Annotated in this window: 48 protein-coding genes and 5 tRNA genes (2 of these 53 running past the window's edge); 29 read left to right on the top strand and 24 right to left on the bottom strand. The window is 51.5% G+C overall.

The genetic code is table 11. The annotated features are described in order from the left end of the window. The 5 genes from ABLV12_RS27235 to ABLV12_RS27215 all read right to left on the bottom strand — a co-directional run. Nucleotides 1-301 carry part of the coding region annotated (locus ABLV12_RS27235; protein WP_348867493.1) for a FimD/PapC N-terminal domain-containing protein on the bottom strand (this coding region is incomplete at its 3' end). Its footprint begins 203 nt before the window's first position, so 301 of the 504 annotated nt are shown. A gap of 71 nt (nucleotides 302-372) precedes the next feature. Further along, entirely contained in the window at nucleotides 373-1,056 is a 684-nt protein-coding gene (locus ABLV12_RS27230) for a fimbria/pilus periplasmic chaperone (RefSeq protein WP_202406626.1), read from the bottom strand. 76 nt (nucleotides 1,057-1,132) lie between these two features. Next, nucleotides 1,133-1,672 (bottom strand): fimbrial protein, encoded by a 540-nt coding sequence (locus ABLV12_RS27225; protein ID WP_004103578.1) that lies wholly within the window; start codon nucleotides 1,670-1,672, stop codon nucleotides 1,133-1,135. Between the two features lie 72 nt (nucleotides 1,673-1,744). Further along, nucleotides 1,745-2,287 (bottom strand): type 1 fimbrial major subunit FimA, encoded by a 543-nt coding sequence (fimA, locus tag ABLV12_RS27220; protein WP_004103576.1) that lies wholly within the window; start codon nucleotides 2,285-2,287, stop codon nucleotides 1,745-1,747. Nucleotides 2,288-2,326: 39 nt separating this feature from the next. Then, nucleotides 2,327-2,827, bottom strand: a complete 501-nt coding sequence (locus tag ABLV12_RS27215) for a LuxR C-terminal-related transcriptional regulator (protein ID WP_016808355.1) — start codon at nucleotides 2,825-2,827, stop codon at nucleotides 2,327-2,329. Nucleotides 2,828-3,627: 800 nt separating this feature from the next. On the opposite strand from ABLV12_RS27215, the gene ABLV12_RS27210 reads away from it, so the two are divergent. Beyond that, nucleotides 3,628-4,449, top strand: coding sequence for a winged helix-turn-helix domain-containing protein (locus ABLV12_RS27210; protein WP_154023063.1), 822 nt, complete (start codon nucleotides 3,628-3,630; stop codon nucleotides 4,447-4,449). Further along, nucleotides 4,433-4,918: a hypothetical protein gene (locus ABLV12_RS27205; protein WP_023321256.1), complete on the top strand. Its 486-nt coding sequence runs from the start codon at nucleotides 4,433-4,435 to the stop codon at nucleotides 4,916-4,918. Before ABLV12_RS27210 ends, ABLV12_RS27205 begins: the two co-directional genes overlap by 17 nt. 156 nt (nucleotides 4,919-5,074) lie before the next feature. Here the strand turns inward: ABLV12_RS27205 and ABLV12_RS27200 are convergent. Beyond that, nucleotides 5,075-5,150 (bottom strand) — tRNA-Asn (locus ABLV12_RS27200). Between the two features lie 329 nt (nucleotides 5,151-5,479). On the opposite strand from ABLV12_RS27200, the gene nac reads away from it, so the two are divergent. The 3 genes from nac (at nucleotide 5,480) to ldtA (ending at nucleotide 8,456) form a co-directional block, all read left to right on the top strand. Further along, nucleotides 5,480-6,397, top strand: coding sequence for a nitrogen assimilation transcriptional regulator NAC (gene nac / locus ABLV12_RS27195; protein ID WP_004113879.1), 918 nt, complete (start codon nucleotides 5,480-5,482; stop codon nucleotides 6,395-6,397). A gap of 106 nt (nucleotides 6,398-6,503) precedes the next feature. Next, nucleotides 6,504-7,454, top strand: a complete 951-nt coding sequence (cbl, locus tag ABLV12_RS27190) for an HTH-type transcriptional regulator Cbl (protein ID WP_016808354.1) — start codon at nucleotides 6,504-6,506, stop codon at nucleotides 7,452-7,454. A 78-nt stretch (nucleotides 7,455-7,532) separates the two neighbouring features. After that, nucleotides 7,533-8,456 carry a L,D-transpeptidase gene (gene ldtA, locus ABLV12_RS27185; protein ID WP_004103567.1) on the top strand — a complete coding sequence of 308 codons (924 nt, stop codon included), beginning with the start codon at nucleotides 7,533-7,535 and terminating at the stop codon, nucleotides 8,454-8,456. Between the two features lie 117 nt (nucleotides 8,457-8,573). On the opposite strand, the gene ABLV12_RS27180 is transcribed toward ldtA, so the two are convergent. Then, nucleotides 8,574-9,182 (bottom strand): glutathione S-transferase family protein, encoded by a 609-nt coding sequence (locus ABLV12_RS27180; protein ID WP_160885893.1) that lies wholly within the window; start codon nucleotides 9,180-9,182, stop codon nucleotides 8,574-8,576. Between the two features lie 177 nt (nucleotides 9,183-9,359). Here ABLV12_RS27180 and ABLV12_RS27175 point away from each other — a divergent pair, with 177 nt between their 5' ends. The 3 genes from ABLV12_RS27175 to ABLV12_RS27165 all read left to right on the top strand — a co-directional run bounded on the left by ABLV12_RS27175 (nucleotide 9,360) and on the right by ABLV12_RS27165 (nucleotide 14,187). Further along, a complete protein-coding gene (locus tag ABLV12_RS27175; RefSeq protein WP_348867492.1) occupies nucleotides 9,360-10,265 on the top strand; it encodes a LysR substrate-binding domain-containing protein in 906 nt (301 codons plus the stop codon). Between the two features lie 423 nt (nucleotides 10,266-10,688). Beyond that, on the top strand, nucleotides 10,689-11,921 hold the full coding sequence (locus ABLV12_RS27170) for a multidrug effflux MFS transporter (protein ID WP_016808352.1): 1,233 nt from the start codon (nucleotides 10,689-10,691) through the stop codon (nucleotides 11,919-11,921). A gap of 4 nt (nucleotides 11,922-11,925) precedes the next feature. Then, the gene (locus ABLV12_RS27165) at nucleotides 11,926-14,187 is read left to right on the top strand and encodes an excinuclease ABC subunit UvrA (protein WP_160885897.1); all 2,262 of its coding nucleotides are present in this window, start codon (nucleotides 11,926-11,928) and stop codon (nucleotides 14,185-14,187) included. 84 nt (nucleotides 14,188-14,271) lie between these two features. On the opposite strand, the gene ABLV12_RS27160 is transcribed toward ABLV12_RS27165, so the two are convergent. The 5 genes from ABLV12_RS27160 to ABLV12_RS27140 are packed head-to-tail and all read right to left on the bottom strand — an operon-like array spanning nucleotide 14,272 to nucleotide 20,402. After that, nucleotides 14,272-15,789, bottom strand: a complete 1,518-nt coding sequence (locus ABLV12_RS27160) for a 4-hydroxyphenylacetate 3-hydroxylase N-terminal domain-containing protein (protein WP_049094086.1) — start codon at nucleotides 15,787-15,789, stop codon at nucleotides 14,272-14,274. A 38-nt stretch (nucleotides 15,790-15,827) separates the two neighbouring features. Next, complete coding sequence (locus ABLV12_RS27155; protein WP_348867491.1) at nucleotides 15,828-17,783, bottom strand: anthranilate synthase family protein; 1,956 nt, start codon at nucleotides 17,781-17,783, stop codon at nucleotides 15,828-15,830. 23 nt (nucleotides 17,784-17,806) lie between these two features. Then, on the bottom strand, nucleotides 17,807-18,439 hold the full coding sequence (locus tag ABLV12_RS27150; RefSeq protein ID WP_004103554.1) for an isochorismatase family protein: 633 nt from the start codon (nucleotides 18,437-18,439) through the stop codon (nucleotides 17,807-17,809). 18 nt (nucleotides 18,440-18,457) lie between these two features. Then, nucleotides 18,458-19,243, bottom strand: coding sequence for an SDR family NAD(P)-dependent oxidoreductase (locus ABLV12_RS27145; protein ID WP_017145607.1), 786 nt, complete (start codon nucleotides 19,241-19,243; stop codon nucleotides 18,458-18,460). Further along, nucleotides 19,233-20,402: a 3-deoxy-7-phosphoheptulonate synthase gene (locus tag ABLV12_RS27140; RefSeq protein ID WP_348867490.1), complete on the bottom strand. Its 1,170-nt coding sequence runs from the start codon at nucleotides 20,400-20,402 to the stop codon at nucleotides 19,233-19,235. Before ABLV12_RS27140 ends, ABLV12_RS27145 begins: the two co-directional genes overlap by 11 nt. Before the next feature lie 457 nt (nucleotides 20,403-20,859). Here ABLV12_RS27140 and ABLV12_RS27135 point away from each other — a divergent pair, with 457 nt between their 5' ends. From ABLV12_RS27135 to ABLV12_RS27115, 5 genes are all read left to right on the top strand, one after another. After that, nucleotides 20,860-22,380, top strand: coding sequence for an amino acid adenylation domain-containing protein (locus tag ABLV12_RS27135; RefSeq protein WP_325905889.1), 1,521 nt, complete (start codon nucleotides 20,860-20,862; stop codon nucleotides 22,378-22,380). Nucleotides 22,381-22,382: 2 nt separating this feature from the next. Next, on the top strand, nucleotides 22,383-22,613 hold the full coding sequence (locus ABLV12_RS27130; RefSeq protein WP_160885905.1) for an acyl carrier protein: 231 nt from the start codon (nucleotides 22,383-22,385) through the stop codon (nucleotides 22,611-22,613). 65 nt (nucleotides 22,614-22,678) lie between these two features. Beyond that, nucleotides 22,679-27,049 (top strand): amino acid adenylation domain-containing protein, encoded by a 4,371-nt coding sequence (locus ABLV12_RS27125; RefSeq protein WP_348867489.1) that lies wholly within the window; start codon nucleotides 22,679-22,681, stop codon nucleotides 27,047-27,049. A gap of 36 nt (nucleotides 27,050-27,085) precedes the next feature. Beyond that, the gene (locus ABLV12_RS27120) at nucleotides 27,086-27,478 is read left to right on the top strand and encodes a nuclear transport factor 2 family protein (protein ID WP_004103546.1); all 393 of its coding nucleotides are present in this window, start codon (nucleotides 27,086-27,088) and stop codon (nucleotides 27,476-27,478) included. A gap of 114 nt (nucleotides 27,479-27,592) precedes the next feature. After that, the gene (locus ABLV12_RS27115) at nucleotides 27,593-28,090 is read left to right on the top strand and encodes a MarR family transcriptional regulator (protein ID WP_004103545.1); all 498 of its coding nucleotides are present in this window, start codon (nucleotides 27,593-27,595) and stop codon (nucleotides 28,088-28,090) included. A gap of 909 nt (nucleotides 28,091-28,999) precedes the next feature. Here the strand turns inward: ABLV12_RS27115 and ABLV12_RS27110 are convergent. Further along, nucleotides 29,000-29,075, bottom strand: a tRNA-Asn gene (locus ABLV12_RS27110). Between the two features lie 194 nt (nucleotides 29,076-29,269). Here ABLV12_RS27110 and ABLV12_RS27105 point away from each other — a divergent pair. Further along, nucleotides 29,270-30,721 (top strand): EmmdR/YeeO family multidrug/toxin efflux MATE transporter, encoded by a 1,452-nt coding sequence (locus ABLV12_RS27105; protein WP_224258714.1) that lies wholly within the window; start codon nucleotides 29,270-29,272, stop codon nucleotides 30,719-30,721. 129 nt (nucleotides 30,722-30,850) lie between these two features. After that, nucleotides 30,851-30,926 (top strand) — tRNA-Asn (locus ABLV12_RS27100). An 819-nt stretch (nucleotides 30,927-31,745) separates the two neighbouring features. On the opposite strand, the gene ABLV12_RS27095 is transcribed toward ABLV12_RS27100, so the two are convergent. Then, nucleotides 31,746-33,200 carry an AMP nucleosidase gene (locus tag ABLV12_RS27095; RefSeq protein ID WP_004103542.1) on the bottom strand — a complete coding sequence of 485 codons (1,455 nt, stop codon included), beginning with the start codon at nucleotides 33,198-33,200 and terminating at the stop codon, nucleotides 31,746-31,748. A 132-nt stretch (nucleotides 33,201-33,332) separates the two neighbouring features. Next, nucleotides 33,333-33,590, bottom strand: a complete 258-nt coding sequence (locus ABLV12_RS27090; protein WP_325905886.1) for a histidine kinase — start codon at nucleotides 33,588-33,590, stop codon at nucleotides 33,333-33,335. Between the two features lie 174 nt (nucleotides 33,591-33,764). On the opposite strand from ABLV12_RS27090, the gene ABLV12_RS27085 reads away from it, so the two are divergent. After that, the gene (locus ABLV12_RS27085) at nucleotides 33,765-35,300 is read left to right on the top strand and encodes an alpha/beta hydrolase (RefSeq protein WP_348867488.1); all 1,536 of its coding nucleotides are present in this window, start codon (nucleotides 33,765-33,767) and stop codon (nucleotides 35,298-35,300) included. Here ABLV12_RS27085 and ABLV12_RS27080 read toward each other — a convergent pair. Beyond that, entirely contained in the window at nucleotides 35,292-36,224 is a 933-nt protein-coding gene (locus ABLV12_RS27080; protein ID WP_024274425.1) for a nucleoside recognition domain-containing protein, read from the bottom strand. The two genes, ABLV12_RS27085 and ABLV12_RS27080, sit on opposite strands and share 9 nt — an antisense overlap. 226 nt (nucleotides 36,225-36,450) lie before the next feature. On the opposite strand from ABLV12_RS27080, the gene pagP reads away from it, so the two are divergent. Next, nucleotides 36,451-37,026: a lipid IV(A) palmitoyltransferase PagP gene (gene pagP, locus ABLV12_RS27075; protein WP_004103536.1), complete on the top strand. Its 576-nt coding sequence runs from the start codon at nucleotides 36,451-36,453 to the stop codon at nucleotides 37,024-37,026. A gap of 34 nt (nucleotides 37,027-37,060) precedes the next feature. On the opposite strand, the gene ABLV12_RS27070 is transcribed toward pagP, so the two are convergent. From ABLV12_RS27070 to ABLV12_RS27060, 3 genes are read right to left on the bottom strand one after another with little or no spacing between them, the layout of a single operon-like run. Then, nucleotides 37,061-37,984: an acyltransferase family protein gene (locus ABLV12_RS27070; RefSeq protein WP_160886028.1), complete on the bottom strand. Its 924-nt coding sequence runs from the start codon at nucleotides 37,982-37,984 to the stop codon at nucleotides 37,061-37,063. Between the two features lie 38 nt (nucleotides 37,985-38,022). After that, complete coding sequence (locus ABLV12_RS27065) at nucleotides 38,023-41,085, bottom strand: efflux RND transporter permease subunit (RefSeq protein ID WP_004103532.1); 3,063 nt, start codon at nucleotides 41,083-41,085, stop codon at nucleotides 38,023-38,025. Beyond that, entirely contained in the window at nucleotides 41,085-42,170 is a 1,086-nt protein-coding gene (locus tag ABLV12_RS27060; protein WP_004103530.1) for an efflux RND transporter periplasmic adaptor subunit, read from the bottom strand. Before ABLV12_RS27060 ends, ABLV12_RS27065 begins: the two co-directional genes overlap by 1 nt. Nucleotides 42,171-42,708: 538 nt before the next feature. On the opposite strand from ABLV12_RS27060, the gene ABLV12_RS27055 reads away from it, so the two are divergent. The 3 genes from ABLV12_RS27055 to ABLV12_RS27045 all read left to right on the top strand — a co-directional run bounded on the left by ABLV12_RS27055 (nucleotide 42,709) and on the right by ABLV12_RS27045 (nucleotide 47,081). Then, nucleotides 42,709-43,140 carry a universal stress protein gene (locus ABLV12_RS27055; protein WP_004103525.1) on the top strand — a complete coding sequence of 144 codons (432 nt, stop codon included), beginning with the start codon at nucleotides 42,709-42,711 and terminating at the stop codon, nucleotides 43,138-43,140. A 50-nt stretch (nucleotides 43,141-43,190) separates the two neighbouring features. Continuing rightward, nucleotides 43,191-45,878 (top strand): cation-transporting P-type ATPase, encoded by a 2,688-nt coding sequence (locus ABLV12_RS27050; protein ID WP_024274422.1) that lies wholly within the window; start codon nucleotides 43,191-43,193, stop codon nucleotides 45,876-45,878. 240 nt (nucleotides 45,879-46,118) lie between these two features. Then, entirely contained in the window at nucleotides 46,119-47,081 is a 963-nt protein-coding gene (locus tag ABLV12_RS27045; protein WP_160885915.1) for an alpha/beta hydrolase, read from the top strand. A 337-nt stretch (nucleotides 47,082-47,418) separates the two neighbouring features. Here ABLV12_RS27045 and ABLV12_RS27040 read toward each other — a convergent pair whose 3' ends face one another. Then, complete coding sequence (locus ABLV12_RS27040) at nucleotides 47,419-47,826, bottom strand: cupin domain-containing protein (RefSeq protein ID WP_032728417.1); 408 nt, start codon at nucleotides 47,824-47,826, stop codon at nucleotides 47,419-47,421. A gap of 127 nt (nucleotides 47,827-47,953) precedes the next feature. On the opposite strand from ABLV12_RS27040, the gene ABLV12_RS27035 reads away from it, so the two are divergent. Beyond that, nucleotides 47,954-48,880, top strand: a complete 927-nt coding sequence (locus ABLV12_RS27035) for a LysR family transcriptional regulator (protein ID WP_026055910.1) — start codon at nucleotides 47,954-47,956, stop codon at nucleotides 48,878-48,880. Nucleotides 48,881-48,937: 57 nt separating this feature from the next. On the opposite strand, the gene ABLV12_RS27030 is transcribed toward ABLV12_RS27035, so the two are convergent. Together ABLV12_RS27030 and mtfA are read right to left on the bottom strand one after the other, a co-directional pair. Continuing rightward, nucleotides 48,938-49,013, bottom strand: a tRNA-Asn gene (locus ABLV12_RS27030). 100 nt (nucleotides 49,014-49,113) lie between these two features. Continuing rightward, nucleotides 49,114-49,914: a DgsA anti-repressor MtfA gene (mtfA, locus tag ABLV12_RS27025; protein ID WP_160885917.1), complete on the bottom strand. Its 801-nt coding sequence runs from the start codon at nucleotides 49,912-49,914 to the stop codon at nucleotides 49,114-49,116. A 90-nt stretch (nucleotides 49,915-50,004) separates the two neighbouring features. Here mtfA and ABLV12_RS27020 point away from each other — a divergent pair. Then, nucleotides 50,005-50,094: transfer RNA gene (locus ABLV12_RS27020), tRNA-Ser, on the top strand. A 229-nt stretch (nucleotides 50,095-50,323) separates the two neighbouring features. On the opposite strand, the gene ABLV12_RS27015 is transcribed toward ABLV12_RS27020, so the two are convergent. Continuing rightward, nucleotides 50,324-51,379, bottom strand: coding sequence for a porin (locus ABLV12_RS27015; RefSeq protein ID WP_004113859.1), 1,056 nt, complete (start codon nucleotides 51,377-51,379; stop codon nucleotides 50,324-50,326). 638 nt (nucleotides 51,380-52,017) lie between these two features. Here ABLV12_RS27015 and drpB point away from each other — a divergent pair. Genes drpB through ABLV12_RS26995 form a run of 4 tightly spaced genes read left to right on the top strand, consistent with a single transcriptional unit; the run spans nucleotide 52,018 to nucleotide 55,002 of the window. After that, complete coding sequence (drpB, locus tag ABLV12_RS27010; RefSeq protein ID WP_017145614.1) at nucleotides 52,018-52,299, top strand: cell division protein DrpB; 282 nt, start codon at nucleotides 52,018-52,020, stop codon at nucleotides 52,297-52,299. Nucleotides 52,300-52,341: 42 nt separating this feature from the next. Continuing rightward, nucleotides 52,342-53,037 carry a phosphohydrolase gene (locus tag ABLV12_RS27005; protein ID WP_004103507.1) on the top strand — a complete coding sequence of 232 codons (696 nt, stop codon included), beginning with the start codon at nucleotides 52,342-52,344 and terminating at the stop codon, nucleotides 53,035-53,037. Nucleotides 53,038-53,093: 56 nt separating this feature from the next. After that, nucleotides 53,094-54,527 (top strand): DNA cytosine methyltransferase, encoded by a 1,434-nt coding sequence (locus ABLV12_RS27000; protein WP_348867487.1) that lies wholly within the window; start codon nucleotides 53,094-53,096, stop codon nucleotides 54,525-54,527. Next, complete coding sequence (locus tag ABLV12_RS26995) at nucleotides 54,508-55,002, top strand: very short patch repair endonuclease (RefSeq protein ID WP_023321243.1); 495 nt, start codon at nucleotides 54,508-54,510, stop codon at nucleotides 55,000-55,002. The genes ABLV12_RS27000 and ABLV12_RS26995 overlap by 20 nt, the downstream gene beginning before the upstream one ends. Here the strand turns inward: ABLV12_RS26995 and yedA are convergent. Next, nucleotides 54,977-55,888 carry a drug/metabolite exporter YedA gene (gene yedA / locus ABLV12_RS26990; RefSeq protein ID WP_023321242.1) on the bottom strand — a complete coding sequence of 304 codons (912 nt, stop codon included), beginning with the start codon at nucleotides 55,886-55,888 and terminating at the stop codon, nucleotides 54,977-54,979. The two genes, ABLV12_RS26995 and yedA, sit on opposite strands and share 26 nt — an antisense overlap. Nucleotides 55,889-56,071: 183 nt before the next feature. Here yedA and ABLV12_RS26985 point away from each other — a divergent pair, with 183 nt between their 5' ends. The 3 genes from ABLV12_RS26985 to dgcQ form a co-directional block, all read left to right on the top strand. After that, nucleotides 56,072-56,983, top strand: a complete 912-nt coding sequence (locus ABLV12_RS26985) for a DUF808 domain-containing protein (protein WP_023321241.1) — start codon at nucleotides 56,072-56,074, stop codon at nucleotides 56,981-56,983. A gap of 75 nt (nucleotides 56,984-57,058) precedes the next feature. Next, a complete protein-coding gene (locus ABLV12_RS26980; RefSeq protein WP_004113841.1) occupies nucleotides 57,059-57,238 on the top strand; it encodes a DUF2158 domain-containing protein in 180 nt (59 codons plus the stop codon). A 107-nt stretch (nucleotides 57,239-57,345) separates the two neighbouring features. After that, nucleotides 57,346-57,671: the 5' end (the start) of a cellulose biosynthesis regulator diguanylate cyclase DgcQ gene (gene dgcQ, locus ABLV12_RS26975; RefSeq protein ID WP_070556987.1), read on the top strand. It continues 1,342 nt past the right edge of the window; only the first 326 of its 1,668 coding nucleotides appear in the window; its start codon is at nucleotides 57,346-57,348; its stop codon lies off the right edge, out of view.

Below are 57,671 nucleotides of genomic sequence, written 5' to 3'. Positions count from 1 at the left end.
CGTGGCCTTTTTCATCAACATTAAAGGTAATATCGCGGGTGGCCATATACCCGTCATTGAGGTAGATATCCGCGCGGTAGGTACCCGGCGGCAGCTCCTGGCCTTTTTCAAAACCGGACAGATCCGCCACGGCAGCGGGATCGTCCGCTAAAAAACGTGGGTTGAAATAGAGTTCTGCCTGCGCGTAAAAAGCCGGTGAGGCCAGCAAAAGGGCAAGGGGGATCTGCGCAAATGCGCGAGCAGCTCCTGGAGTAACACGCCGGGAGCCCAGGTGGTCGAGTCCATATTTCAGATGTGACATAGTCCCTCCGGTAAAAGTCGCCCGGCTGTCAGTTCTTATTTTTATTTCCGGGAGAATGGGTCTCCCGTCAGTTATTGGGTAGCGCCCTGCATCCGCGGAGTCAGCGCGCCGTAGTCGTTAATCGTCCGGTATGTAATCTCGCGACCCGCATCGGCGGGTAAGCTGACGCTGGCTTCACCCATCGGCGGAACCAGCGCATTTTTCAGCACCCGGGTACCGGCGTTGAGTTCGGTGACCGTCAGGTAGTAGGGAGTGGGGTTGATCAGCGTAAGCGTGCCTGCGCCGCGGCGGAACTTCAGCTTTTCGGCAGCCTGATCCGGCGGCAGCGCCAGCTTTGCCGGGCGGTAATAGAGCTTGATGCGGCTGATGATCGCCAGCTGTAGCGTGTTTTCGCTGAGCTTTGATTTATCCATCGACGGGATCGCTTTGACGTTCATCCAGAACAGCGTTTCCCGATCCTGCGGCAGCTGGTTGCTGGTGGCATCAATGATGCGCAGGGTATTCTCTTTTTTTCCCTGCATGGCGAACAGCGGCGGGGTGATGACAAAGCGGCCGTCCTTCGCGCCGTCGGCATTCTCCACCCATGACTGAATCAAATAAGTGCTCTTTTCGTCGTTGTTGGTGACCGCCAACTGAACCTGCTTTTGCCCGGCAGGATAGATGACGCGGGTCGCTCCCAGCGCCACGCCGGCCTGGGCCTGAGCGCTAAAACCGTTGGTGGCGAGCAGTAATAGAGCCGCCAGTAAACCGCGCATCCCGCGCCGGGTAGCCAGTGTGTATTTCATGCTTATCTCTTTCTTTTTCAAAATTATTTCCTGTTACCGGCGCTGTTTACTGGTAGGTCAGGGAGAACCATGCCTGAGCGTTGGCCGCTCCCCCGGTCACCTGATTCCCGGTGGCTCGATATTTAGCGACAAAATGCAGGGTGGTCGGGCCGGTGTGCAGCGGCGACCAGCTTCCTGGCGGCGCATTGAGCGGGATCTGGCTGCCGGTTTTATCAAACAGAGCAACGCCCACGCCGGTCGCGATCCCCGGTCCTTCGCCCACCGAGAGCACGTCCGGGTTTTTACCATCGGCAACGCCGTAAAACGCCACGCCAACGCGCTGGCTGACGGCGGTGCTGCACTCCTGCAGGTGGATATCGAAGGGGACGGGGTTAGTGTCTTCCCCGGCCGAATGAAACCGATTGCTGCTGATTTGTCCCATATTGACCGTCATCTGGCGGTCGCCCGCTTCAACGCGGCACGACTCGGCAATAACTATCCCCTGAAAGCGCATGTTTCCGCCGGGCAGCATAACGTTCCACTGGTTACCGGCCAGCGCCAGCGGCGGGAGCAGGAATATCAACAGACCTGACTTCATCCTTTGCATCGTTATTACCCTCAGTCTTTTTCGGATAACGGGCCTTCCTGGCCCGACGTGCCTCCCTGCCTGATGAAGAAATTACTCGTACTGCACTTTAAAGGTGGCGTCCGCGTTAGCGGTACCGGCAGTCGCGACGCCTGTTGCAAAGTAGCGTGCCTGGAATGGGATGACGTTGGTACCATTGCTAAGCGTGGTTTGTGCGCCGAAAGACGCGCCATCCAGCGCCAGCGGGGTGCCGGTACGGTCAAGGATCTGTACGCCGACGTTAGTCGCGCCGCCTGCGGCAGAACCCTGCAGGGCCAGTACCGTTGGGTTTGTACTGTTAATCGCCGTGCCAGCAAAAGCGATCGCGGCCTTCTCGGAAACGGTGATATCGCAATCATTCAGTTGGATGTTGAAGCCAACAGGAGAGCTGGTGCTACCCGCGGTGGCAAGTTTCGCTGAGCGCACCTGGCCTAACTGCACGGTTTGATCGAGAGAACCGGCATCAACTGCGCAGGCCGCATTAACCACTTCCCCTTTAAAATGCACCGTACCGCCGTTCACCGTAACGGTATCGGCCAGAGCCGCAGCAGAACTCAGGGACAATGCTGAAATAACGATAAGTGCTAATTTGTTCATGGTAAAACTCCTGTTTATGAATAATCCTGAAGCTATGCTTCACTTGAAAAGACATTTATTGTTGAAAAATAATTTTTGAAACGTAATCCTGTTTTTACAGCCTAATTTATTCATCAGGTTGCGGCGATGCGTATAAATAGTCTTAAGTTTCACGCCAAACTCTTCTGCGATCTCCTGGTTGCTTTCCCCTCTGCTTAACATGCTTAACATCTGCTTTTCACGCAGACTTAGCCGGAATTTAGTATGGTAATTTCCTGAGGTCTCTTTCTTTAAAAAGAAATTCAGGATACTTCGGGTATTACTTTTCTTATCAAGTACGGTTATTTTTTCAAATAGTTCGGACTTATAAAAAGCCAGGTCGCTGGATGCAAAGGCGACAATGTTCTTATTCGAGAAGTAAATCCACTCCGAACCCGTAAGATCGTTAGAGTCGAGATCTATAATCAAAAAGAAATTGTCAATAAATTCTTCTCCAAGCAGTTCAATCAGGCCCAGAGTAAAATATTTATCCTTAGATAAAATATTAGTTGATAGAGTCATATCTGAACGCGATCTCATCCTTGGGTTGACCTTTAACTCAACGTTAATAAAACCATTCAGCGAATTAAGAGTAATCTAACATTGCCCACCTCAATGAGGCATGCGGTCGATGCTCTAAAAGAGATAACGGCTGTAGATATAGGTTTATTGTGTTTTATTATTCGAGTTTTTGCTGTTTGTTTGGTGTTTAATTTTATGTGTTGCATACAAAATAGATTTTTATAAATTAAAAATGATAGGGTGTACTTATCGTTAAACCCTGAACAATAGTCACACTCTTTGTATTGGAATTTTCTTAGGGAATATTCCTTGAGTAAACGCGATGATTTTTATCTTTAGCGTATCCGGTTTTTTTTAATTACTGAAAATATCCCGACAAGAGACTCGGGAAGTGACCTCTCCCGCTAAATTCAGAACGTTAATCATGAGGGTGATAATATCATCGTAGATAATTTCATACGTCATGAAATTAATTACGCGACGTTATCATTCCATTAGCCTTTAAATTTCTCTTTTCTACACCTCCGGAGCATTTTCAGCTCAGATTTCACGAAACCCCACTCACTCGATACGGTTATTTCTGCGTTCAGTTAATACTGATAAGCCCGGCGCGCCGCTGGTTTCGATGAGAGCTATAGTACCATTGTGATTTATTTTAGTTATATGTATTCTGTTTTATCGATTTTTAGGAACTATAATTTGGTTTATAAGTAAAATACCGTTATATACAGCACAAAATGCTATATATGCAGATGTTTTGCGGACGGTGTGCGGCTGAGGATAATTTGTAAGGCTAGTTTATGATGTACAAAATTCAAGGGACGATCTATTTCAGAAGTGATGACGGCCTGATGTGGCTGGATGAGGATGCATCCGTCACGCTAACAGCAACCACCGGTCGCCTGCTTAAGTTCCTTTTAGACCACAGAGAGCATGTGATTTACAGGAATGAGATACTTGAAAAAGTCTGGGACGCACATGGGCTGCGGACGTCCAGTCATAGCCTCAATAAGTATATTTCAGATCTGAGAGCCGTTTTCAGAAACCTGGGCTGCACCGAGGAGATTATCGTTACCGTTCCGCGGGTGGGTTTTATGATATCTGCAGCCATTGTTATTGAAAGAATGGATTATCCTGCTCTCGCGGTAAATGACGAAAGCGAAGGTGAAGGGGCGGTTGTCGGTCGGGGCATCGGTTCAAATGAGGAGAGCGAGACATATTCTGCCGGGGGGGTTAAAAAGGCCCGCTATGCACTACTTGCGCTATGCGCGTTAGTCATGCTTTTTCTGAGCATTCAAGGCGAACTGTATCGCCCACTCTTTGCCGCAGACGAGGATGAAATCTATTTTCTGGGGAGCGTCGATTCATGCCCGGTCAGAACTTTTAACGTAATACCTCAAGAGCAGAAGCCAAAGATGATGGCCCTGGCTCAGAAGCTTATTAAGAAACAAGGAATGCTGTGCTCAGGCAATAGTGTTTTTTACTTTAATGTATCAGAGTCTGTATTAAAAGCCTCTGAAGCAAGAGTATTTTTAGCCCACTGCATTAACTCAAAAGTTAAGAAAGGTGATTGGTATTCATGTGAAAACTATTACAGGCCAGATTATGAAATACCAGGATAAAATCAGGACCAAAAGCATTTACATTCTATTTCTGGTGTTGGTGATAGGGTTGATTTTTCTCTGGCTGGTAGGGCATCTTTATCGCAAAGACGACTTTGATTGCTCAGCCAACCTGAGAATTGAATCGACTTCATTTGCCTTTGATGCAAAATTTAAAACCTTCTTGCTTATGCGGGAAAATAATACCGGCTATTTTGATGTATCCGGGAAGGTGCTAGTCGATGACGTGAAGTACAACGTTGAAAGGGCGTACCATTTCAACTATGAAAAGAAAGCGAATAATATTTATCACCTAACCAATACCACAGTCTCTAAGAGAAAGGCCGACACCATGATCGAGGGTATGATGCAGAAAGTCTTTTTTAGTCCCGATCCGGATTCAGGACGCTATATCAAGATACAAAAGATGAAAAACGCCTGGATCGTTCAAAGTCTGTATTCCCCTTCGTTTATCTGTGTAACCAATTGAAGATAAAGGTTTTTAGATCATGGTGTTGTTGCCAGGGGAGTGACGCTCTCCTCGTATGCGATCCGCGCTAAGGCGCTTTCATATTAAAGAAGGCCGTTTCTCTGTCAGATATCTCAGAAAGCAAAAAGCCTGCTTCAAAAGCAGGCTTCTTAAATCTGGCTCCTCTGACTGGACTCGAACCAGTGACATACGGATTAACAGTCCGCCGTTCTACCGACTGAACTACAGAGGAATCGTGTGAACGGGGCGCATATTAACGATGCCCTTCCGCCTTGTCAAAGGGTGAATCGGCTAAGGTCGTTTGTTTGCTGACAATTTCAACAGAGTGCCCGTTTTTTCTGCGTCATGCCGCGTCATGCACCGTTGCAGTGCATTTATACCCCTAATGGGGCATACCGCAATCCGCTGACCGGACAAAAAAACGCGCTCTGCTATCACTATCCCTTATTACGCGGCTTACAGCGGCGTTTAGCTCTCCGGCCAAAAGCTGGCAAGCAAATTGCAAAACCTTCTGCATCTAAACGGCCAGTGTTGGTACTGGTGTTCCTTACAGGAGGCAAAATGAACTTAAGACGACTGAAGTATTTCGTAAAAATCGTCGATATCGGCAGTCTGACCCAGGCCGCTGAAGTCTTGCACATCGCACAACCAGCGCTGAGCCAGCAGGTTGCGACCCTGGAAGGCGAGCTGGACCAGCAGTTGTTGATTCGCACCAAACGCGGCGTCACGCCGACCGAAGCGGGCAAGATCTTGTATACCCACGCCCGTACTATTCTGCGCCAGTGCGAGCAGGCGCAGCTGGCGGTAAATAATGTCGGTCAAACGCTAAGCGGCCAGGTATCGATTGGCCTGGCCCCGGGCACGGCGGCTTCGGCCATCACTATGCCGCTGCTGCAAACGGTGCGTAACGAGCTGCCGGAAGTGATGGTCTATCTCCAGGAAAGTAGCGGAACCCTCCTCAACGATAAGCTTATCGACGGTCAGCTGGATATGGCCGTACTTTATGAACGTTCCCCGGTTGCCGGGATCATCAGCCAGCCGCTGCTAAAAGAAGATCTCTACCTGGTCGGTACCCGGGATTGTCCCGGGCAAAGCGTGGATCTGACGGCGGTCGCGGAGATGAATCTGTTCTTGCCGCGCGATTACAGCGCCGTTCGCGCAAGAGTGACCGAAGCCTTCACCCTGCGTCGCTTATCGGCCAAAATTATCGGTGAAATTGAATCCATTACCACCCTGACGGCAGCCATTGCCAGCGGCATGGGCGTCACCGTTCTGCCGGAGTCCGCCGCCCGTTCGTTGTGCAGCGCGGCCAACGGCTGGATGGCGCGCATCAGCACGCCGTCAATGAGCCTGTCGCTGTCGCTCAATATGTCGGCTCGCGGCAGTCTGTCGCCGCAGGCGCAGGCGGTGAAGGAGATCCTGATGTCGCTGGTGAGTCGCCCGTCGCTGGAGAATCGTGAATTACAGTTAGTCAGTTGAGCTATATTCCTGAATGGAATAAGTTGCTGGTTTTTATTATTTGTTAGCAAGGACAACAGACTTTAACAATAGAGCATATGTTATGTCTGATAGCCCGGAGGAAAGGGTGAACTTCCAGCAGCTCAAAATTATTCGTGAAGCGGCCCGTCAGGATTACAACCTGACGGAAGTCGCCAATATGCTCTATACATCGCAGTCGGGCGTTAGCCGCCATATTCGTGAACTGGAAGAAGAGCTGGGGATCGAGATTTTTATCCGCCGCGGCAAACGTCTGCTGGGGATGACCGAGCCTGGTAAAGCGTTGCTGTCGATTGCCGAGCGTATCCTCAATGAAGCCAGCAACGTTCGTCGCCTGGCGGACCTGTTTACCAACGATGCCTCCGGCGTCTTAACCATCGCCACTACGCATACCCAGGCGCGCTATAGCCTGCCGCCGGTGATTAAAGCCTTCCGTGAACTCTTTTCTGATGTCCGTCTTGAACTGGTTCAGGGAACGCCGCAGGAAATTGAAACGCTGCTGCACAACGGCGGCGCGGATATTGGTATCGCCAGCGAGCGTCTGAGCAACGATCCGACACTGGTGGCTTTTCCCTGGTTCCGCTGGCACCACAGTCTGCTGGTTCCCAAAGATCATCCGCTGACCCAGGTGACGCCGTTGACCCTCGAGGCGATTGCCCGTTGGCCGCTCATCACCTATCGCCAGGGCATAACTGGCCGTTCACGCATCGATGAAGCCTTTAACCGCAAAGGGTTGATGCCGGATATCGTATTGAGCGCACAGGACTCAGACGTCATCAAAACCTACGTTGAGCTGGGGCTGGGCGTGGGGCTGGTGGCGGAACAGTCGGGAGATGAGCGGGAGTCTGATACCTTTACGCGTCTTGATACCCGCCATCTGTTCGATGCCAATACCGTCTGGCTGGGCCTGAAGCGCGGACAGCTGCAGCGAAATTACGTCTGGCGTTTTATTGAACTCTGTAATGCAGGCCTGTCGCTGGAGGAGATTAAACGCCAGGCGATGGAGCCGGAAGAGGCGGCGATCGATTATCAAATTTAGCAGGATGATAAATCAGATATGACATAGCAAACGAAGCTATAATTCATTCACGATAATCGCCACAGAGGAAGGGAAATTGTGCGGCGCGTGAAACTGCTTTGTTCTTTTATTATGCTTCTCACCAGCCAGAGCGCTCTGGCGGTGAGCTACCCGCTGCCGCCGGAAGGAAGCCGTCTGGTAGGCAGCCCGTTGACCATCACGATTCCGCAGAACAATACCCAGCCGCTTGAGGCCTTTGCCGCTCAGTACGGCCAGGGCCTGAGCAATATGCTGGAGGCCAACCCGGGCGTCGATGTGTTCCTGCCGAAATCGGGCACCACGCTGGTGGTGCCGCAGCAGCTTATCCTGCCCGCCACGGTTCGTAACGGCATTGTGATCAACGTTGCTGAAATGCGCCTTTACTACTATCCGCCTGAAGGCACAACGGTCGAGGTTCTGCCGATTGGTATTGGCCAGGCAGGGCGCGAAACCCCGCGTAACTGGGTGACCGCCGTTGAGCGTAAGCAGGAGGCGCCAACCTGGACGCCAACCGCCAATACTCGCCGGGAATATGCCAGCCGGGGCGAAAGTCTGCCGGCATTTGTGCCGGCCGGGCCGGATAACCCGATGGGACTGTACGCCATTTATATCGGCAGGCTGTACGCCATTCATGGCACCAACGCCAATTTCGGCATTGGCCTGCGGGTGAGCCAGGGCTGCATTCGCTTGCGCAATGACGACATCAAGTACCTGTTTGATACCGTTCCGGTGGGCACGCGGGTGCAGATTATCGATCAGCCGGTGAAATATACCGCCGAGCCGGACGGTAGCCGCTGGGTTGAAGTTCATGAGCCGCTGTCGCGAAACCGCGCGGAGTATGAATCGGACCGCAAGGTACCGCTTCCCGTCACGCCGGCGATGCAGGCTTTTGTGAAGGGCGAGGGCGTTGATGTGAATCGCGCCGGGCAAGCGCTTGAACGCCGCTCCGGTATGCCGGTGGAGATTGGCCGTTCAGCGTTGTAAGCCGGCAGCGGCTGGTCGCCTTTTCCTGCAAACTCGCAGCAACAGAACGCGCCCGTGGTTTTCGGGCGCCATCGGTTGTCGTGAATAGCGCTCTTTATTATTCCGCTTTAACTCATCTCAGCGATAGGGATGTTTTTTAAACGCAGCATGATTTTCAAATAATTCGGCAAGCGACTGAATGTGACGAAACTCTTGCGCATCAACAATATCGGGGATCCTGGCCTGAATAAAGGTCCAGATAACCGTACTCGTCACGGCAACCTGATCGGGGTCCGTGGCAATCGGACGATCTTCCAGTAGCGTATTCCATTCCCTGCAGGCTGCTAGCAGTTGACGGGTAATGCGCTCTATCCACGGGTGATGCTGTTTTTCCGTCGGGCGAAGATGATGTTCATACACATTTTGCACCGCCTTCTCACCCGCGGCGAGCATAAAGCCCAGTACCTGCAGGTCTCTTGCCAGCGCATCCGCAGCGATCGGCAGGAGTTTTCGCTCCCCGGCTGCCTGTGCTTCGAAATAGTCCAGTATCAGCGATGAATCCATCAGACGTATTCCGTTATCCAGTACCAACGTCGGCGCTTTGACCACAGGGTTGATCTGCGAAAACGCGTCAAAGCTGCTGAATACCGACAGCGGATGGCTTTCAAACTCGACGCCGTAAAGTTCAAGAGAAATCGCCACGCGCCTTACATAAGGAGAGTCCATCATACCAATAAGCTTATTCATGATTCCTGTTTTCCTGTGCTGGTGAAATATGCTGGGGGTTAACGCTTCATTACTGACGATGAAAAGACAGTACAGTAAATTCATTCAGGCGAATATCTTCAGTATCTTACGGGTTAGGTTAGTATTACTGACAGGTTATGGGTCACCTTTTAAGCGTCACGGTGAGGGAGTAGTAACATGGCGGATTTTCCCCCGATTGCGAGTTTACGTAGTTTTGAAGCCGTGGCTCGTCTTGGCAGCGTTACGCTGGCGGCGAAAGAACTACACGTTACGCACTCAGCTATCAGTCAGCAGATTAAAGTGCTGGAGGAGAGGGTCGGCTTAAAGCTGTTTATTCGTCACGGTCGCGGCCTGCAGATTAATGAAGAGGGACGACTCTACGCCTTGCAGGTACGCGAGGCCCTGAACCATATCGCGGACGCCACCCGACTGGTGCAGGTAAAGCCCCGCAGACAGGAGCTGACGATAGCGGTGGTACCCTCTTTTGGAGGCCACTGGCTTTTGCCTCGTCTTGAGCGGTTTCGGGCGAAATACCCTCAAATCACGCTGCGAATACAGGCAAACCTGGCAGTCACTCATCTCCAGCAGGAAGGGACAGATTTGGCCATCCGCATGGGAAAAGGGGACTGGGAAGGCACGGAGAGTCATTATCTTTTCTCCGATGAGCTTATCGTTGTGGCTGCTCCATCTTATAACGGCGGTGAGCTACCCCGTACGCCGTCAGAGATAGCGCAGAGCAAGATTATCTTTTCCATGGAATCGTGGAAAACCTGGTGTATCAAGGCAGGGCTTGAAAGAGAGATTGTGCCCGGCGGGCTATGCATAAACGACTCAAATCTGGTGCTGGAGGCCGTCCGGCTCGGTAAAGGTGTCGCGCTGGAACGCCGATCTTTAGTCCAGGATGCTATTGCCCGGGGAGAGCTGGAACAGCTTACCCCTTTCGCCGCGCCTTATCCGTGGCCTTACTGGCTGGTCTCATCGCAAGTTGCAGAAAAGAAAAACGAAGCTGTGCTTTTTAAGGACTGGCTTAGTGAGGAGGTTGTTGCCTGGCGTCAGCAAACGGCAACGGTAGAAGAGAGATAAGAGACGTTTTTTGGTAAACAGTGAAGGTGAGTGTTTTTCTGACGGCTCCCGCAACATTATTCCGCGTAAGTGAGCTTTCACCTTCAGCTGCGCACAGCGCTACCCTTCCGGATGTATGACACTCCAGACCTCGATCATTATGAACTATGTCGTGGTTATCTGTTCCTCTCTCAAGAGCACTCCTGATAACGATAAAAGTTATTGATATCGCGACTTTCAATAATTTACATCTGAATGAGTGTAATATGCATTATATGTCTTTTTGGTAATTAAATTTGAAAACAGACAAGGATTATTTGTTTATCTTATTGTTTTTTATAGATTTAAATTTATAAGTCATAAGTTTTGATTTCTTTTTTGCAATTACTTTTGCTGGTGGTATAGTTATTACAGACCACAGATGGTAAAAGGATTACGCTCATCATGCGACCGAAAGAAGTTCAGGCATCGGCAGTCAGTACGATGTTCAGAGATGAAAGTAGAGGTTTGCTTTCCAGTAAAGTCGTTATTGTTCTCGGTTTACTTAGCGCCGTTGCTGCATTATCCACTGATATGTACTTGCCTTTATTTCCAGCTATCGCCAGCGATCTGCATACGACGCCTGACAAAGTTCAGCTTAGCATCACCGCTTTTATGGTAGGCTTAGGTATTGGGCAGCTGTTTATTGGACCATTATCCGATCATTACGGCAGACGTAAATTATTGCTGGGCGGGATGGCCCTATTAACCATCGCTTCATTAGCTGGCGCTATATCTACGAACATTCAGCTGCTCATTGTTACACGGTTCTTTCAGGGACTGGGAGGAGCGGCTGGTATCGTTCTTTCCCGAGCAATTATTTCTGATCTGTGCCCGGGGACTAAAGCCGCTCGATATTTTAATCTGGTGCTAGCGATACAGGGGATCGCCCCTGTTATTGCACCATTACTTGGAGGAGTGGCTGCATGGTTTATCTGGCCGGTAGTTTTTGTTTTTATGGCTACAATATCATTAGTTTCCACTCTGCTCAGTAGTCATTTTATTAGCGAAACCTTACCCCGTCATCAGCGATTACCTTTCAATCTGAATGAGTTTATCAGTCAGTTTATCGAGTTGCTAAGCAATAAGAAATATATTGGTTATACTCTAATTTTTTCAATCCAGTTTGGGGCGCTATTTGCTTATATATCAGCATCACCATTTATCTATCAATCGACGTTCGATTTATCCTCAGGAAAGTTCGCTGTAATATTCTCTATCAACGCCGGAGCAATGATGTTTGGTAGTATAGTCAGCGCTCGCTATGTTATGAAATTTGGTGAAGATAACCTCATAACCATGGGGGTGATAAGCACGCTGGTGATATCTATATTGCTTTGTATCGTTGACAATATTTCTCATTTCCAGTTTGAGATCGCGGCGGTACTACTGTTAATGATGATGTTTACTATGGCTTTGACATTTGGCAATGCCGCGAGTATGGCCATGGCGGCATCCTCTCACTTAAAGGGAACGGGTTCTGCTATTTTAGGGGCTTTTCAGTTTGGTATCGCTGCGATAACCCCGTCACTGCTTGGATTTGGAGACCCGTTGTCATTACTGCCTATGTCGCTGATTATCGCGGGATGTTGTTTAATTGCCATCATGGCATTGTTATTGACAGGTAAAAAAGGATAGTGTGATGAAAACCCATGACGCTATAAAAATCATTGGTGCAAGGCAAAATAATTTGCAAGATATTGATGTAGAGGTCCCTAAAAATAAAATAACAGTTTTTACCGGTGTTTCCGGATCGGGTAAAAGCTCTTTAGTATTCGGAACTATAGCGGCGGAATCTCAGCGACAGTTAAATGACACGTTTCCACCTTTTATTCGCCATCGCTTACCACATTATGGTAATCCTGAAGTCGATGAAATTGAAAACCTGTCGGTGGCCATTATTATTGACCAAAAACGTATTGGTGGCAACGCACGTTCGACGGTGGGCACCGCATCAGATATTTATACCCTACTACGGCTACTCTTTTCTCGTGTCGGCGAACCTTTCGTAGGTTATTCGAATGTTTTTTCATTCAATCATCCTGCGGGGATGTGTGCGACATGCGACGGGTTGGGCATTGCCAGTACTATTGATATCAACCATCTGATTGATTCAAATCTGTCGTTAAATGAAGGAGCTATTCGTTATCCTTCTTTTGCGCCAGGCTCATGGCGCTGGAAACGTTATGTTTATTCAGGACTTTTTGATGCCGATAAAAAAATCGCGGATTATTCAAAAGAGGAGCGAGAATTATTACTTTATGCGGATAATCTCACTCCTGAAGCGCCGTTAGCCGGTTGGCCTAAGAGTGCAAAGTTTGAAGGCGTCATTACGCGCTTTACGCGAAGTTATTTAAAACAAGAAACTAAAGATACTAAAACTGAGGAATTTCAGCGAGTCGTTAGTTTGCAGGTTTGCCCTTCTTGTCAGGGTATGAGGCTTAACGAGGAAATACTTTCCTGCCGGATTAGAGGGAAAAATATTGGCGAATGCGCAACGCTGCCTGTCACAGAGTTAAAGCTGTTTGTAGAAAAGCTCGATTACCCTGAAGTCAGGCCGCTGATCGAAGCATTGCTGGAAAGGTTGGATGCCATGTGTGCAGTAGGCTTGGGATATCTGGATTTGAACCGTACGACCCCTAGCTTATCGGGCGGTGAGTCCCAGCGGTTGAAAATGGTCCGACATCTGGGAAGTAGTCTGACCGGGATCGTTTATATAATTGATGAGCCCAGTACCGGCCTGCATCCAGCAGATATAGTGAAATTGAATGTTTTAATTGGAAAACTACGCGACAAAGGCAATACCATTCTGATGGTGGAGCACGACCCGGACATGATAGCGATAGCCGAGCATGTTATTGATTTAGGGCCAGGAGCGGGTAAGCAAGGCGGGAATATTGTCTTTGAGGGCGACCTGTCGGCACTTAAGCAATCCCAAACCTTGACGGGTCGATATTTCTCTTCACGGGCAGAGATAAATAAGAAACCGAGATGTGCCAAAGGTTATATTTCGGTAAGAAACGCCACATTGCATAATCTGCATAAATTATCGGTAGACGTGCCTTTAAGCGTTATGGTCGCTGTGACGGGAGTTGCCGGATCGGGCAAAAGTTCATTCGTTATGGGGGCCCTGGCGCCACAATGTCCGGAGGCGATCGTTATCGATCAAAAACCGATACATACCTCAATTCGATCGCATATTGCTTCCTGGTGCGGTGCATTTGATACGATCCGTTCGCTGTTTGCCGAAAAAAACCATGTGTCAGCGTCGTGGTTTAGCGCTAATGCCAAAGGGGCCTGTCCGGAATGTAATGGGCTAGGGGTAATACAAACCGATCTGGCATTTATGGATACGGTTACGTTGCCATGTGAGGCCTGCCAGGGGCAGCGCTATAACCCACAAGCGCTGAAATATCGTTATCAGGGAAAAAATATTGCTGAGGTATTATCCCTGTCGATTAATGATGCCGGCGAATTTTTCCTGAATGAGCCACAGCTCAGGCCAATTTTTCGTAGCCTGGTCGAAGTCGGGTTGGGATATTTACGCTTGGGTGAAGCGTTAAATCATCTTTCAGGTGGTGAATGCCAGCGGCTGAAGTTAGCGTCACAATTAAATCATGATAGTGACATGTATATTTTCGATGAGCCAACCACAGGTCTTCATCCCAGTGATGTAGCCTCGCTGTTGAAACTATTTAACCGACTGGTAGTGCGCGGAAACACCGTCATTATTATTGAACATAATATAGAGGTGATCGCTCAGGCTGACTGGATTATTGATATTGGACCTTATGCCGGGCAAGCAGGGGGGAAATTATTGTTTAGCGGTACACCCGAATCGATGCTGGCCTGTCGCCATTCATTAACCGCAGAGTGGTTGCGCAAACATTGCCGGATGGAGTGAGAAATGGTGGTCGGGACAGCCAGTAGAGACTGGCAATAATGTGATGCATGCCCATTATTATACTGATGTATTGTCCCGTTAATCTTATTCGTCTAAAGGCCAGTGGTAATCGCGATCCAGCCAGCCATCCAGGTCATAATCCATCATACATTGTTCGGCGAAACCTTTATATTCTTGTACCTGCCCCGACATCTGTGCGGCGAGCAACAGCTCGATACGAACATTTTCATGACTACCGGTATAATTTCGTTCATAGAGTTCGTGTCTGCTGGCGAATTCTGTTCCTACGGAGTCCCAGATTAGCTTCATAAGCTTGACGCGTTCAACGGCATCCATACCGTTGGAGCCCCGCATATATTTTTTCAGATAAGGTTCCAGTTCCGGCGCAGCGAAATCTTTGGCATGCGAATTGATATAAATAAGCGCGCTGCCAAGATCTTGTTCAATAATTTCTTTGATTCGTGGATAGCCGAGACTCATAAACCAACGGTAGGCTAAACCATAATCCAGGTTAGGCAGGAGGGCGCCGTTGTGCCAGGGGTTCGGCGATTTAGCCATAGCATCACTTATGGCCCAGAAGAGGTTGCGCCAGGCCAGCATTTCCCCGACGCGCGTCTGTATGCCGCGGAAATCGGCTACGCCGGTGGCTTCCACGCCTTTAATGAATAAACCACAAATAAAATCGATTTTTACCGCCAGACGCGTTACTCCGTGGAACGTTGAGCGGTGCAGGAAGCCAGAACTGGGTAAAAACGTGGCCGCTTTAGCGGTATCGCCGTAAATAAAAATGTTTTCCCAGGGAATCTTCACCTTATCCAGAATGAAGATCATGTCATTCTCGTCATAGCGTGAGGATAGTGGATAGTCAAAAGGACTGCCGACCTTTTCGGCGGCTAAGGAGTAAGAGGGGCGGCAAACCAGCTTCAGTCCTGGGGCATTCATGGGTAATGTGCATACCAGGGCAAATTCTCTTTTTTTGACAGGTAAACCGTAATGCGCGATGAAATTGTAATGCGTCAAAGCTGAGCCGGTAGCAACCACCTTGGCACCGCTAACAATTACGCCATCATCACACTCTTTTTCGACGTGAATGCAGATATCTTCAATCTGGTCGGGCGGGAGATTGCGGTCGATAGGGGGGTTAATGATGGCATGATTCCAGTAAAGTAGCTCCTCTTGCGAACGTTTGTACCAGTGTCTGGCGTTATCCGTATATTCGCCGTAGGCCTCGGGATTGGCGCCCAGAGTCGTAAGAAACGACGCTTTGAAATCAGGGCTTCTTCCCAACCAGCCATAGCTAAGCCGTGCCCACTGCGCGATTGCGTCGCGATCGCGTATCAGATCGTCAACAGAATGAGGAACGCGGAAGAACGGATGGGTGACACCACCGCTGCCGGTATCACAAGGCGTGGTTAAAATAGCCTGATACTTTTCGTCATGGAGCGCGTCGTATAATTTAGCTATGGACAGCGCTGAATTGCGAAACGCTGGATGTGTAATAACATTGTCCACCTTTTCACCATAAGCCCATATTTCTCGCCCATCATTTAGACCCGCTAAAAAGTCATTACCGGTAGGTAATGATACTGATTTATTTTCCATGTCAGCTCTCTCCGAATGTCGGTTTTCAACACTTCCTTTTAAACGGCATCTTGTTGGCTAAGAGTTGCCGTTGTTGTTAAGGCGTTCTGTATCAGCCATTGATAAATAGAAAATGCGTCTTGCGTCAGGAATGATTCGTTATGAAATTGTATGGAGGCAACGTTGCCTGACGATAATGCGACTATTTCACCGGAAGGAAGTCGCTCCAGCTGGACTGTTTTGTCATGCTCCGGGCTGTACCAGCATGGCCGCTGATGTAGTGCGGAGAAACTGTTATAGAAACCAACGGTATGAGGTTTTCCCTGAATGAATATCTGATGTTGGCTACCCTGACGGTTATTGACCAGCCGCTCGATCGGAATGCCTAATTCGGCGCAAATTAACTGATGTCCCAGACAAGTCCCGATTAGCGGACGCTGCTCCCGGAGCCGTTGCGCAATAATTTTTCGGCCCACGCGTATTTTTTCGAGTTGTATATTGGTTGGATCGCCAGGCCCGGGACCAATGAATACGATGTCGCGATCGATGAGTTGCGTTAGCTTGCTCGGACAGTCATACCAGGGAATGAGTGTGACGGCGCAACCCGCGCTGCGTAACTGATAGGCAATCATGGCGGTGAAGTTGTCCTCCATGTCGATCAGTGTGATGGCATGATGAGAGAGTAGAGTGCGCGGGCCCAATTGCGAGTTATCCAGCCAAAAGGAGGAGGTGCGTGCATTCCGTTGTGCCAGTATCTGGTCAGCCCGATGGCAAAGTTCTGCAGACAATCCTGTCCGGTTTGGCGTCCCGGCGCTTGGTTCAGAGAAGAACGAATGCATTAGCCCTTGTAATTTGGCGCGTGTTTCACCGGCTTCACTTTGCGCGATGGAACTTCTGACGATGGTTGAACCCGCCGTAAGCCGAAAATGTCCCTGAGCGGAAATATCGGCCGTGCGGATCATGATGGCCGAGTCCAGATAGCGTTTACCTTCTTGCGCACCCGTTATAGCAACGATGCCGCTGTAATAACCGCGTCCGCGGCGTTCTCGCCGGGCGATAACTTTACAGGCGCTTTCTATTGGGCTGCCGGTCACTGTTGGCGCAAATAGCGATTGCCTGATGATTTCTTTCAGACTGCGATCTGATTTTCCATGGATAAAATATTCGGTATGCGCGATGTGCGACATAGCCTTGAGCTTCGGCCCGGATACCTGAATATCACGTTGACAGATGCTACTCATCATTTTGAGTTCTTCATCTACCACCATAAATAGTTCGTCGCGCTCTTTTTTATCCTGCAGAAAATCATCCAGCACGTGCGCCATATTCCCCGTATCGGGGTATTTTAATGTGCCGCTGATAGGATTCATCGCCACGTTCTGCTCATCAACCCGGATATGCTGTTCAGGCGTACTACCCATAAAATAGCGGCTGCCGGTAAAGATCATCCATGTCCAGTATGAACCGCATTCCGATTGCAGCAGCCGTTTGTACAGCGTCAGCGCGTGGCGGATACTAAAGTCGGTTATATCGCCCTCCAGGCTGCGTGAAATCACAAAGTTGCTGCCTTCTCCGGAGCTGATTTCCTGATCAATCACGGTATCAACAATGTCGCCATACGTTTGGTCATCAAGATCGAAGTGCAGGTTTCGTGGCTTGATATCATGGTCATTAATGGCTGCGATAAATGAATCTATAGGATAATGGTCTTGCCGTTCAATGTGCATTACGATCGTCTGTTCACCATCGTCAATACAGGCATATCCTTTTTCTTTCAGCTGATTAAATGGCAATAATATCAATTTGTTAAATGAGCTTTTGCCTGTCGCGTCCAGAGGAGGATCCAGCGCTAATTCTGAAAGGGACTGGCTTAGCTCAATATCCCCTTCAAGAAACAATACTGCGTTGATAGGTTCGCATTGGGGGCGGTAAATACAGGCAAAGGGTCTATCAAGATTGGCCAGATGAGCCGAAAGCTCGTCGGGATTTGCTGAATCTTTAGATAACATCATCATCTCCTGAAGTGCCGTGAGGATCTTTAATGTTCCAATGCATCGATAGCTTGTCGGGTTGACAGCACAACTGAGCTGGTTTCCGCAGCTAGCTCAAGCGCTAGACGATGCTTTTCTTCGGAGAAATCGGCGAGCGCATCGGCAATAAAAAATGTCTCGATATCATTGGAATAGGCCTCTTGCGCTGTGCACAAACAACCGATATGGGCGTAAACGCCGCAGACGATCAGCTGATCGCATTTGAGTTCGTGCAAAGTACTCAGAAGAGGAGAGTTAAAGAAGGCGCTGTAACGCCACTTCGTTAATACCCACTCATTTTCCAGAGGCGTCAACGGAGGAACAATCTGTTTATGTTCCTGGCTGCCGTTCATGCCTGAACCCCATAGACTGTGCAGCAAGCCGCGCTGTTGTGGCGTCATGTCGCCGGGTTGGGCAGTATAAAATACTGGAATATGCAGACGTCGGGCGACGCTAAGCAAGCGGTAGATGTTGTCGATGACCTGCGCTATCGGCGAGGCGTCAGCAGTGTAAAAATCGAGAAAATAACGCTGCATATCATGTATGAGTAGCGCCGCTCTTGAACTGTTGGGTCGCCAGTCTGCAATTGATTTGGGTAATTGACGTTCTGTCGGCAATGGATAGGGCCGTATCTTTTCCATGTTATTCTCCTTGTACGCTTAGCAGCTGCCGAGTGCGGCACCACCGTCGACCAATAACGTTGATAGCGTGGTTTGCCCTGATTCTTCGCATAGGTAAAAGCAGACCGCGGCAGCAATTTCTTCCGCCGTAGCGACTTTGTTGAGTGGAATACCAATGCGAAATTGTTGTGGGTTACCGTTGAGCGTGTTTTGCTTGTCACTTTCGCTATGCCACATGCCGCGCAGCATCGGCGTATCGGTTGAGCCGGGAGCGACAACATTACAACGGATACCATACGGAGCGACCTCCAGCCCCAGAGCATAGGTAAATGCCTGGGCAGCGGCTTTTGAAGCGCAGTAGGCGGCCATCGTCGCCCGCGGCACGCGCGCTGCATTTGAGGCGATAGTTACGATGCTGCCTTTACGCTGAGCCATCATCAGATTGGCCGCATGGCGGCTGGTGTTAAATACGCCAGTCGCGTTGACGGCAAATGTTTTCGCCCAATCCTGAGGTTGTGTTTCGGCCACGCTGGCGTGGCACAGTACGCCGGCGCCGTTGACCAGATACCCTACCGGGCCCAGTTGATGACCGACTGCGGTAAAGGCCTCTGCTACGCAGCGGTCGTCGGCAACGTCCACAGTAAAGCCTGCAATGGGCTGCGGATGGTTATCTTGTAGTGTGGCTACAAGGGTTGCCAGCTGAGTGGCGTTATTATCAAGAAGCGCTAGTGACAGCCCTTCTTTCGCCAGCGCGTGGGCAACGGATTCGCCAATGCCACCGCATGCGCCGGTAATAACGGCAATATAATCTTTATCAAAAGTCATGTTGTCCCTCTTTCCAGTGAGTTAATAACATCTGCGTTTGCGCTACGTTCAGGCGTGGGTCGCAGAGAATTTGCTTAAGTTCATGTTCTTCAGGGTGATTATTTTCACTGAAGCATTCGATGACCGGGTTCGGCGTTGCTTCCAGATGGAGTCCAGCGGCGCAGGCGTTATGTGATTTCACCTGCCTCAGGAAACCGGAGATTTCAGCCATCATGTCGCTAAGCTCACGGCGTTTATTGCCCGCCCGCGTTTTCCCGGTATTCCCATGCATTGGATCGCACATCCATAACACCGGCGTTTCGGTTGCTTGTGCGGCCTGAATCAACGCGCCCAACCGATGAATGTGTGTACGGCCAAAACGCGAAATAAAAGTCAGACGCCCAGGAATACGCTGAGGATTGAGCTGTCGGCAAAGTGACGCGATGAACGATGGCGTTACGCTGGCGTCAATCTTGCAGGCAACAGGGTTGGCGATATTCGCCAGCATGGCGATATGTGGGCTGTCAGGCGCAAGAGTACGAATGCCTATCCAGGGCCAATGGGTGCTGGCTAAGTATGATTCTCCGTAGGGATTAGTGCGGATTTGAGTGGTTTCATAGTCCAGCAACAGCGCTTCATGGCTGGTCCAAATGTGATGAATATCGCGGGGATATTCCCGTTCGTAACGTTTAATTTCGGCCAGCGTTTCCGCTGCAGCACGATAGCTCAGCAGCATCCGTTGCGGATCGTTACGCCTGGCTTCTGGTGTCGCTTCGGGCCGGTTGACTGAATCACCGCGCCACACGGGAAGTACCCTGTCGCCATCGACTTCGTTTTGTTGTGAGCGGGGTTTAGCATATTGACCGGCAATTCTACCTACCGTCAATATCGGCAGCCCCGTCAGTGTTGAGAATTCGCGGGACATTTGCTCAAGGAAGATCAATTTTTTCCGTACATGTAACGCGCCAGATTCGCAAATTCTTTCAGCGCAGTCGCCGGCCTGAAATATCATTGTTTTTCCTGCATAAACGGCGGCTAATGCTTTATTGAGTTCACTTATTTCTGCAAAACTTAATAATTCTGGAAGATTGTCTAATTCACTTTTGACCAGGGCAAGCATGTCCTTATCGCTCCAGAACGGCTGTTGCCAGTTGGACTTATTGCCAGGAAATGATGTCATTTCTAATCTCTCACTCGAAATTTAACAGGTTTTTCGTTTGTTTTTTAACAAAAAAGCGATGAGAAAGTGCTATTCCTTGTCTGTTTACTGGACATGAAAGACGATACGGTTTGCACAAATATTGCACGCCAATGAGTGCCTTGTGTCAATCAAAAAAGTTTATATTTGATTTATGTTTTTATATGTTATTGATTTTTATGGTTATTATTTTTGCTTGTTTTTTATTTTTTGCTATATGATTTTTTTTTGGAAATCAAATTGACTGGGGATGAGGTTCGAAGATAGACTATTGAAAGCAACGCTTAGTTATGCTTGTGTTGCTTATATGTTGCTTGTTTTGCGGTGTTTGCTTAGATGCATCTCACGATAAGCTGGCGGCATTTCTTTAGATCTTTAATTTCTTCTTCAAGAGAAGATTTTATGCGTGTGAACGTTCCTAATTCTCCAGGAGAGAGTGATGACGCATTCAGCATATGTCTATCAGTTAAAGGCTGTCCCTGATATATTTGATGAGATTTCGCAACGTTTTCCGGACAGGGTTGCGTTAATTTTCGATCAAAGAAAAATAACCTATCGAGAACTTGCTGAGCAATGTTCAGCGCTGGCTGCAGTGTTGCAAAATAATTGCCTGATAAAAGGCGATATCGTTGCAATAAAAATAGAACGTAGCCCGGAGTTATATATTTTTATGCTGGCGCTCATGAAAATAGGCGCTGTTATGGTTCCCGTGAACTCGAATAGTCCCGAACGCTATATTGGTGAGGTTTTAAGTGCGGCGGGAGCCAGATACCTGATTAGCGATGATGTAACAAGCGTGCCCGGCGGAGCATGGCACGTCTTGTCGAGCAGGACGCTGATACAAAACTGCACGCAACAAAGAAGCGGGAATTACCCGGTATTAAGCGCTGATGATCCGGCGCTCATATTGATGACCTCTGGTTCAACAGGAAAACCGAAAAGCGTACTGATTGCTCATCGCGGGATTGCCAGACTGGGTCTGCCGGTACCGGCGTTGGGGAATAGCGAGCGGGACTGCTATTTGCAAATTGCAGATATTTCTTTCGCTGCCTCAGCTAATGAAATCTGGATGGCTTTATTGACCGGAGCATGTCTCGCGATTGCGCCGCCTGGCTTGCCGGATTTAATGGCCCTGGCACGGCAGATCGAATCGGATAACGTGACGATGCTATTCCTCTCTGGCGGGCTGTTCCGGCTATTTGTCGAGGTTTCGGTCGAAACACTGCATATACCTGATTGTGTGGTGGTGTCGGGAGACTTTGTCAATCCTCGCTTATTTAGCGTGGCGGTGCAGGCCGGTAAAGCCAAAATATTTAATGGATTAGGCTGCACGGAAAATTCAGCGATCTCGTCTCTCTATCATATTCAGTCGGAGGAGCAATTATCCAGTGAATCTCCTGTGCCGGTTGGTACTCCACTCCCTCTGGTTGAGATGGTGGTATTCAATGAACGGTTGCAACCCTGTACCTGCGGTGAATATGGGGAATTATTTATCGCAGGGGCTGGAGTGGCTCTGGGGTATTCCGATCCGCAACTGACGGCGGAAAGGTTTATCACCATACCGTATCAAGGCACTGACGTGCTTTTCTATCGTACCGATGATCGGGCAACTTACGACCAGGAGCGCAATATCGTCCTGGTCGGACGAGGCAACCATATTTGTAAAATACGTGGCTTCCGCATCAATATCGCCGGTATTGAGCACCTGTTGCGCTTACATCACGCTGTAGAAGATGTGCTGATTGTGGTAGAGGAGACGCCGGATGAACCGCGATTACATGCTTGTTATGTCACGCAGGATGACGGGCTATCCGTAGCGGATTTAAAGAATCACCTCGCAATGCATGCTCCTGCCTGGATGATACCTGAAAAATTTAGCCGTCTGGCGGTACTGCCAATGACCGCTAACGGTAAAAAAGATCGTTTACGGTTAAAAAATTCTTTACTGGAGCAGGTGTAAATATGGACAACGTTGAGCAACAGCTACTCTCGATTTGGCAGGCGATTATTCATTCAGAGGCGATTAACCCGCACGAAAATTTACTAGACCAGGGTGGTAACTCATTACATTTCATAAAGTTGGCGTCAATGGTAAGCAAGACATTTAATTTGGCTGTCTCGCCGGCGGACATTTTCACTGCCGGAACTATTGCTGCGCTGGCTCAGACCATTCGGCAACGGCAAAAGCTCTAATACCTGGGGTTGGGACTACCAGCAAACAGGAAGGATTTTACAGGGAATTTTAAGAGGGGGATAAAATGCCATCATTCAATAGCGGCGAGTCAAAAAAGGGCTGTTTGAACAAGGAGTGTGGAGAAAGTGCGGTAACGTATCTGCCAGCTACGCCCGGGCAGCAGGCAATGTGGTGGCTGGATAATACGCTGGAGCAGCCCCAATGCTATAACGTGCCGGTGCTGCTGACCGTTAATGCGACACTGGACGCTGATATTATGCAGCGCGCTGTGGCTGAGCTGACCTTGCGCCATGAAATATTCAGAACGCGTTTTGTTTATCTTGACGGTAAATTACAACAGCGTATCGGCGCTGATGGCTATCTCTCTTTTTCCCATCGACAACCAGAGCAGACGGAAACCCCTGAATCCGTCACGGCACAACTGGCGGCTAGCCGTTTATCATTAGCTGAGGGGCCGCTGAGTATCATTAATATGCTCAGTTCAGACTCAGGTACAACCTGGTTAGCATGCTGCTTCCACCACATCATTATTGATGCCTCCTCAGTACGTATTGTCTTGCATGATTTGCTGCGAATCTATTGTGCGCTTGACGAGATGCGCGTTCTGCCAGCGTTTAACGGCACGGGAAGCTATCAGGAATTTACTCGTTGGCAGGCCGCGTCCCTTGCGGCGGCTGAGTGCGAAGATATGCGGGTTTATTGGCGACAGGCACTGCATCCAGCTCCACCCTTGTCGGACCTCCCGGTCGATTTTCCCCGTCGTCTTCGGGAAGATACCAAAGCCGCCTATACCATGCTGGCGTTGAACGAACAGGAAGCGGACTCACTGCAGCGGCACGCGAGATCGTTGTCAATGACTCCATTTATGTATATGTCCATGTGCTGGCAATTTTTCCTCAGCCGTCTGAGCGGGCAGAACGATATTACCGTTGGCGTGCCTTTTACTCTGCGGGATCGCAGCGAGTTTGCCGAAACGCCGGGATATATGATCAATACTCTGCCGGTTCGCGTGCAGGTCAATGAAGATGACACGGTCAGCACGCTGGCTGCAAAGGTACGTCAATCTTTTATTGGCGCACATTTCAATAAGCTGCTCCCTTTCAATGAAATTGTCGCACTGTCGCGTGAAAACGCGGGGCAGGACAGTCCTCTATTCAGAACGCTGTTGGTTATGCCCGATACCCGGGGCGATATTTTCAACGACTTGCCTTTTAAAGTCATGCTGGATGACTATTTTAGCCAGATGGCAAAATACGATCTGACGCTGTTCTTTGAAGCGCAACCGCAGTGGAAGCTGACGCTGGAGTATAAGACGGCGTTGTATCACCCGCAGACCATTGACTACTGGTTGAAAATCTTTCGCCATTTATTAAGCGCGATGGGCGAGGACGGCGAGGTATTACTGTCATCCCTGAGGCTGTTGGATGCACCGTTAAGTCGTGAACTGGTTGTTCGATCTAGTCTTAAATCGTGCGCGGAGGCCTGGCGATTTGACGCCCTGGCGGCTTTCAATCAGCATGCTATAAGCCACTCTGCGGATACTGCGTTAATTACCGCTAATGGCACACGATCGTATGGTTGGTTAGCGGAACGTTCAGGGCAGATTGCCGCTTACCTACAGCAGCAGTTAAATATCGCACCTGGCAAACGTGTTGCATTATTACTGGAAAGGAATGCCGAGGCGATTGCCACTCTGTTTGGCGTGTTAAAAACCGGCGCGGCCTACATTCCGATCGATCCGCAATACCCGCAAGAGCGAATTGGTTACATGTTGCAGGACGCCAGTGTGGATTGCATCGCCACAACGCGATCGCTGGTAGCAAAATTCCCAGTGTCTGGCTCCGTACCTCTGTTGTTAATCGATGATATTCCCCCGGAGTACCCTGGGGAATACTCTTATATCAAAAGAATGCCCGACGATGAGCTGTATATCATTTATACATCAGGTTCAACCGGGCAGCCCAAGGGAGTACGGTTATTAAATAAAACGCTCAATAACCTGATTAAGTGGCAACGAGATGTTTCTGAGTGCGATCAAGGAGATTGTACTCTGCATTTTATGTCACTTTCTTTTGATGTCTCGGTTCAGGAGATCTTCGGCACGTTAGCTGGCGGTGGGTGCTTATATATTGCCAGTGAAGAAGAACGGAGAGATCTGGATCTTCTGCAAGAGGTTATCCAGGAGCAGGGGATTAATCGTCTCTATTTTCCCTATGTTGCTTTGCAACAGTTCGCGCATTTGAGCGTATTGGCCAACAGGCAATTCCCGAGTTTAAAAGAGGTCTACTCCACCGGGGAACAGCTCGTACTCACCGCGGATATTAAACATTTTTTCAGGCAACCCGTTCGCCTGATTAATCTCTATGGTCCCTCAGAAAGTCACGTCTGTTCCGCGTATGTGCTGCCACCGGAAAGCGATAAATGGGGAGATGCAGCGTCCATTGGTTACCCTCTACCCGGATTTACTCTGTTGGTGGTGGATGAGCATTTGCAGCTGGTTCCCGCCGGTGTCGCCGGTGAACTGCTCATCGTTAGCGATTTTCTCTCTCCCGGCTATCACAATAAAAGTGAAGAAAGCGCTCGACGTTTTATCTCTGCTGAGGGCTTTGCCACACAAAGTTGCCACGCATATCGTACCGGTGATCTGGTGAGGCTGGAGCATGACGATCGGTTCAGCTATCTTGGCAGGATAGACAATCAGTTAAAAATTCGCGGTTTTAGGATCGAACCGTCTGAAGTAGAAGCGGCCATCAATGCCCTGGAAGGCGTGCAGGTTTCAGCGGTAGCTGGCAGGGCAGATACTTCAGGAAGCAAGCAGCTCGTCGCTTTTATTGCTGGCTTAATGGATGATAAAAGCAATCAAAAGGATAAGATCAAACGCGGCCTTCGCCTGGTTCTGCCGGAGTATATGGTTCCCACAGAGTTGGTCTTTCTGGATAAGCTGCCTACTACCCCTAGCGGGAAAATCGATCGTAAGGCGTTGCTTAAGGTGGATATTATTGTTGAATCATCCGCGCAGATGCCAGAACGGTCTCTGACGAAAACGCAGGAGCAGGTCAGGGCGCTATGGGAAACGCTATTTCCGGGTCGTCACATCGCACTGCACGATGATTTTTTCGCCATTGGCGGACATTCCTTGTTGGCCACGCAGCTGGTTTTTCTGCTCCGTAAGGCATTCAATTGCGATATTCCTCTACGTTTGTTATTTAATCACCCGACGTTGTTGGCTATGGCAGAGTGCATCGACGGCTATGTTGTCAGTGAAAAGGGGCCCGTCGATACCGTTGATCGTTCCTTTGTTCAGGATGGATACGAACGCATACATTGGCAGGGGGGAGAGTGTTCAACCCCTGGGCTGACGTTGCTCACCGGGGCGACAGGATTTTTAGGCATCTACCTGCTGCGTTCACTGCTATTGGCCGGGACCCAATCCGTGATTTGCCTGGTAAGAGCCAGGACAGATAAGGACGCATTGGCTCGTTTACGTGAAAATGCGATGCGCTACGGAATCGCCGATGAGATTGATTTTTCCCGGGTTGAAGTTTGCCTCGGTGATATTGGTCAGCGCGATTTAGGATTAAGCCCTGACGCGTATAGTCGGTTGGCTGAGCGAGTGGACACGGTATTCCATGCAGCCGCGCAGATTAATTTTTTGCTCTCTTATTCTTCTGTTAAACAGTCAAATGTGCAGGGTACGCTAAATATTTTAGCTTTCTGCGGTTGTGGCGGACGAAAAACGCTCCACTATTTATCCACTATCGCCGTATTTTCTCCACGCTATCCTGAATCGCCTATCGTGGAACATTGTGTGCCGGGGCATCCGGAAGCACTGTCGATTGGTTATACGCAAAGTAAGTGGGTGGCTGAACGCTATGTTATACAGGCCAGAGAACAAGGACTTGATGCTAACGTATTTCGCATCGGACGTATTGGCGGAGACAGCCGAACTGGGGCCTGCCAGAGCGATGATTTTTTGTGGCGACAGATAAAAAGCTTTATCCAGATGGGGTTGGCGCCCAATCCGTCTTCCCTGTCAACGGACCTGCTGCCTGTCGACTTTGTCGCTGAAGCGATAGTTGCTTTAGCGCGTTCAGAGGCTACTCGACAGGAGAACTTCCATATTTTCCATCCTCAGAGCATCCGGTTTGACCCGGTGTATCGGGCGATTCGTTCTCTGGGCTATCCGTTGGAAACGACTTCTGACGGCGAGTGGTTGCAACAACTTGAGCTGTGTGTCACCCAAGGGCGCGAGGTTGCGCTGGGGCCGGTCATTCATCTCTTTAAAGAGAATTTGTTGGATACTGGCGATAACGCCTATGGTAATCCAGAGACGACTAAGCGTATTACACAACTGGGCTTGCGCTTTCCTGAACTGTCGGAGGAGACTTTCAAACGTATGATTGTTTATTTCCAGCGGCAGAAAGAAATTGTCTAGCAAACCGTTTATCAATTTCATCAAGAGGATAATACAATGGTTCCAGCACTATTTGATAAATATATTTCGGCAGTGATGGAGAAGTCATCGGATAAGCTGGCATCCCTTTTCTCTGTTAATGGACGTTTGTCGTTGCCTTTCCGTCGCAATAGAGAGGTGATTGTTGGCCGTGAAAATATTCGCTTACACTATGCTAATGGCTTTGGCGTTGCGCCCTTACGCTTTACCTCTATAGAGGATGAACGATTCCACTATACGAATAATCCCGATGTCGTCATTGTTGAATATAAACTACATGGGAATACTCTGCCAGATGGGAAACAGTTCTCTTTGTTATATGTTAATGTGATTGAAATAAATGATGGCAAGATAACTGAATTAATAGATTATGAGGATGTTTTGAACAGAGAATATATCTTTCAGGATTAACAGGATGATTCTTATGTTATCAATGGGGGCGAAGGTTAGGATAACTTTTCCTTCCTTGAAGGGTTATGGTAAAATGGTAAGCTTAACTTATTGTATACGGCATCAGGAGAATGTATGGAAATGAATAAAAAAGTGGCTAGTGGTTCCGAGCGCGAAATATCATTGAATCGTCAATTTGAAGATGCCTTAGGGAATTTGCAATGCGTACTTGTTGCACGTCGATCGCTGATTAATCCTGATGGTATTAACTGGCCGCAATACGATACGTTGTATATTTTACGTCAGTTCCAGCCGATGACTCCAAGCGCAATTGGTGAAAAGCTCGGATTTGCGCGTAGTAAAATGTCCAAGATCCTGCGGATGTTGAAAGATAAGCACTTTGTTGAGCAGGAGTCGGCAGAAAGCGACAAGCGAGAAATGCTGACGAGGATTACGGAAAAGGGTATTGAATTCCTGAATTCTGCAGAGTCCAGCAGGCGCATAATGGCTGAGCAGGTGGCATCCTGCATGTCGCAGGGAGAGATTGCTATTTTCGCTGAGCTTTGTACAAGGGCTGCCAATATATTACACGAGAATATCAAAGGTAAACTCGAAGATACCAGTGAAAATTAATAAAGTTTATGGTGATGAAGCGTTAAACGGAGCGCTGGCGTGGTATTCTCTTTGCCGAATATGGAATCGAATATATGGCATCGAAAGTGTGCTAAAACGTTGCTATGCGACGATGGTGAAAGTGGACCCGATACTCCGATACTAGGAAAAGATTTTTACCGCAGATGGTAAAAAAATGCTGAGTCGTATCGTTAATATTTTGTTTGCTAAAACCTTGTCTCATTGCAACGTGCGTTGATGTGCCCGAAACAGGCTTGAGCGGATAGTTTTCTGTCAATATAAAATCAAAGCTGTCTGGCATACTGGCGATAATGGGAGCAGGCCATTGCTCGGATCATGGCCGCAGTTTTTATTTTTCACATAATAGCCTTCAATCGTATCCTCTCGTTTAGCGTATTCTCGCACTACGTCTGGTGAGGACAGGAGTTTTGGCGAATACCTGTAGCAGATATTTCTTTACTTTTAATATATCGATGAATAAATGTGAAAGTAGCAGGTATGCAACTGGTGCATTTTGTTCTCTTCCTTCATTGCCTCCGCAAAACAGACAGCCGAGTAAATGATTACCCCTGCTGATAATGATCGATTCAGCTCTTGCGTACAGAGAAATGATCCCGCTACCGGGTGCATCTGAGGTGCTCAAGCACGGAACGGCCACTCGATGCAGATCTGCCGTCAGGATTAACCAGAAGATAACGTTCGTGCTATGTGAAAATCTTCGCAGGCTTCAGGCTGACAATTGGCGTGTTGTTAAGGGAGAAGTGGGACATGCTATGCGCAACAAACATAGTGCCCGCATTTCCCGGCACGGAGAAGAAAAAACCAGAAATGCACCGGGATGTGTTCCCATGCTAGCCTGTTGAATCAATATCTGAAAAAGATTCGCAAGAATAGCTGAAAACAGAAATTTGGCTCCTCTGACTGGACTCGAACCAGTGACATACGGATTAACAGTCCGCCGTTCTACCGACTGAACTACAGAGGAATCGTTGTGGAGTCGTATCTTAGCGGCGAAAAAACTTTTGTCAAACATCAATTCGCCTTCCGCCGCGCAACTGGCGCATCCATCAACAAATTGTTGTTATTAGCGACAATCTATCGGGAAAAATGCTTTGCAGGATTAGCTTTTCTCTATCATCATTTGAAATGTAGTTTCAACTTTTCTCACTAAGGTCTCCCTTGAACGTCACCTCCGCATTACGCCAGTCCGTCGAACGCACGTCCTGGTTTAAAAAACGCAAGACCTATCGCGTCCTCTACTGGCGTGAAATCAGTCCACTTGCGGTCCCGATTTTGCTGGAAAACGCCTGCGTGTTGCTGATGGGCGTGCTGAGTACTTTTTTGGTCAGCTGGCTCGGTAAAGAAGCGATGGCGGGCGTTGGCCTGGCCGATAGCTTCAACATGGTGATCATGTCTTTTTTTGCCGCCATCGATCTCGGTACGACCGTGGTGGTAGCCTTCAGTCTGGGCAAGCGTGACCGGCGGCGGGCAAGGGCGGCAGCGCGACAGTCGCTGGCGATAATGACCCTGTTCTCGATTATTCTCGCGGCGGTTATCCATGCTTTTGGCGCGGAAATTATTAATTTTGTCGCCGGAGATGCGACAGAAGAAGTGAAAGGCCTGGCGCTGACCTATCTTGAGCTAACGGTATTGAGCTATCCGGCAGCGGCAATCGCCCTGATCGGCAGCGGTGCGCTGCGCGGAGCCGGAACCACTAAAATTCCGCTGTTGATCAACGGCGGGATGAATATTCTGAATATCATTATCAGCAGCATCCTGATTTACGGCATTTTTTCGTGGCCCGGCATGGGGTTTGTCGGCGCGGGTCTGGGATTAACCATCGCCCGCTATATTGGCGCGGTGGCTACTATCTGGGTATTAATGATCGGCTTTAACCCGGCGCTGCGCATTTCGCTGAAGAGCTACTTTAAGCCGTTCAACTTCGCCATTATCTGGGAAGTGATGGGCATTGGTATTCCCGCCAGCATTGAATCGGTTTTGTTCAACGGCGGCAAGCTGCTGACTCAGATGTTCGTTGCCGGGATGGGGACTAACGTGATTGCCGGCAACTTTATCGCCTTCTCCGTGGCTGCGCTGATTAACCTGCCCGGGAACGCCCTGGGTTCCGCATCGACAATTATTACCGGCAGGCGTCTCGGAAAAGGGCAGATCGGCCAGGCTGAACGTCAGGCGTGGCACGTCTTCTGGCTATCGACGATCGTATTGACGCTGATCGCCTGGGGAACCGCGCCGTTTGCCGGCCTGATCGCTTCGTTCTATACCAGCGAAGAGGATGTCAAGGTGGTGGTGAAAGAGCTGCTGTGGCTCAACGCCTTCTTTATGCCGATTTGGGCGATGGCCTGGACGTTGCCGTGCGCTTTTAAAGGCGCACGTGACGTGCGCTACACCATGTGGGTATCCATGCTCGGCATGTGGGGCTGTCGCGTCGTGGCGGGCTACACGCTGGGGATTGTGCTGGGTATGGGGGTGATTGGCGTCTGGTTGGGGATGGTGCTTGACTGGGCGGTGCGCGGCGTTTTGTTTTACTGTCGAATGGTCAGCGGGCGGTGGCTGTGGAAATATCCGCGTACCAAAGCGCAGGCAGATGAGAGTCAGGCGCAGGCTGAATAGGCGAGTGATAAGCGGATAAACGCTACTTTTTGCGCAAACTGGAGGATTTTTCGGCAAACGATTTGAAATGTGCAAACAGCCTTTGACAAGATCGGGCGTCATCGATAATATGCGCCTCGTTCAAACGATTCCTCTGTAGTTCAGTCGGTAGAACGGCGGACTGTTAATCCGTATGTCACTGGTTCGAGTCCAGTCAGAGGAGCCAAATTTAAGAAGCCCGCTTAAGGAAACTTAAGCGGGCTTTTTGCTTTCTCTTGCATAGTCACGATTGTGGCAACGCCAGGGCCTTGCCTTCGAACACGGTTTTAAAACCAGGATACCACAAGGGAAACGAGCCCGATCGCGACCGTCCAGAAAAATATAGTTGCTATTAAAATAAACAGGCGGATATTCCCTATGGTTAATTTCATAAAACTGTCTTCCATACTTTTACGAAAATAGTACATTACTGATGGCGACCGATAAGCTTATCCATGATTGCATATTGGCGACATGTGCAATTTTATCTGTTGTGGTTGAGTAACAAGATATTTGTTGTAAGTAACCTGACGCTATTAAATGATGATTCGATAGCAGAGTAGCGGCCATAGATAACTCTTTGATTATTTTGATCTCTCTCGAGCGCTGCCTGTTCTGTATGGCAGTTTTGTTACACATAAATTTTTTTAATTAATTTAAGGGGTTATGAGACGTAATTCAAGTGTTACCCAGTCTGCTATTGTGCGTTTTATGACCATGCGGCAATTGATATAGATATGTTAATGGAATATTTACTTTTATAATCGGCGAGGCAGTTTTTAATTGCGGAAGTTAGCACAATAATATTTCAGACAAGCAGTGTGGCTACGGTCAGAGAAATAGTTAGCACTAAAGAAATAAATGTTTTAATTTATAGCGAAAGGGTAATGGTGATTATCCCCTGGTCCGAATGACTCTCTTTCTCTAACGCTCAGTCCGGCGGGTGGCCGCGTAAATATGTCACGCCATCCGGACTGAGTTTATTCTGCTCGTGTTATCTATGCGCTTAACGGAACGGCGGTTCGTTGAAGGTTCTCAGCTTGCGCGAATGCATATGGTCGCCTTCGGCGCGTAGCAGGTCAATCGCCCGAATACCAATCTGCAAATGTTCGGAAATCGCCCCTTCATAGAAGCGGTTAGCCTGTCCCGGCAGCTTGATCTCACCGTGCAGCGGCTTATCGGAGACGCACAGCAGGGTACCGTAGGGAACGCGGAAGCGATAACCCTGCGCGGCAATGGTCGCGCTTTCCATATCGATAGCCACCGCGCGGCTAAGGTTAAAGCGCAGCGCCGAGGCCGAGTAGCGCAGTTCCCAGTTACGATCGTCGGTGGTAACCACCGTTCCGGTACGCAGCCGCTGCTTAACCTCTTCGCCGGGCATTCCGCTAACCTGCTTGGTGGCGTCGTAAAGCGCGCGCTGAACTTCGGCGATGCTCGGAATAGGGATATCCGGCGGTAGCACCGCATCCAGCACATGGTCATCGCGCAGATAGGCGTGAGCCAGCACGTAGTCGCCAATCGTCTGGCTTTCGCGCAGGCCGCCGCAGTGGCCAATCATCAGCCAGACGTCCGGGCGCAGCACCGCCAGATGGTCGCAGATGTTTTTAGCGTTAGCCGGGCCTACGCCAATGTTAATCAGCGTGATCCCCTGACCCTCTTTAGTGATCAGGTGCCAGGCCGGCATCTGATGCTTTTTCCACGCCAGATCGGAAATTGCCTCTTCCGGGGCCTCTGTGTCCGCCGTTATCCAGATCCCGCCCGCGCAGGAGAGGGCGATATAGGGGCTATCGGGATCGAGAATTTGGCTACAGCCCCAGCGCACGAACTCATCGACGTAGCGGGTATAGTTGGTAAATAGCATATACGGCTGGAAATGCTCAACCGGCGTGCCGGTGTAATGACGCAGGCGCGCCAGCGAGAAATCGACGCGGCGGGCGTCAAAGTGCGACAGGGGATAGTATTCCGTGGAATGGAACAGGCCATCGGCAGTCTCATCGCCAATTTGCGACAGCTCGGTGGTGGGGAAAAAACGCGTTAAGCCGGCGCTCATTGAACGGTCGAGCGTGAGCTCGGAGCCATCAATCACGTACGGATAGGGGATCTCATGCTGCGATAGCCCGACGGTGATGCAGGCATCGTAATCCTGATACAGCATGGTGAGCTGTTCCAGCAAATAGGCGCGAAACAGTTTAGGGTTGGTAATGGTGGTGGTATAGCAGCCGGTATGGGTAAAACGGCCCCAGGCCCGGGTTTTTAAGGCTTTATGCTCCGAGCCGTCCCACGATACCGACAGCTCCGGGTAAACGAACAGTCCTTCCGCACGGGCGCTATTATCGGGAAGCGTATTGTGGTGAATATATTCGCCGATAGCTTTACGCAGCGCATTGACCGATTTTTCATAGAGCGCTTCGAGTTGCGTGAGCGCTTCTTCTGGGGTCAGCCTGGCGGCTTTCTGGTTCATGACCTACTCCTTATTTCTGCTCTGCTGACGTTGTGCTTAGTATGTCACAGACTGAAACAGGCGTTGGACAATTTACCCCGCTTAGCTAAGAAAGTACTGAGATTAGAACCCGTTGAAGCTGGATACTATCCATTAACCGATGGAGGCATTGACGATAGCGGCCCAGCGATCGGCGCTAAAATGGGTGGCGTTGAGCACCTTTACGGTGAGGGTTTTATCGTTATTAATGCAGTAAAGCGCGTCCGCCAACGGCGTCAGCTTATCGCCTTCCTGTAGACGCCGGGCGCAGGGAGTCAGTTCCGCCACAATCGTTAACTGGCCGCTTTGCAGAACCGCCCAGGTATGTGTAGACGTTGTGGCCTCGCGTAGTTTTTTAATCCACCATTCCATTTGTTAATTCCTGACCGGTTACCCCCGGCGATAATTCCTGTTTGCATCTCATCTGACAATAAGAACAGGCAGTTGGTTTAGTCTATGTTTAAAAAGAGAATCGCAGGATCTGCAGCGCTCCGGGTAATAATCCCACCCGGTGGATAAAGAGATAATTCGGACAGAAATATGGCAATGATGCGTTTTACCCGGCTGCTGAATAAGTCGGGCTTAAGAATGGTCTCGATGGCGAAAAAAGCCATCATTGGTCTACTGGTGGTGGTGGTGGTCTTTTTTATTGGCCGCATTTACGAATCGCAGCGCGGCCCGGCGCTGCACCGCTGGCACACCTGGACGGCGAATGAAATGACCGCCAGCGAGATTGACCACGCCACTTTTGCTGACTACCAGACGCGGGAAGCGACGATTTTCCGCGATATGAAAAGCCACATTACCGATGCGCTGAGCGACGATGAAAAAACGGCGATTAACCGTTTTTACGCACAAAGCCTGGTCTATCCGGATAAGTTTCATCCCGACTGGAATCGCTCCTTTATTTTGCTGCCGCAGGGCAAACCGCGCGGCGCGGTGGTGCTGCTGCACGGCCTGACGGACTCTCCCTATAGCGTGCATTATCTGGCGCAGCGCTATCAGCAGCAGGGATTTGTCGCCGTCGCCCCGCGGCTGCCCGGGCACGGTACGGCTCCGGGCGCGCTCACCGCCGTGGACCGCGAGGCGTGGATAGCGACAACCCGTCTTGCGGTGCGCGAGGCGACGCGCCTGGCCGGGGATAACGTGCCGCTGCACGTGGTTGGCTACTCCAACGGCGGGGCGCTGGCGCTAAAATACGCTCTCGATAGCCTGGAGGATAAAGCGCTGCACCGGCCGCAGCAGATAATCCTGCTGTCGCCGATGATTGGCGTCACCGCCTTTGCGCGTTTTGCCGGACTGGCCGGTTTACCCTCGGTATTTCCGGCTTTTGCCCGCGCGGCATGGCTAAATATCGTCCCGGAATTCAATCCCTATAAATACAATTCGTTCCCGGTTAAGGCCGCAAGGCAGTCATGGCTGTTGTCGCAGGCGCTGCAGCAGCAAATCGTGCAGGAGGCGGAAAATCATCGGCTTTCCGAACTGGCGCCGGTGTTAACGTTTCAGTCGGTGATGGACTCCACGGTGAGCACCCGGGCGGTGGTAGAGTCGCTGTATCGCTATCTGCCGGATAACGGAAGCGAACTGGTGATTTTCGATATTAACCAGGCGGCGAATCTACGCGCGCTATTCCGTCCCTCGCTCTATTCGGCGGTGAATACGTTATTGCCGCCAGCACCGCGGCCCTATGCCACCACGGTGATTACTAACGCTGCCCCCGACACCTACGAGACGGTGGCCCGCACCACGCTTGCCGGAACGCGAAGCGAAACCGTGACGCCGCTGCATCTTGCCTGGCCGCAGGATATGTATTCGCTGTCGCACGTGGCGGTGCCGTTCCCGCTGACCGATTCGCTCTATGGCCGGGAACCGGCGGAGAAAAATCGCTACGGGATCAGCATCGGCACGATCTCTTTGCGTGGGGAAACCTCGACGCTGAGCGTCGGGCTGGATACGCTGATGCGCGTGACCTCCAACCCGTTTTTCCCCTGGATGATGGTGAGAATTGACCATCATATTGCCTGCAGCGAGCAGGCTGATGTCGCTGCCTGCCTCCGTCCGGAGTCGGTGGCATCAGAATAGCGTCAGGTGCATCACGGTGCGGATGGCGATCCCGGCGATAGCGCCGGCGGCGGCGAAGCGGAACAGGCGCACGAAGCGCGAGCTGACGCCCAGAAAGATACCGATACCCGGGAGGTCAAACGTCTGTACTAACAGACCTGCCGAGGCGTTGATCTGGCTGATGGTCACTTTTCCCTGCTGCACGAGTTCAGAGATCACGCCGAAATAGGCCGTCCCGCCAGCCACGCATTTGACCAGCGCCGGGAGCACGAAGTTAACCGGGATGTTAAGCCACAGCAGCAGCGGCAGGAGCAGACGCTGGAGCATCTCAATCAGGCCCGCCGCCTGCATAAACCCGACGATAGCCAGCGACAAGATCAGCATGGGCACCGCGCCGAGCGCCAGGCGAATCGCGTCGGAGCCGGCGCTGTTAATCACGGCGATAATCCCCTGGCTGTTCTGTTCGGCCTCGGGCAGCGCTTCGGCCCGCGCGTTTTCAACCATCGATAGCCTGCGGCCGGTGATATGCCAGGTCACCGCGGCGGCGCACAGTCCGCCGACAATGGAGATAACGATAGAGGCCAGCCAGTGCAGGCCAAAGGGCGTTAATGGATAGAATACGTTGCCTTGCCCCATGGCAAACAGCATTGCCAGCGTAGCGGCCATTTGCCGGTCCGAGGCGCCGCGTTTATCCATAATGGCAAGGGTCGCCAGCGGGGCGGCAAAGCTGACAAAATTCATCTGAATCAGCGCAAATGCGCTCATTCCGGTTAAGCCGAACGGCTTAAGCAGCGGCGCGAGCCAGCGCACGATGATATCCAGCACCCCGCGTACTTCCAGATATTTCATGACGATGAGCATGACAACCATGATTGGCAGCAGCGTATAAAGGGCCACATCGACGGAGGTTTTTCCCGCCGACATAATAATGCTGATGAAGTCCATCTATTTCTCAATCACTGCGGACAGAAAGGATAATTAGCGTCATCATAATCCCACCAGCAAGGAAATGAAATCACCGCAGCGGCTCTCTCTGTCCTGAAATGGGGCCGCAACTGGACTTGCCATTATCGCCAGCCAGCGCACAAAATTTCTTGGCCGATATTTGCAAAGCCTGTTTTTTGTTCTCAAACTGAATTAACACCGGGCGGTTTTCTTTAAGGATAAAACTATGCAACGTTGTCTACGGGTAGCGTGGGGAATTGTGTTTATTTTCGCCTTTTCGGTACAGGCTGAAACGAAGATATATGGCGAGCAGCGCATCAGCGGCTGGTGGAGCTGGTTAAAAAACGATGTCTCGCAGACCTGGAATGAGCCGCAAAACTACGATCTGTATCTTCCGTTTCTCAGCTGGCATAACCGCTTTATGTACGATAAAGAGAAAACGGATAACTATAATGAAATGCCGTGGGGCGGGGGTTTTGGCGTTTCCAGATATAACGCAGAGGGCAACTGGAGTTCTCTCTACGCCATGATGTTCAAGGATTCGCATAACGAGTGGCAGCCGATAATCGGCTACGGCTGGGAGAAGGGGTGGTATCTTGATAGTCGCCGCGATTTTCGCCTGGGACTTGGCGTTACCGCCGGGATCACCGCCCGCGATGACTTTGCCAACTACGTACCCCTGCCGATTATTTTGCCGCTTTTTTCCGCCAGCTATCGCCGTCTGAGCGTGCAGTTCACCTATATTCCCGGCACCTATAATAACGGCAACGTGCTGTTTGCCTGGCTGCGCTACGGTTTTTAAATGCGCTGGCGGTCTTGGCCTGAATCGGCGAACGTCAAATGGTAATCACTTTTTTCACCACCGAATTTGACAGCGCCAGCATTGAAATCAGTACCGAAGTGATAAACGTGAGAAAAATCAGCATTAATTTGGTACCCAGTGAGTTAATCGGGATAAAGGCGGTGAGCAGGTGAAAAACGGAGTAGTGGAGAATATAGACGCCGGTCATCGTTTTGCTGATGGTGGCGAGAACGGCCTCTTTAAACTCGCTGTTTTTACGAAACCGAACGCCGTTGGCCGCAATCACCAGCGCGACGACCAGAATATAAATTTGTGAACCGGTAAGAATGAAGGCATTTCTGTCGGCCTTAAACAAGGCGAAAAAGAAATGGCGCTCGTAAAACCAGGTGAAAAGATAAATAAACGGGATGGCGATCATCGCCCCTTTAACCACTTTTTCGCGCCTGAGCCAGCCGGCGACGAGCGGATCGCTGAACAGCTGACCGGTCAGATAAAACAGCAGCCATGTCCATAGCCGATACTGCGGCGCCAGGCTCAGCGCATGGATATCAGGGTACAGCGCGGACAGAAGATCGTACCCATACGAGAGCAGCAGCAGCGAGAAAACTGCAGCAAAAAACAGTTTACGCCGCTGGCTAAGCCACTCGATGACCGGGTGAAAGGTGTAAATCACGATAAACGCAAAGACAAACCACGGCTGGATAAGGTAGCCGCGCTGGTAAGGCTCCCACAGATAGTACACCGTCATCCAGAACAGAAAGACGATAACCACGCTTTTGATTTTGCCCATTTGCCACTGCGAATCGTGGCGGGACTGCGAGTCGAGATAACCGGCCACCACAAAAAACAGCGGCGTGGCGATAGTCGAAATAAACGTCAAAAACCCGAGGATCCAGTGATAGTCGTAATCATAGCTATCCCAGGTGTTGTAGATGGTGAAGAAGGTCACCGCCGTCATGCATCCCAGCGTTTTGATAATATTTAACCCGGTACTATTCATGGTTGTCGCTTCATGTCCTTATTGTGGAAACAGGCGTAAATTACCGGCAGAACCAGCAGCGTCAGAATAGTAGCAAAACCCAGACCAAACATGATAACAACCGCCATGCTCTGGAAGAAAACGTCCAGTAGTAAAGGCGCCAGGCCAAGCACGGTGGTAAATGCCGTCAGCAGGATAGGACGTAAACGCGACGTGGCGGCATAAATAATCGCCTCCTGCTGCTCTTTTTCCTGCTTCTGCTGTTCAATCTCCTCAACCAGCACGATGCCGTTACGGATCAGCATTCCGCTCAGGCTGAGCAGACCGATCAGCGCCATAAAACCAAAGGGGATGCCGGTGATTAAGAAGCCCGGCGTTACGCCAATCAGCGCCAGCGGTACGGTCAGCCAGATGGCAATCGCATTTTTCAGCGAACTGAACATCAGTACGGTGATGATAAACATCACCAGGTAACCCAGCGGCAGGGTTGTGAACAGTCCCTGCTGCGCCTCGCTGGAGTTTTCCGCATCACCACCCCACTCGATGCTGTAGCCGTGCGGCAGCACCAGCGCATCGATCTGCGGTTTCACGCGGGAGAGGATATCCCCGGAGGTCTGGTTGCTGAGCGGGTCGGGATCGGTCTGCACCGTCAGCACGCGGCTGCGGTCGCGGCGCAGGATCAGCGGATCCTCCCATTCAAGGTGAAAGCCGCTGACCACGTTACTGAGCGGAATATACTGCTGGCGGCTTTGGCTCCAGACCAGCACGTTATTTAAGTGATTCGCATCCTGGCGCTCGGCGGCGGGAGGGCGGACTATCACCGGCAGCAGGTCGGCACCCTCACGGTACAGTCCCGCGCGGCTGCCGGAGAAGTTCATCTCCAGCGCGTTATCGATATCCTGTTTATCGACGCCCAGTTCGCGCCCAAGGGCGGTGGAGTACTGGGGACGGATAACTTTACTGCGGTTTTGCCAGTCGTTGCGAACACCATCGGTGGCCGGGTCTGCGGAGAGGATATCGCCAACCTGGCTGGCGATCAGGCGCAGTCTGTCTGGGTCGGGACCTTTGATCCGCACCTCGATGGCGCTGTCGCCGGAAGGGCCGAACATCACGCGTTTTGTGCTGGCGTTCACCTGCGGATAGTTACGCGCAATATAGCGATCTACATGCTGCGTCAGGGCGGCAATGCTGCGCTGGTCGTCCATTCGCACCATGATCTGCGCATAGTTGCTGTACTGCCGTTGCCCGCTGTAGGTCAGGATAAACCGCATACTGCCCTGGCCGACGGTAGCCACGGTGGTGACGACTCCGGGCTGGCCGTTAATGGCAGTCTCAATATCGCTGGTCATCTTTTCAGTGGTCGCAATATCGGTACCGTAGGGAAGCCAGAGATCGACAAAGAAAATGGGCGTGTTTGAAGAGGGAAAAAAGTTTTGTCGCACCGAACCAAACCCCCAGATAGCGGCGGCCAGCAGCGCCGCCATGACGGTCAGGGTGACGGTTTTGCGCAGCAGAAGGGCCTGCAGAGTCAGCTGATACAGGCGGTAAAAGCGTCCGCCGTACGGGTTGGTATCGGCCTGTGCCACCGGCTGAGATTGAGGCTTAAACAGCCACCACTTAATGAGCACCGGGGTAATGGTCAGCGCCGAGAACCAGCTCAGCATGAGCGAAATCAGCAGTACCTGGAACAGCGATTTACAATATTCCCCGGTCGAGTCCTGCGACAGCCCAATCGGCGCAAAGGCAAGAATCGCAATCACCGTGGCCCCCAGCAGCGGCAGGGCCGAACGGCGAATCACATAATTAATTGCCGTAAGTCGCGTCGATCCCTGCTGGCGGGCGATCAGCACGCCTTCGACGATAACGATAGCGTTATCGACCAGCATGCTCAGGGCGATAATCAATGCCCCCAGCGAAATACGCTGCAGCTCGATCCCCCACAGATACATAATCAGCAGCGTGCCGAGTACGTTGAGCGCCAGCGACAGGGCGATAATAATACCGCTGCGTACGCCCATAAAGATCAGTAGTACGCCAACGACAATCGCCAGCGCCATCAGAAAGTTGGTGATAAAACCGTTGACCGAATGGGCGACTTCCGCCGCCTGATCGTAGAACAGGTCAATGTTGATCCCGGCCGGTTTTTCCGCCGACATCTGCGCCAGTTTGTTTTGCAGCGCACGGCCAACATCAATCACGTTAACCCCGGGGATAAACGACACCCCCATGGTGACCGCCTGGCGACCGTTGGCGTGGTAAATGCTGGAGGGCGTTTCGCTCAGCCCGCGCGAGAGCGTGGCAATATCGCGCAGCCGCGTCGCCGTTCCCGAACCGTGCGGGCTGATTAACAGATCGCCCAGCTCGTCGAGGTTGGCAAACTCGCCCGTGGGATGCAGGCGGATCGATTCGCTGCCGGATTTAATTTCTCCGGCGTTAGAGACGACGTTCAACCGGCTGAGGATCGCCGCCAGCTGGTTGAGCGTAATCCCGCGGGCGGCCATTTTCGCCAATGAGATATCAATGTTGATTTGCTGGGGGATCGCCCCGCCGATGGCGACTTTACCGACGCCGGGCACCAGCACCAGTTCACGGCGCAGCTGCTCGGCATAGCGAACCAGCTCAGGGTTAGTAAAGCTCTCGCCGGAGAGGGCGAAGAAGAAGCCAAAGACATCGCCAAAATCGTCATTCACGAATGGAGAAGCGACGCCGGGCGGGAACTGGCGAGCGGCGTCGCCAACCCGGCGGCGCAGTTCATCCCAGATTTGCGGCAGCTCGCTGGAGTGGTAGTGCGAGGCGATGTTGACGGTAATTTGCGACAGGCCGTTAGAGGAAATGGAGCTGACGTTATCGAGATAGGGCAGCTGCTGCAGCGCGTTCTCCAGCGGCAGGGTGACTTCTTCTTCCACCTGCTGCGCTGAAGCGCCGGGATAATGGGTAACCACCACCGCGGTTTTGATGGTAAACGCCGGATCTTCCAGCCGGCCGATGTTCAGCAGAGCGAAGATCCCGCCGATGCCCAGCAGTAAAATAGTCAGCCAGACGCGGATTGGATTGTTAATAAACTGGCGGGAGATATCCATTACAAACCTCGTTCACGCGTCCAGATTCGAACCGGTTGTTGCGCATGTAATTCGCTGACGCCCGCCGCCACCACGCGTTCGCCGACGCTGAGCCCTTCGGTAATCACCACGCCCTGTGAGGTGATCTGACCCACGCCAACTTTGCGCTCTTCCAGATGGAGCCGATCGCCGCTGCCCTGAACCACCCACACGTGGGGTTCGTTGCGCGGGCGATTATCCGGATTAAACACCGCTTCGACAGGCACCACGACTGCATTTTTGCCGGCGCTGGCGGGCAGGTTCGCCAGATTAACCGTCACCGTTCCGCTCACGCCGCCGACCGAGGGAAAGTCGGCAGGTCGCGGCATGGTCAGTATGATTTGCCAGGTGAGCGTGCTGCTGTCGCTGCTGCCGGTATGTTCTTTGTATTCGGCGGTAAACTGGCGATCCGGCATGGCGTTAATTTTAACCACCGGACGGTACTGCGCGTTGCGAATATCCAGCGCAGTAAAGAGGTTTTCCGGAACGCTAAACACCACGTCGAGCAGATCGGTTCGCGTCAGGGTGACAATCGGCTGTCCGGCGGCGACCACCTGATGGTTACGTACCGGAACGTTGGCGGCTACGCCGCTGAACGGTGCGGTTAGCGTCGTTTGCGACAGCTCTTCCCGGGCTATTTTTAGCGCGGCATTAGCGGAGTCGCGGTTGGCTCGCTGGATATCCATTTCCGCTTTTGAAATCGCCTGACGACCGGCCAGGGTCTGGAATCGATCGAATTGCCGCTGGGCGAGGGTGGCGGCGGTTTGCCGCTCATTCACCCGCTGCTGCGCTTCCCGGGCGTTAAGCCGGGCAAGTGTCTGCCCCTGAGTCACATTAGCTCCCTGGCGCACATCAAGAGATTCAATCTGGCCGCCGCGTTTGAAAGAGAGGTCAGTGGAGTCTCCGGACTCAATGCGGGCGGGGAATACGCGCTGCTGTGACTCGCCGATAGCCACCACCTCAGCGACCTTAACCATCCGCGGTAACGGCGTAATTTCTGGCGCTTTCCGATCGCAAGCCGTTGTTATTAAAATAACAAGCGGGATGAGAGAAAAATAACGGTTCACTGTATTCCCCTCGAAGTAAAAGGCTATCTTTTACATATTATTCACAATCGCTGTGTTTATTCAGCGAGGGCCGAAACAACCCAATAAGTAATTAACCCGGTAGCCGTACAGGCGATTATTGCCAGGGCAATAAACAGGCTCAGGCGAAACAGACTGTAACCGAACATTGTTCCTCCTTTAGCTCTAATGCTTAGCTAAGTAAATTCTTATCATAATAATTATTGTGGGGCGGCAGAAAGTGAACAAGCCACTGATAATGAGGATAGTCGCAGTAAAACAGAAATGTTAAAAAGAGCAAAAATTACGGTGATGGCGACGATTTTACCGGGTTGGCAGTTGAATTGTCTGGCTGTGCCTGACTCTGTGATATTTTTCAATAAATTAATTGGCGGGTTAATCATGTTAACCGTGGTGTGCTACGTTTAATTATACCTACACGTCCAGCAAATTTTGTTCTTGAGATTTCCTCCTCAGTACCAGCGCCAGTGCCTGGGCTGTTTTCACCACCTTTTTTATAGGTAATAAAAGGATTGTCTCTATGTATAAAAATATCCTCGTGCCGGTTGATGTGTTTGAAATCGGTCTGGCGGACAAGGCTTTGTCCCACGCCCAATTCCTAGCACAAAGCTCCTCCGGAAAGATTCATCTTCTTCACGTGATTCCCGCTTTTTCTCCAGTGCTGACGCGCGGCTTTATTTCCGATGCACGGAAAATGGAAGATTATCTGATGAATACTTCTAAGGAAAAGCTGGTTGAACTGGTTAAAAAACTCACGCTGGCGGAAAACGATATGCAGATTCACATTCGCAGCGGCAACATTCGCGATGAAGTGACCAAACTGGCCGATGAGCTGAAGGCGGATGTGGTGATAATCGGCTCGCGTAACCCGAATATTCAGACGCATCTGCTGGGGTCGGAGGCGGCAGGGATCGTTCGCTATGCCCATGTTCCGGTTTTTGTGGTGCGCTAAGGACGGCCTGAGGCTGTCCTGATTTCCGATACAGGAGTGAGGAGATAACTATGAATACAGAAAAACCGGGCGGCCCGTTCTATCAGCTCTCCGTCGAAGAAACCCTGACCAGCACCAACAGTACCCCGGACGGCATCAGCGGTGCTGAAGCGGCAGCGCGCTTGCAGCAGTACGGCGAGAATGCGCTACCGCAAAAAGCAGGAAAGCCGGCATGGCTGCGCTTTCTGGCGCATTTTAACGATGTGCTGATCTATGTGCTGCTGGCGGCGGCGCTGCTGACGGCGGTCATGGGGCACTGGGTGGATACCCTGGTGATCCTGGGCGTGGCGGTGATTAACGCCCTGATCGGCCATATTCAGGAGAGCAACGCGGAAAAATCGCTTCAGAGCATTCGCAACATGCTTTCCAGCGAAGCGGTGGTCGTTCGTCAGGGCAACCATGAAACGATCCCGACAACCGCTCTGGTACCCGGCGATATCGTCGTGATCCGCGCCGGCGATCGCATCCCTGCTGACCTGCGGGTTATCGAAGCGCATAACCTGCGGGTGGAAGAGGCGATTCTGACCGGCGAATCGACGGTGGTGGAGAAAAGCACCGAGGCGCTTAGCGGCGAGCTGCCGCTTGGCGATCGTACCAATCTGCTGTTTTCCGGCACCACGGTGAGTTCGGGCGGCGGAAAAGGCCTGGTGGTGGCCACTGGCGGCGATACCGAGCTGGGTCATATCAACCAGATGATGTCGGATATCGAAAAACACCGAACGCCGCTGCTGGTGCAGATGGATAAGCTCGGTAAAGCCATTTTTATCATCATCCTGGTGATGATGGCCGCGCTGTTTGTCTTTAGCCTGCTGTTCCGCGATATGCCGGTTTCTGAGCTGATGCTGTCGTTGATTAGCCTCGCGGTGGCGTCGGTACCGGAAGGTTTACCGGCAATTATCTCCATTATTCTCTCGCTCGGCGTGCAGACCATGGCCCGTCAGAAGGCGATTATCCGCAAGCTGCCTACCGTGGAAACCCTCGGGGCAATGACGGTGATCTGCTCGGATAAAACCGGCACGCTAACCATGAACGAGATGACGGTGAAAGCCGTGATAACCGCCGATAAAGTTTATCGGGTGGAGGGCGACAGCTACGAGCCGATAGGGAATATTCACCCGATCGATGAGCCTGCGCCGGTAACCGTTGCGCCGGGCACGCTGCTGGAACGTTATCTGCGCACTATCGATCTGTGTAATGACAGTCAGCTTATTAAAGATGAAAGCGGGCTGTGGAAAATTACCGGCGGCCCGACCGAAGGGGCGTTGAAAGTGCTGGCGGCGAAAGTCCCGCTCCCGGCGCTCAACACTGAGCTGCGCAGCAAAATCCCCTTCGATTCACAGTATAAATATATGTCGACGCTGTACCGCATCGGCGATGAAGAGATGATTTTGATTACCGGCGCGCCCGATGTCCTGTTCCGCCTGTGCCAGCATCAGCAAACCGACCATGGCCTGGAGCCGCTCGACCAGCCTTACTGGGAAGGCAAAATCGAAGAGTATGCGCGGGAAGGGCTGCGGATGGTGGCGGCGGCGTGGAAACCCGCCGCCGACGGTCAAACGGAACTCACCCATCAGGATTTGCAGCAGGGCGTCATTCTGCTCGGGATCGCCGGGATGATGGATCCGCCGCGGCCAGAGGCGATTACGGCCATCGGCGACTGCCTGCAGGCGGGGATCCGCGTGAAGATGATCACCGGCGACCATCCGCAAACCGCGATGAGTATCGGCAAGATGCTGGGGATTGGCAATGCGGAAAACGCCATTACCGGCAGAGAGCTGGAGGTGATGGACGACATTCAGCTCAGCGAAGCCGCGCAGAAATTCGATATCTTTGCGCGTACCAGCCCGGAGGATAAATTCCGCCTGGTGCAGGCGCTGCAAAGCAAAAAAGAGGTGGTCGGGATGACCGGCGACGGGGTGAACGACGCCCCGGCGCTGAAGCAGGCCGATGTCGGTATTGCGATGGGGATTAAGGGCACCGAAGTGACCAAAGAGGCCGCAGATATGGTGCTGACCGATGATAACTTCGCCACCATTGCCAGCGCCGTCAGGGAAGGCCGCCGGGTGTACGATAACCTGAAAAAAACCATCCTCTTTATTATGCCGACCAACCTCGCGCAGGGGCTGTTGATTATTATTGCGCTACTGGCGGGAAATTTAATTCCGCTGACGCCGGTGCTGATCCTGTGGATGAACATGGCGACCTCCGCCACGCTGTCGTTTGGTCTCGCTTTTGAGGCAGGTGAGAAGAACATCATGCGCCGGCCGCCGCGCGACCCTAAGCTGCACGTGATGGACGGCTTTGCTATCTGGCGGGTGATTTTTGTCGGGTCGATGATTGCCGTCAGCGCCTTTGTGCTTGAAGCCTGGCTACAGCCGCGCGGCTATTCGCCTGAGTTTATTCGTACGGTGCTGTTACAGACGCTGGTTACTGCTCAGTGGTTCTATATGCTCAACTGTCGCGTGGCGGATGGCTTCTCGCTGAGTAAAGGATTGCTGGCGAACCGGGGGATCTGGATTGTCAGCGGCGTGCTGCTGGTGCTGCAGCTGCTGATTATCTACGCGCCATTTATGCAGATGCTGTTTGGCACCGAAGCGCTGCCGTTCCGCTACTGGGTTATCACTTTTATTATCGGTTTTGTGATGTTCCTGATTGTGGAAGTCGAGAAGCCGCTGACCCGGAGATGGCGTACGGCCTGATATTGACCAGAAAGCGGCACTCTCGGTATCCCGGCTCAGTGCGGCGCGAGCCGGGATATTCCCGAATGGCGGCTATCGCCTTAGCCGAATGACAAAACTGTCCGGGTGCCCGATGATGTGATGACTGGCTATCCCGGGCAGGCACAACGCTGCGCCTGCGAGGCTAATCGCGTAGCTTGCAATTGAGATTGATATTAGCAATCATTATCAATAACGATAATGTGCCGGAAAAATCAACCGATGTCGCTTCGCAACTCTTGTTTCGCTTATCCGCCGAAAGGGCGGATTTTTATCGCCGCGCTGGTTACCACCTTGTATGCTCTTAACGCTTACGCCAAACCCGATATGAGCCCGCTGGGGCCGAATATCGCCGACCGCGGTTCCGCGTATTATCATTTCAACGTCACGACCTTCGATTCCTCCGATGGTGAACGACATTATAAGGTCTGGACGGCGATACCGAATACGGCGCCGCCCGCGCAGGGGTATCCGGTTCTGTACGCCCTGGACGGCAACGCGGTGATGGATCGGTTGTCCGACACGCTGCTCGAAAAGCTGACGCATAAAACGCCGCCCGTCATTGTGGCCATTGGCTATCAAACGAATTTGCCCTTCGATCAAACTGCCCGAGCCTATGACTATCGGCCGAAAGTCGAAGAGAATCCCGCCGATAACCGCTGGGATCGGCGGAAAAGCGGCGGTAGCGGGGCGTTTCGCCGCCTCTTAGAGGATACCATTATGGTAAAAGTTGAGCGTGGGATCGCTATCAACCCTCAGCGACGGGCTATCTGGGGGCACTCCTACGGTGGATTATTTGTTATTGATGCCTGGCTGACGTCATCCCGCTTTCAGCTCTATTTCTCTGCCAGTCCTTCTCTGGGAAGAGGTCAAGCCGCGCTGTTAGACAGAATGGTCGGGGCAAAAGGCGAGGCGTTTAATCGGAACGCCTTATTCCTGATGGAGGGCGCGGTTGCGACGCAGCGCGGTTCTTCCGCCGGGGCAGTGGATACGCGCAGTAAAGTTCAGCAGACGGTTTCCCGGCTCAGGAAAAATGGCGTTGCGGTCAGCTGGTGGCCTTATCCCGGCCTGTCGCACGGGGCAATGTTCAGTGCCTCGTTGCAAAGCGCGCTGCTGACGATAAGCGGGACCGAGAATAACCAGGCGTTACTGCAGATAAAACAGCCTGCTGTTGAGCAGAGATGATAAACCTGTTTGATCTATTCAGGCCACACATCTGCCGGGTGGCGACTTAACCGGCTTACGAAAACCGGCAATTTCACCATGGGCTCAATCCCGCAAATCTGCAGATTCGCTATCATCTGTCGATTCACATCGTCAACTTAGGCTTACCGGGTTGTGACGATAGGCCGTCAGCTTTGCGCGCATCCCGCTGCTGCTGTTATTGACCGCGCTTACCACGCCGGTGGTAGCGCCGCCAACCTGGAATAGCGCTGAGGCTTTATTTAATTAGCGGAGGAAATTTACCCGAGCGAACCAGCAGAGTTTAGTCATGAATAGGCAAACTCTGCAGTTTCGTTGCTTAAGGCAGTTGGCGGTAGGCTTCGTCGGTCACCGGCTCCAGCCATTCGTTAGATGCGCCTTCGGCAGGGACGGCAACGGCAATATGGGCAAACCAGCTGTCGGCGGCCGCGCCGTGCCAGTGCTTGACGCCTGCGGGAATATTCACAACATCGCCCGCGGTTAGTTCTCGCGCCGGTTGATTCCACTCCTGATACCAGCCGCGTCCGCCCGTCACCAACAGGATCTGCCCGCCTTTATGGTGAATATGCCAGTGGTTACGGCAGCCGGGCTCAAAGACCACGTTACCAATATTGACCCCTTCCGTGGAGAGCATATTCAGGTAGCTGGTGCCCTGAAAATACTGCGCATAGGCCTCATTTTTCTCCCCTTTGGGAAAAATGCCGTTACCGTCAAATTGTTCGTTCATGGTGTCTCCACATTTCAGTTTCGGGCGTTTAAGCAGCCCATCTGGACTGGCAGAACAAAGTGTAGAGAAGGTTTGATTAAATGATAAGATGGTCAAATATGAATACACTGGTGCAAAAAATTCACCAATGATGAGCAAAGAAAAACTCAACGATCTGCAGGCCTTTGTCACCGTAGCTCAGGAGCGAAGTTTTACCCGGGCGGCTGCAATGCTGGGGGTTTCCCGGTCGGCATTGAGCCATACGCTGCTGGGTCTGGAAGAGCGTCTGGGGGTGCGGTTGTTAATCCGCACCACGCGTAGCGTGTCGCCCACCGATGCCGGAAATCGCCTGCTGGCCGTACTGGCGCCGCGGCTGAATGAAATAGAAAATGAACTGGCTTCGCTGCGCGCTTCACGGGATAAACCCGCCGGCACGGTACGCATCACCGCCAACGATCATGCCATTGTCACCGTGCTATGGCCCCGCCTGCATCCATTATTAAATCGATATCCGGATATCCATATTGAGTTCAGCGTTGGCTATGAGCTGACCGATATTGCCGCCGGGCGCTTCGATGCCGGCGTGCGGATGGGCGATCAGGTGGACAAAGATATGATTGCGGTGCGCATTACGCCCGATGTGCAGATGGCGGTGGTTGCCGCGCCCGGCTATCTTTCCGGCAAAGCGGCGGTGGCAAGGCCTGAAGATCTGATGGCACACAACTGCATCAATTTGCGTTTGCCCACCCACGGCGCGCTTTACGCCTGGGAGTTTGCAAAGGGCAGCCAAAAAACCAGCGTTCGCGTCGAAGGGCAAACCGTTTTTAATAATACTTTTTTGATGATTCAGGCCGCTTTGGACGGGGCAGGGATTGCCTATGTTCCTCACGACCTGGCGGCGAAATATATCGCTAACCGACAACTGGTGCCGCTGCTGGCCGACTGGTGCCCGGTTTTCCCGGGGTACTATCTTTATTATCCTGGCCGGAATCATCTTCCGACGGCGTTTACGCTGGTGGTTGACGCCCTGCGCTGGCACGCAGAGGGTAAGTTGCGCAGCAAAAGGGTGAAGTAAGACGGGGTTATTGCCAGAAAAGCAAAAAGCCTGCTTGAAAGCAGGCTTTTTAGAATTTGGCTCCTCTGACTGGACTCGAACCAGTGACATACGGATTAACAGTCCGCCGTTCTACCGACTGAACTACAGAGGAATCGTGTGAACGAGGCGAATACTACTGGTCTCGTATTTTTGTGTCAACACTAAATTTAACTTGCTGATTCAAACGGCTAAATTTAGTGCAGGTCGTTGTTTTAGTGTACTGCCGGGCTATCGCCATCCTCCTGCGGGCTATTCTCGCGTAATCTCTCCAGCGGATCCTGGCGATAGAAATGGCAGAAACGCTGCCAAAGCGCGGGAAAGCGTGGGGCAAACAGCTCAGGGGCGCTGAAGAAGTATTCAGAGAGCACCGCAAAACATTCGGCAGGGTCGCTGGCCGCGTAAGCATCAATACTGGCGGCGCTTTCGCCGACCAGATCGATCTCATCCTGAATATTGTTCATCGCTGCATGGAGATCGTGTTCCCAGCCAGCGACTTCGCGTAGCGGAATGAAGGGTACGCCGCTTGCGCGATCGCCATTGCGGGTATCCAGCTTATGCGCCACTTCATGGATAATCAGATTGAAGCCAGAAGCGTCGAAGGAGTCCTGAATATCCAACCAGTTGAGAACGATCGGCCCTTGTTGCCAGCTTTGCCCTGATTGTACGATTCGCTGGCTATGCACCAGGCCGATATCATCTTCCCATTCGTCGTCGACAACGAACGGAGCAGGGTAGATGAGCACCTCGTGAAAACCATCTAACCACTCGATCCCCAGTTCGAGAACCGGCAGGCAAAACAGTAGCGCAATACGCGCGCTCTGCAGGTGAGTGAGCTCAAGCCCCTGTAATGCAACCAGACGCTTTTGCTGCAAAAAGCGGGAAGCCATTTGCACCAGCTGCTGCTGCTCATGGTCGGAGAGGTTGGCTAACACAGGGATGGCAAGCGCCTTTTCCCAGGGGATTTCCGCGTTGCCGGACTCTTCATCTACTTTCCAGGGCCATTTAAACATCATATTGCTCGCAAAGTCGTCACTTGAACTGATTTAAAGAGACAGGAACTATTAAAATGCCAAAGAACCTGGCATTATAGCAACCTCAACAGCGGAGAGATGCCGGAGCGGCTGAACGGACCGGTCTCGAAAACCGGAGTAGGGGCAACTCTACCGGGGGTTCAAATCCCCCTCTCTCCGCCACTATTCAAACACTTACGTGATTTCCTTTCAACGACTCCCGTCACAAATGGTATCGTGCCTTTTTAAGGCTACAATCATCATCTTCCTGGTTTACTGCTCTGGCAATCGTTAGAGATTGCAACATTGTGTGTTTGACTCGTCGCGATGCCAACGGTTTACAGATGAGGTTCGCCGTTAAAAAACAAAAAACCCGCACGAGGCGGGCTTGAGATAAATGCACTAAACAATCTTAGAACTGGTAGGTGATACCTACAGCGAACTGATCGTCAGTTGATGCGCCAGTGATATAAGAATCTTCGTCATCCACCAGGTTGAATTTGTATGCGGTGTAAACGTTGAAGTTCTTGTTGAAGTAGTACCAGGTACCCAGTTCAACGTAGTTCATGATATCGGCATCACGGTTACCGTTCAGATCTTTGCCTTTGGCATAGACGTAGCCCAGGGACGGACGCAGGCCAAAGTCAAACTGATACTGAACAACGGCTTCAATATTCTGAGTCTTGTTAGCAAAGCCACCAGACTCCATGTGAGTCATGTTATGGGACTCACCGTACATGACAGATGCGTAGACGTTATTAGCATCATATTTAGTGGCGAGGCTCCAGACTTCAGCGTTTTCGCCTCTGCGGTCCGCAGCCTGTTCATCAGTACGGTCAGAGTTGCTGTATGCGCCAACGAAACCGAAGCCGTCGATGTTATAGTTAACGGAGAAACCGAAGCCGTCGCCGTTGGCTTTAGCGCGGTCAGTGTCGTTGTTTTTACCCTGATACTGCAGAGCAAAGTTCAGGCCATCTACCATGCCGAAGAAATCGGTGTTGCGGTAGGTTGCTACGCCGTTGGTACGACCGGTCATAAAGTTGTCGGTATAAACCAGACCGTCTCCCCCCCATTCAACCAGCATGTCGGTGTAACCTGCCGCGTCATAAACCACGCCGTAGTTACGACCATAGTCAAATGAGCCGTAGTCGCTGAATTTCAGACCAGCAAACGCCAGACGGGTATCATCAGCCTGCTGGCCTTCTGGTTTGTCTGCTTTGATATTGTATTCAAACTGGCCGTAACCGGTCAGTTCGCTGCTGATCTGGGTTTCGCCTTTAATGCCGAAACGCGCATAGGAGGTATCGTCGGAGTTGTTGTTGTCGCCATCATGGGTCATGATGTGCTCGCCAACCATTTTGCCGTAGAAATCGAGTTTGTTGCCGTTCTTATTATAGATTTCTGCTGCATTAGCCGCGCCAGCGACTAATAAAGCTGGAACCAGAATTGCCAGTACTTTTCTTTTCATTATATATTCCCTTTTAATCATAATTAATATGAATTGTGTCACTCCCTCCGGGTTGACTATTTGATACTAGCGATTAAGTTCATTTTTCTTTAAGTGAAATATGTAAGTAAATTATATCTAATATTACAAAATGTTTCTGTTATATTCATTATATTTAAATTCTATCATTTTGTGATGACTTATATTTTGTTTTTATGCTTAGAGATAACAATGGGTTATGTGTTTCAATTAAATTATTCTTGTTACAAATAAGTTGCATGAAGATTATGATTGGTTTTTTTGTATTTATATACTTAATGTATTATTTAAATGACTCGCAAGGAGCAATTTCGTGCAACGAGAAGGCGTTTTCATGCGCGTGGTTTAATAAAATTAAATATGGTAAATGCAATGCAGATGCCGGCAAAAATGACCGCGAGAATGTATTTTTTATCATTATTTTGTATTATTTCAAACGGCAACGAATTGATTAAGTATATATGGCGGCCTCTCTGGTATTGAACAAAACTCGCGCACTCGGGCGTCCCGGCTAGTAAGAACTGCTACCTTGCAAGAATTTTCATTATATAATGTGATGAATATCACTATTTTTCACTGCGTCCGTGATGTTGGTTGTTGAATATATGGAGAACAATTTAATGGAAGAGAAAGCGAAAAGAAGCCCTGGCGGGAAGCTGGCACTATGGGCGTTTTACGCTTTTTGCGGCTATTTCCTGTGGGCGATGGCGCGTTACTGGTGGGTTGTCGGGCAGATCCAAAGCGTACCCGGCGCGACGATTGACGGTGAGCTCGGTTCAACGACAGGGAAATGGATCGGCGCGCTGCTGGGATTTCTGGTATTGGGCATTGTCGGCGCTATTCTCGGCGCAATTGCCTGGTATACGCGTCCTGACCCGCAGATGTATGAACATCACGAATAAAGTTGCTATGCTCGTTGCTGACCTGATCTCAAAGGAGCGCGCATGGATCTTTATCAATGGCAGCAACGATTTGAAGCCTGGCTAAGTGAACATCACTCGCAAGGGGATGCCGCTCACGATATTTCACACTTCCGCCGGGTATGGGCCACCGCGCAGCAGCTGGCCGAAGAGAGTGATGCTGATCGGCTGGTGATCCTCACCGCCTGCTATTTTCACGATATTGTCAGCCTGGCGAAGAACCATCCTGAGCGTAGCCGCTCTTCGGCGATGGCTGCGGAACAAACGCTGACTATCCTGCAGTCAGATTTTCCCGATTTTCCGCCGGAGCGCTACGCGGCGGTTCTGCACGCCATCGAAGCGCATAGTTTTAGCGCGGGGATGGCTCCCCGCAGTGAAGAAGCGAAAATTGTCCAGGATGCCGATCGGCTGGAGGCTTTGGGGGCGATTGGCCTGGCGCGCGTATTCGCGGTATCCGGTGCGCTGAACAATATCTTGTTTGATGCCGACGATCCCTTTGCCGATCGGCGTGAACTGGATGATAAAAAATACGCGCTGGATCACTTCCAGTGCAAGCTGCTGCGTTTACCGGAAACGATGCAGACAGAAAAGGGTAGGGCGATGGCGCTGCACAATGCGCGCTTTCTGGTTCAGTATATGGCCAAGCTCAGCGCCGAACTTCGCGGAGACCCGATGTCTCTTGATGACAAGGTTTTGCAGCGCTTTGATCCACTAGCATAAAACTGCCCGCGCTATTTATGGTAACCTCTGCAAAAATAGTCGGGCTGGTTGAGGTTATGGCGCAAAATTTATCCAAGGAAAATCCCCCGTCTTTTAAGGTTGAGCATACCGAAGAAGACGCGCAGACGTTATTGCGCCAGCTAATGGCAATTTATGACGTTAAAACGCTGGTGGCGCAACTGGTTGCCGTCGGTGAGCAGCACTGGAGCCCGGCTATCCTCAAGCGCGTTGCGACGGTATCGCGCGCGGCAGGGCGCATAAGCGCGCAGGAGCAGGCACATCTTCGTTCGCTCCTGCCGCAGCCTCCAGCGCATCATCCCCACTATGGATTCCGCTTCGTCGACCTGTTCGCCGGCATCGGTGGTATTCGTCACGGTTTTGAGGCGATTGGCGGGCAATGCGTGTTTACCAGCGAATGGAATAAACATGCGGTGCGCACCTATAAAGCCAACTGGTACTGCGATCCTGAGCAGCATCGCTTTAATGAAGATATCCGCGACGTCACGCTGAGCCATCTCCCTGAGGTGAGCGATGAAGAAGCCGCGCAGCATATACGCCAGGCAATCCCGCAGCATGACGTACTGCTGGCCGGCTTCCCCTGCCAGCCTTTTTCACTGGCCGGCGTCTCAAAGAAAAATGCCCTTGGACGCGCTCATGGTTTTGCCTGTGAAACCCAGGGAACGCTGTTCTTTGACGTGGTAAGGATCATCACCGCCCGCCAGCCGCCAATTTTTGTGCTGGAGAACGTCAAAAACCTGAAGAGCCACGACAAGGGGCGGACCTTTCGTATCATTATGCAGACGCTGGATGAGCTGGGTTACGAGGTTGCCGATGCGGCGCATACCGGAGCGGACGATCCTAAGGTGATTGATGGACGCCATTTTTTACCTCAGCATCGGGAACGGATTGTGCTGGTGGGTTTCCGGCGCGACCTCCAGCTCCATGAGGGGTTTACCCTGCGCGATATTGCCCACCTCTATCCTGCCAGCAGACCTACTTTTGGCGAGCTGCTGGAACCCACGGTTGACGACAAGTTTATCCTCACCAGGGTGCTATGGAAGTATCTCTATCGCTATGCGCGTAAGCATCAGGAGCGAGGGAACGGTTTTGGTTACGGGCTGGTTGATCCAACGAATCCGCACAGCCTGGCGCGTACGCTCTCTGCCCGCTATTACAAAGATGGCGCGGAAATCCTCATCGATCGCGGCTGGGATCGGCCGTTAGGCGAAAAACATTTTGATGACCCGGAGAATCAGTTGCGTCGTCCGCGCAGGCTGACGCCGCGGGAGTGCGCGCGTCTGATGGGTTTTGAGACGCCGCAGGGGTATCGTTTTCGTATCCCGGTCTCGGACACTCAGGCCTATCGCCAGTTCGGCAACTCGGTCGTGGTGCCGGTATTTGCTGCGGTAGCGAAGCTGCTGGCGCCGCGAATCGAAAAAGCGGTAGCCATGCGTGAGCAAGAGATTAACCATGGCCGACGTCCACGATAAAGCCACCCGTAGTAAAAACATGCGCGCGATCGGCACCCGCGATACGGCAATTGAGAAACGGCTGGCGGGGCTGCTGGCGCGTGCCGGTTTTTCCTTTACCGTACAGGACGCTGCGCTCCCCGGCCGCCCGGATTTTGTGGTATCAGACTATCAGTGCGTAATCTTTACTCACGGCTGCTTTTGGCACCATCACGACTGCTATCTGTTTAAGGTGCCCGCGACGAGAACCGAATTCTGGCTCGACAAGATAGCCAAAAACGTGGTGCGCGATCGCCGGGATATCGGGCGACTGGTGGAGCAGGGATGGCGGGTGCTGGTGGTCTGGGAATGCGCGCTGCGCGGGCGAAAGAAGCTTAACGACGAAGCGCTGGGCGAACGACTGGAAGAGTGGATCTGCGGCGGCGATCGGTGCGCGCAGATCGATACTCAAGGCATAGGTCTGTTAGACGTTACTTCTGCGCCTTACAGGACGTAATCTCGCGACGAACCGGGAACAGGTATTTGCCGAGCGTCACCAGAATGACCGCAAAAATTATGATGCCGAGCGCCAGCCACTCTACGGGAGATAAGCTTTCCCCGGCAAAACCGGTGCCCAGCAGGACGGCGACTACCGGGTTGACGTAGGCATAGCTGGTCGCCACGGCTGGCGTCACGTTACGAATTAAATACATATAGGCGTTGATGGCGATAAGCGATCCGAAGATAGCCAGATAGGCGACGGCAAAAATGCCGGACCATGATGGCATCTGGGTTAACTTTTCCCCAGTCAGTGAGGACGCTATCATTAGCACGATCCCTGCCGCCAGCATCTCAATGGCGCCCGCCATCATTCCGGTCGGTAGCTCGATTCGCGAACCGTAGACGGAGCCAAAGGCCCAGCTCATCGAGCCGATCAGAATCAGCAGCGCTCCCCAGGGGTTACCATTCAGGTTGCCGCCGCTGTTAAGCAGAACAATACCTGCCAGACCTATCGCGATCCCTAACCACTCAAGCTTGCGGGTCGCTATACCAAAAAAACGGCTAAAACATAGGGTAAACAACGGTACCGTCGCGACCATGACTGCCGCAATACCTGAGGGGACGTGCTGGTGTTCGGCAAGCGTCACAAAACCATTGCCTACGGCCAGCAGCAAAACGCCGATCAGCGCCGCGTTGAGCAGCGGTTTGCGCGACGGTAGCTTATGGCCCGTGGCCAGCAACCAGGCGAGCAGCACCGCGCCAGCGGAAAGAAAGCGCACGCCAGCCATCATCAGCGGAGGCCAACTGGCGACGCCAACGGCGATAGCGAAATAGGTGGAACCCCAGATGATATACAGCGCAAACAACGCCCCGATGAGCGGCAACAGCTGACGGGTAGACATACTTCCTCACGACGGTGCAGAGATAGAAAGGAGACGTATAGTAAACGTGAAAACTATCGTGCTGGCGAGCGCTTTAGTTAGCCTGCCGCGGTTAAATTTATGTTGACTAAGGACGCCAGTGGGCGAAAAAGCGCTTTTGCTTCATACTTCATGAGGAACAATCATAAATGAAGGAATGCAATTTTGGCGGGAAGTAGTCTATTAACCTTATTGGATGATATTGCCACTTTACTCGATGATATTTCGGTCATGGGGAAACTGGCGGCAAAAAAAACGGCAGGCGTATTGGGTGATGATTTATCGCTTAATGCTCAGCAGGTAACCGGCGTGCGGGCCAACCGTGAATTGCCGGTGGTATGGGGCGTAGCTAAAGGCTCATTGATCAATAAAGTGATTCTGGTGCCGCTGGCGCTGTTGATTAGCGCTTTTATCCCGTGGGCGATTACGCCACTGCTGATGCTGGGTGGCGCCTTCTTGTGCTTTGAAGGCGTCGAGAAGGTGGTGCACACTCTGCAGGCGCGTAAACATAAAGAGGATCCGCAGGTTCGCCAGCAGCGGCTTGAAGCCCTGGCCAATCAGGACCCGATGGCGTTTGAACGAGATAAGGTAAAAGGCGCGGTGCGCACAGATTTTATTCTGTCTGCGGAAATTGTCGCGATTACCCTCGGGATTGTAGCTGAAGCGCCGTTATTAAATCAGATTCTGATTTTGTCCGGCATTGCGCTGCTGGTGACGGTGGGGGTGTACGGTCTGGTGGGGGTTATCGTCAAGCTTGATGATATGGGCTACTGGCTGGTGGAGAAAAGCAGTGCGCTGGCGCAGTGGACAGGGAAAGCTTTACTGGCGATTGCGCCTCGTCTGATGAAGGTGCTGTCCATCGTCGGCACCCTGGCGATGTTCCTGGTCGGCGGCGGCATTGTGGTCCACGGTATCACGCCGCTGCACCATGCCATTGAAAATCTGGCTCAGGGGCAGAATGGCGTCATTGCCTCGCTGCTGCCAACGGCTGCAAATCTGGTGCTGGGATTCATTATTGGCGCCATCGTGCTGGCCGTGGTGAAAGCGATAGCCGCTCTTCGCGGTTCTACGAAGTAAATGTGCTATCTATCATGCAAAGTGGTTCACCTTCGTCTAAGGTAAATCTGTTTCTTCCTGATACCGGAGGCAAAAATGGTCTTGTTGGTCAGTGATGAAGTGAGACGCAAAAACGGCGGCCCCCGCATGGTCGTTACCGGATTCGCCAGCGGCATGGTGGAATGTCGTTGGTATGACGGTTACGGCGTAAAGCGCGAGGCATTTCGTGAGGATGAACTTATCCGTGGAGGAGGAGGGAAGCTGAACCGCACCTGACCCTCCATCAGCGCCCGGCATCCGTCGGGCGTTTTCATATTGTGAATTATTTTACCAACAGGGAGCGTGGATGAAGTTTGCTTCTTTAACCGTGCTGCGAGAAAACGATGGATAAGCTGATGTGGGTGAAAAAGCTGCGCCAGATTTTAAGCCCCGGATATGTGGTTAACCTCTGTTTTTTTATCGTCTTCTGCTTCTCTACGCTGTTGATATGGCGTGAGATCAAGGTTCTGGAAGAAGCCTACGTCGCTAACCAGCGCAACAACCTTGAAAACGTGGCACATGAATTTGACAGCCTGCTGCAATTTAATATCGACAGAATGATTTTTTTTCGTAACGGCATGCATTCCGCGCTGGAGACGCCGTTAGATTTTGCCGTGCTGCGCAAGGCCGAAGAGAGTTATTTAGCGAAGCGACACGATCCGATCTGGTC

This window comes from Klebsiella sp. CN_Kp100 (assembly GCF_040065315.1).
Lineage (GTDB): Bacteria > Pseudomonadota > Gammaproteobacteria > Enterobacterales > Enterobacteriaceae > Klebsiella > Klebsiella oxytoca.
The sequence above is the reverse complement of the archived record's forward strand: the minus strand, read 5'-3'. Positions and strand labels throughout refer to the sequence as shown.

Bases quoted from the DNA above. Each gene is read 5' to 3' on its own strand.
- ABLV12_RS27230 (WP_202406626.1), bottom strand. From the start codon at position 1,056: ATGCGCGGTTTACTGGCGGCTCTATTACTGCTCGCCACCAACGGTTTT.
- ABLV12_RS27225 (WP_004103578.1), bottom strand. From the start codon at position 1,672: ATGCAAAGGATGAAGTCAGGTCTGTTGATATTCCTGCTCCCGCCGCTG.
- fimA (WP_004103576.1), bottom strand. From the start codon at position 2,287: ATGAACAAATTAGCACTTATCGTTATTTCAGCATTGTCCCTGAGTTCT.
- ABLV12_RS27215 (WP_016808355.1), bottom strand. From the start codon at position 2,827: ATGACTCTATCAACTAATATTTTATCTAAGGATAAATATTTTACTCTG.
- ABLV12_RS27210 (WP_154023063.1), top strand. From the start codon at position 3,628: ATGATGTACAAAATTCAAGGGACGATCTATTTCAGAAGTGATGACGGC.
- ABLV12_RS27205 (WP_023321256.1), top strand. From the start codon at position 4,433: ATGAAATACCAGGATAAAATCAGGACCAAAAGCATTTACATTCTATTT.
- nac (WP_004113879.1), top strand. From the start codon at position 5,480: ATGAACTTAAGACGACTGAAGTATTTCGTAAAAATCGTCGATATCGGC.
- ABLV12_RS27180 (WP_160885893.1), bottom strand. From the start codon at position 9,182: ATGAATAAGCTTATTGGTATGATGGACTCTCCTTATGTAAGGCGCGTG.
- ABLV12_RS27175 (WP_348867492.1), top strand. From the start codon at position 9,360: ATGGCGGATTTTCCCCCGATTGCGAGTTTACGTAGTTTTGAAGCCGTG.
- ABLV12_RS27170 (WP_016808352.1), top strand. From the start codon at position 10,689: ATGCGACCGAAAGAAGTTCAGGCATCGGCAGTCAGTACGATGTTCAGA.
- ABLV12_RS27165 (WP_160885897.1), top strand. From the start codon at position 11,926: ATGAAAACCCATGACGCTATAAAAATCATTGGTGCAAGGCAAAATAAT.
- ABLV12_RS27160 (WP_049094086.1), bottom strand. From the start codon at position 15,789: ATGGAAAATAAATCAGTATCATTACCTACCGGTAATGACTTTTTAGCG.
- ABLV12_RS27155 (WP_348867491.1), bottom strand. From the start codon at position 17,783: ATGATGATGTTATCTAAAGATTCAGCAAATCCCGACGAGCTTTCGGCT.
- ABLV12_RS27150 (WP_004103554.1), bottom strand. From the start codon at position 18,439: ATGGAAAAGATACGGCCCTATCCATTGCCGACAGAACGTCAATTACCC.
- ABLV12_RS27145 (WP_017145607.1), bottom strand. From the start codon at position 19,243: ATGACTTTTGATAAAGATTATATTGCCGTTATTACCGGCGCATGCGGT.
- ABLV12_RS27140 (WP_348867490.1), bottom strand. From the start codon at position 20,402: ATGACATCATTTCCTGGCAATAAGTCCAACTGGCAACAGCCGTTCTGG.
- ABLV12_RS27135 (WP_325905889.1), top strand. From the start codon at position 20,860: ATGACGCATTCAGCATATGTCTATCAGTTAAAGGCTGTCCCTGATATA.
- ABLV12_RS27130 (WP_160885905.1), top strand. From the start codon at position 22,383: ATGGACAACGTTGAGCAACAGCTACTCTCGATTTGGCAGGCGATTATT.
- ABLV12_RS27125 (WP_348867489.1), top strand. From the start codon at position 22,679: ATGCCATCATTCAATAGCGGCGAGTCAAAAAAGGGCTGTTTGAACAAG.
- ABLV12_RS27120 (WP_004103546.1), top strand. From the start codon at position 27,086: ATGGTTCCAGCACTATTTGATAAATATATTTCGGCAGTGATGGAGAAG.
- ABLV12_RS27115 (WP_004103545.1), top strand. From the start codon at position 27,593: ATGGAAATGAATAAAAAAGTGGCTAGTGGTTCCGAGCGCGAAATATCA.
- ABLV12_RS27095 (WP_004103542.1), bottom strand. From the start codon at position 33,200: ATGAACCAGAAAGCCGCCAGGCTGACCCCAGAAGAAGCGCTCACGCAA.
- ABLV12_RS27090 (WP_325905886.1), bottom strand. From the start codon at position 33,590: ATGGAATGGTGGATTAAAAAACTACGCGAGGCCACAACGTCTACACAT.
- ABLV12_RS27085 (WP_348867488.1), top strand. From the start codon at position 33,765: ATGATGCGTTTTACCCGGCTGCTGAATAAGTCGGGCTTAAGAATGGTC.
- ABLV12_RS27080 (WP_024274425.1), bottom strand. From the start codon at position 36,224: ATGGACTTCATCAGCATTATTATGTCGGCGGGAAAAACCTCCGTCGAT.
- pagP (WP_004103536.1), top strand. From the start codon at position 36,451: ATGCAACGTTGTCTACGGGTAGCGTGGGGAATTGTGTTTATTTTCGCC.
- ABLV12_RS27070 (WP_160886028.1), bottom strand. From the start codon at position 37,984: ATGACGGCGGTGACCTTCTTCACCATCTACAACACCTGGGATAGCTAT.
- ABLV12_RS27065 (WP_004103532.1), bottom strand. From the start codon at position 41,085: ATGGATATCTCCCGCCAGTTTATTAACAATCCAATCCGCGTCTGGCTG.
- ABLV12_RS27055 (WP_004103525.1), top strand. From the start codon at position 42,709: ATGTATAAAAATATCCTCGTGCCGGTTGATGTGTTTGAAATCGGTCTG.
- ABLV12_RS27050 (WP_024274422.1), top strand. From the start codon at position 43,191: ATGAATACAGAAAAACCGGGCGGCCCGTTCTATCAGCTCTCCGTCGAA.
- ABLV12_RS27045 (WP_160885915.1), top strand. From the start codon at position 46,119: ATGTCGCTTCGCAACTCTTGTTTCGCTTATCCGCCGAAAGGGCGGATT.
- ABLV12_RS27040 (WP_032728417.1), bottom strand. From the start codon at position 47,826: ATGAACGAACAATTTGACGGTAACGGCATTTTTCCCAAAGGGGAGAAA.
- ABLV12_RS27035 (WP_026055910.1), top strand. From the start codon at position 47,954: ATGATGAGCAAAGAAAAACTCAACGATCTGCAGGCCTTTGTCACCGTA.
- mtfA (WP_160885917.1), bottom strand. From the start codon at position 49,914: ATGATGTTTAAATGGCCCTGGAAAGTAGATGAAGAGTCCGGCAACGCG.
- ABLV12_RS27015 (WP_004113859.1), bottom strand. From the start codon at position 51,379: ATGAAAAGAAAAGTACTGGCAATTCTGGTTCCAGCTTTATTAGTCGCT.
- drpB (WP_017145614.1), top strand. From the start codon at position 52,018: ATGGAAGAGAAAGCGAAAAGAAGCCCTGGCGGGAAGCTGGCACTATGG.
- ABLV12_RS27005 (WP_004103507.1), top strand. From the start codon at position 52,342: ATGGATCTTTATCAATGGCAGCAACGATTTGAAGCCTGGCTAAGTGAA.
- ABLV12_RS27000 (WP_348867487.1), top strand. From the start codon at position 53,094: ATGGCGCAAAATTTATCCAAGGAAAATCCCCCGTCTTTTAAGGTTGAG.
- ABLV12_RS26995 (WP_023321243.1), top strand. From the start codon at position 54,508: ATGGCCGACGTCCACGATAAAGCCACCCGTAGTAAAAACATGCGCGCG.
- yedA (WP_023321242.1), bottom strand. From the start codon at position 55,888: ATGTCTACCCGTCAGCTGTTGCCGCTCATCGGGGCGTTGTTTGCGCTG.
- ABLV12_RS26980 (WP_004113841.1), top strand. From the start codon at position 57,059: ATGGTCTTGTTGGTCAGTGATGAAGTGAGACGCAAAAACGGCGGCCCC.